48 protein-coding genes and 1 pseudogene (1 of these 49 only partly in view) are annotated in these 57310 nt (G+C 62.2%); 16 read left to right on the plus strand and 33 right to left on the minus strand.

Annotated elements, in window-relative coordinates; all coding sequences use genetic code 11:
- The 3 genes in view from AERO9A_RS17850 to AERO9A_RS17860 are tightly spaced (at most 14 nt apart) and all read left to right on the plus strand, a layout consistent with a single transcriptional unit that may run on beyond the window.
- Positions 1-581, plus strand: the end of a protein-coding gene (locus AERO9A_RS17850) for a di-heme oxidoredictase family protein (protein WP_159973258.1). Its footprint begins 832 nt before the window's first position; 581 of the gene's 1413 nt are visible here — the last part of the coding sequence; the start codon falls outside the window, past its left edge; it ends in the stop codon at positions 579-581.
- 10 nt (positions 582-591) lie between these two features.
- Positions 592-1656 (plus strand): imelysin family protein, encoded by a 1065-nt coding sequence (locus tag AERO9A_RS17855; RefSeq protein WP_159973259.1) that lies wholly within the window; start codon positions 592-594, stop codon positions 1654-1656.
- A 14-nt stretch (positions 1657-1670) separates the two neighbouring features.
- Positions 1671-2774, plus strand: coding sequence for a DUF1513 domain-containing protein (locus tag AERO9A_RS17860; protein WP_159973260.1), 1104 nt, complete (start codon positions 1671-1673; stop codon positions 2772-2774).
- A gap of 125 nt (positions 2775-2899) precedes the next feature.
- Here AERO9A_RS17860 and AERO9A_RS17865 read toward each other — a convergent pair whose 3' ends face one another.
- The 9 genes and pseudogenes from AERO9A_RS17865 to AERO9A_RS17905 form a co-directional block, all read right to left on the minus strand.
- Complete coding sequence (locus AERO9A_RS17865; protein WP_159973261.1) at positions 2900-3268, minus strand: hypothetical protein; 369 nt, start codon at positions 3266-3268, stop codon at positions 2900-2902.
- A pseudogene (locus tag AERO9A_RS17870) lies at positions 3265-3774 on the minus strand (N-acetyltransferase family protein). Before AERO9A_RS17870 ends, AERO9A_RS17865 begins: the two are co-directional and overlap by 4 nt.
- Before the next feature lie 82 nt (positions 3775-3856).
- The gene (locus AERO9A_RS17875; RefSeq protein ID WP_159973262.1) at positions 3857-4189 is read right to left on the minus strand and encodes a Na+/H+ antiporter subunit G; all 333 of its coding nucleotides are present in this window, start codon (positions 4187-4189) and stop codon (positions 3857-3859) included.
- 9 nt (positions 4190-4198) lie between these two features.
- Positions 4199-4468 (minus strand): K+/H+ antiporter subunit F, encoded by a 270-nt coding sequence (locus AERO9A_RS17880; RefSeq protein ID WP_159973263.1) that lies wholly within the window; start codon positions 4466-4468, stop codon positions 4199-4201.
- On the minus strand, positions 4453-4956 hold the full coding sequence (locus AERO9A_RS17885; RefSeq protein ID WP_159973264.1) for a Na+/H+ antiporter subunit E: 504 nt from the start codon (positions 4954-4956) through the stop codon (positions 4453-4455). The genes AERO9A_RS17880 and AERO9A_RS17885 overlap by 16 nt, the downstream gene beginning before the upstream one ends.
- On the minus strand, positions 4953-6458 hold the full coding sequence (locus tag AERO9A_RS17890; protein ID WP_159973265.1) for a monovalent cation/H+ antiporter subunit D: 1506 nt from the start codon (positions 6456-6458) through the stop codon (positions 4953-4955). Before AERO9A_RS17890 ends, AERO9A_RS17885 begins: the two co-directional genes overlap by 4 nt.
- The gene (locus AERO9A_RS17895; RefSeq protein WP_159973266.1) at positions 6455-6784 is read right to left on the minus strand and encodes a Na+/H+ antiporter subunit C; all 330 of its coding nucleotides are present in this window, start codon (positions 6782-6784) and stop codon (positions 6455-6457) included. The genes AERO9A_RS17890 and AERO9A_RS17895 overlap by 4 nt, the downstream gene beginning before the upstream one ends.
- 1 nt (position 6785) lies before the next feature.
- Complete coding sequence (locus tag AERO9A_RS17900) at positions 6786-9578, minus strand: monovalent cation/H+ antiporter subunit A (protein WP_159973267.1); 2793 nt, start codon at positions 9576-9578, stop codon at positions 6786-6788.
- Positions 9579-9864: 286 nt separating this feature from the next.
- Positions 9865-10326, minus strand: coding sequence for a hypothetical protein (locus tag AERO9A_RS17905; RefSeq protein ID WP_159973268.1), 462 nt, complete (start codon positions 10324-10326; stop codon positions 9865-9867).
- A 140-nt stretch (positions 10327-10466) separates the two neighbouring features.
- Between AERO9A_RS17905 and AERO9A_RS17910 the strand changes: the two genes are divergently transcribed.
- Positions 10467-10727, plus strand: coding sequence for a hypothetical protein (locus tag AERO9A_RS17910; protein ID WP_159973269.1), 261 nt, complete (start codon positions 10467-10469; stop codon positions 10725-10727).
- Here the strand turns inward: AERO9A_RS17910 and AERO9A_RS17915 are convergent.
- The 8 genes from AERO9A_RS17915 to AERO9A_RS17950 form a co-directional block, all read right to left on the minus strand.
- On the minus strand, positions 10701-11837 hold the full coding sequence (locus tag AERO9A_RS17915; protein ID WP_159973270.1) for a glycerate kinase: 1137 nt from the start codon (positions 11835-11837) through the stop codon (positions 10701-10703). The genes AERO9A_RS17910 and AERO9A_RS17915 overlap by 27 nt on opposite strands.
- Positions 11838-11891: 54 nt before the next feature.
- A complete protein-coding gene (locus tag AERO9A_RS17920; RefSeq protein ID WP_159973271.1) occupies positions 11892-13259 on the minus strand; it encodes a GntP family permease in 1368 nt (455 codons plus the stop codon).
- Between the two features lie 374 nt (positions 13260-13633).
- Complete coding sequence (locus tag AERO9A_RS17925) at positions 13634-14749, minus strand: sugar diacid recognition domain-containing protein (protein ID WP_159973272.1); 1116 nt, start codon at positions 14747-14749, stop codon at positions 13634-13636.
- A gap of 192 nt (positions 14750-14941) precedes the next feature.
- Positions 14942-15484, minus strand: a complete 543-nt coding sequence (locus AERO9A_RS17930) for a helix-turn-helix domain-containing protein (protein WP_159973273.1) — start codon at positions 15482-15484, stop codon at positions 14942-14944.
- Between the two features lie 84 nt (positions 15485-15568).
- Positions 15569-20146, minus strand: a complete 4578-nt coding sequence (locus AERO9A_RS17935) for an ATP-binding sensor histidine kinase (protein ID WP_159973274.1) — start codon at positions 20144-20146, stop codon at positions 15569-15571.
- Positions 20143-20508 carry a response regulator transcription factor gene (locus AERO9A_RS17940; RefSeq protein ID WP_159973275.1) on the minus strand — a complete coding sequence of 122 codons (366 nt, stop codon included), beginning with the start codon at positions 20506-20508 and terminating at the stop codon, positions 20143-20145. The genes AERO9A_RS17935 and AERO9A_RS17940 overlap by 4 nt, the downstream gene beginning before the upstream one ends.
- A 49-nt stretch (positions 20509-20557) precedes the next feature.
- Entirely contained in the window at positions 20558-21526 is a 969-nt protein-coding gene (locus AERO9A_RS17945; RefSeq protein ID WP_159973276.1) for a response regulator, read from the minus strand.
- A 140-nt stretch (positions 21527-21666) separates the two neighbouring features.
- Complete coding sequence (locus tag AERO9A_RS17950; RefSeq protein WP_159973277.1) at positions 21667-21975, minus strand: hypothetical protein; 309 nt, start codon at positions 21973-21975, stop codon at positions 21667-21669.
- A 287-nt stretch (positions 21976-22262) separates the two neighbouring features.
- Here AERO9A_RS17950 and AERO9A_RS17955 point away from each other — a divergent pair, with 287 nt between their 5' ends.
- Positions 22263-22481 (plus strand): bacterioferritin-associated ferredoxin, encoded by a 219-nt coding sequence (locus AERO9A_RS17955; protein WP_159973278.1) that lies wholly within the window; start codon positions 22263-22265, stop codon positions 22479-22481.
- 59 nt (positions 22482-22540) lie between these two features.
- Here the strand turns inward: AERO9A_RS17955 and AERO9A_RS17960 are convergent, their stop codons facing one another.
- The gene (locus tag AERO9A_RS17960) at positions 22541-23725 is read right to left on the minus strand and encodes a thiolase family protein (protein WP_159973279.1); all 1185 of its coding nucleotides are present in this window, start codon (positions 23723-23725) and stop codon (positions 22541-22543) included.
- A 230-nt stretch (positions 23726-23955) separates the two neighbouring features.
- Positions 23956-25443 carry a polyphosphate:AMP phosphotransferase gene (pap, locus tag AERO9A_RS17965; protein WP_159973280.1) on the minus strand — a complete coding sequence of 496 codons (1488 nt, stop codon included), beginning with the start codon at positions 25441-25443 and terminating at the stop codon, positions 23956-23958.
- Between the two features lie 145 nt (positions 25444-25588).
- Between pap and mnmC the strand changes: the two genes are divergently transcribed.
- A complete protein-coding gene (mnmC, locus tag AERO9A_RS17970) occupies positions 25589-27550 on the plus strand; it encodes a bifunctional tRNA (5-methylaminomethyl-2-thiouridine)(34)-methyltransferase MnmD/FAD-dependent 5-carboxymethylaminomethyl-2-thiouridine(34) oxidoreductase MnmC (RefSeq protein WP_159973281.1) in 1962 nt (653 codons plus the stop codon).
- Here mnmC and AERO9A_RS17975 read toward each other — a convergent pair.
- Complete coding sequence (locus AERO9A_RS17975; RefSeq protein WP_159973282.1) at positions 27547-28446, minus strand: DMT family transporter; 900 nt, start codon at positions 28444-28446, stop codon at positions 27547-27549. The two genes, mnmC and AERO9A_RS17975, sit on opposite strands and share 4 nt — an antisense overlap.
- 152 nt (positions 28447-28598) lie before the next feature.
- Between AERO9A_RS17975 and AERO9A_RS17980 the strand changes: the two genes are divergently transcribed.
- From AERO9A_RS17980 to AERO9A_RS17990, 3 genes are all read left to right on the plus strand, one after another.
- Positions 28599-30485: a DEAD/DEAH box helicase gene (locus tag AERO9A_RS17980; RefSeq protein WP_159973283.1), complete on the plus strand. Its 1887-nt coding sequence runs from the start codon at positions 28599-28601 to the stop codon at positions 30483-30485.
- Between the two features lie 260 nt (positions 30486-30745).
- Positions 30746-31933, plus strand: a complete 1188-nt coding sequence (locus AERO9A_RS17985; RefSeq protein WP_159973284.1) for an MFS transporter — start codon at positions 30746-30748, stop codon at positions 31931-31933.
- A 191-nt stretch (positions 31934-32124) separates the two neighbouring features.
- The gene (locus AERO9A_RS17990; RefSeq protein WP_159973285.1) at positions 32125-33306 is read left to right on the plus strand and encodes a diguanylate cyclase; all 1182 of its coding nucleotides are present in this window, start codon (positions 32125-32127) and stop codon (positions 33304-33306) included.
- Between the two features lie 277 nt (positions 33307-33583).
- Here the strand turns inward: AERO9A_RS17990 and AERO9A_RS17995 are convergent, their stop codons facing one another.
- The 4 genes from AERO9A_RS17995 to bglX form a co-directional block, all read right to left on the minus strand.
- Positions 33584-34117: a cytochrome b gene (locus tag AERO9A_RS17995; RefSeq protein ID WP_159973286.1), complete on the minus strand. Its 534-nt coding sequence runs from the start codon at positions 34115-34117 to the stop codon at positions 33584-33586.
- 170 nt (positions 34118-34287) lie between these two features.
- Complete coding sequence (mdoH, locus tag AERO9A_RS18000) at positions 34288-36834, minus strand: glucans biosynthesis glucosyltransferase MdoH (RefSeq protein ID WP_159973287.1); 2547 nt, start codon at positions 36832-36834, stop codon at positions 34288-34290.
- Entirely contained in the window at positions 36827-38323 is a 1497-nt protein-coding gene (locus tag AERO9A_RS18005) for a glucan biosynthesis protein G (RefSeq protein WP_178111189.1), read from the minus strand. The genes mdoH and AERO9A_RS18005 overlap by 8 nt, the downstream gene beginning before the upstream one ends.
- A gap of 298 nt (positions 38324-38621) precedes the next feature.
- On the minus strand, positions 38622-40916 hold the full coding sequence (gene bglX, locus AERO9A_RS18010; RefSeq protein WP_178111154.1) for a beta-glucosidase BglX: 2295 nt from the start codon (positions 40914-40916) through the stop codon (positions 38622-38624).
- 178 nt (positions 40917-41094) lie between these two features.
- Between bglX and AERO9A_RS18015 the strand changes: the two genes are divergently transcribed.
- Together AERO9A_RS18015 and AERO9A_RS18020 are read left to right on the plus strand one after the other, a co-directional pair.
- Positions 41095-41967 (plus strand): helix-turn-helix domain-containing protein, encoded by an 873-nt coding sequence (locus AERO9A_RS18015; protein ID WP_159973288.1) that lies wholly within the window; start codon positions 41095-41097, stop codon positions 41965-41967.
- A gap of 159 nt (positions 41968-42126) precedes the next feature.
- On the plus strand, positions 42127-44757 hold the full coding sequence (locus tag AERO9A_RS18020; RefSeq protein ID WP_159973289.1) for a DEAD/DEAH box helicase: 2631 nt from the start codon (positions 42127-42129) through the stop codon (positions 44755-44757).
- Positions 44758-44778: 21 nt separating this feature from the next.
- Here the strand turns inward: AERO9A_RS18020 and AERO9A_RS18025 are convergent, their stop codons facing one another.
- Both AERO9A_RS18025 and AERO9A_RS18030 read right to left on the minus strand, forming a co-directional pair.
- Positions 44779-45273, minus strand: a complete 495-nt coding sequence (locus AERO9A_RS18025) for a phosphate-starvation-inducible protein PsiE (protein ID WP_159973290.1) — start codon at positions 45271-45273, stop codon at positions 44779-44781.
- 201 nt (positions 45274-45474) lie between these two features.
- The gene (locus tag AERO9A_RS18030; protein WP_159973291.1) at positions 45475-46656 is read right to left on the minus strand and encodes a diguanylate cyclase domain-containing protein; all 1182 of its coding nucleotides are present in this window, start codon (positions 46654-46656) and stop codon (positions 45475-45477) included.
- Positions 46657-46866: 210 nt separating this feature from the next.
- Here AERO9A_RS18030 and AERO9A_RS18035 point away from each other — a divergent pair, with 210 nt between their 5' ends.
- From AERO9A_RS18035 to AERO9A_RS18045, 3 genes are all read left to right on the plus strand, one after another.
- Positions 46867-47832, plus strand: a complete 966-nt coding sequence (locus AERO9A_RS18035; RefSeq protein ID WP_159973292.1) for an MBL fold metallo-hydrolase — start codon at positions 46867-46869, stop codon at positions 47830-47832.
- A 111-nt stretch (positions 47833-47943) separates the two neighbouring features.
- On the plus strand, positions 47944-48201 hold the full coding sequence (locus AERO9A_RS18040; protein WP_159973293.1) for a YebG family protein: 258 nt from the start codon (positions 47944-47946) through the stop codon (positions 48199-48201).
- A gap of 133 nt (positions 48202-48334) precedes the next feature.
- Entirely contained in the window at positions 48335-49138 is an 804-nt protein-coding gene (locus tag AERO9A_RS18045; protein ID WP_159973294.1) for a SirB1 family protein, read from the plus strand.
- Between the two features lie 2 nt (positions 49139-49140).
- Here AERO9A_RS18045 and AERO9A_RS18050 read toward each other — a convergent pair whose 3' ends face one another.
- The 3 genes from AERO9A_RS18050 to AERO9A_RS18060 form a co-directional block, all read right to left on the minus strand.
- Positions 49141-49497: a PilZ domain-containing protein gene (locus AERO9A_RS18050; RefSeq protein WP_159973295.1), complete on the minus strand. Its 357-nt coding sequence runs from the start codon at positions 49495-49497 to the stop codon at positions 49141-49143.
- A 58-nt stretch (positions 49498-49555) separates the two neighbouring features.
- Positions 49556-49978, minus strand: coding sequence for a DUF4124 domain-containing protein (locus AERO9A_RS18055; protein ID WP_159973296.1), 423 nt, complete (start codon positions 49976-49978; stop codon positions 49556-49558).
- Positions 49979-50050: 72 nt separating this feature from the next.
- Positions 50051-50425, minus strand: a complete 375-nt coding sequence (locus AERO9A_RS18060) for a tol-pal system YbgF family protein (protein WP_159973297.1) — start codon at positions 50423-50425, stop codon at positions 50051-50053.
- Positions 50426-50632: 207 nt separating this feature from the next.
- Here AERO9A_RS18060 and pyk point away from each other — a divergent pair, with 207 nt between their 5' ends.
- Complete coding sequence (gene pyk, locus AERO9A_RS18065; RefSeq protein WP_159973298.1) at positions 50633-52084, plus strand: pyruvate kinase; 1452 nt, start codon at positions 50633-50635, stop codon at positions 52082-52084.
- Positions 52085-52136: 52 nt separating this feature from the next.
- On the opposite strand, the gene AERO9A_RS18070 is transcribed toward pyk, so the two are convergent.
- From AERO9A_RS18070 to AERO9A_RS18080, 3 genes are read right to left on the minus strand one after another with little or no spacing between them, the layout of a single operon-like run.
- Positions 52137-52394, minus strand: a complete 258-nt coding sequence (locus AERO9A_RS18070; protein WP_256665999.1) for a hypothetical protein — start codon at positions 52392-52394, stop codon at positions 52137-52139.
- Entirely contained in the window at positions 52395-53339 is a 945-nt protein-coding gene (locus AERO9A_RS18075; RefSeq protein ID WP_159973299.1) for an iron-sulfur-binding ferredoxin reductase, read from the minus strand.
- Positions 53332-54459 carry a diguanylate cyclase gene (locus AERO9A_RS18080; protein ID WP_159973300.1) on the minus strand — a complete coding sequence of 376 codons (1128 nt, stop codon included), beginning with the start codon at positions 54457-54459 and terminating at the stop codon, positions 53332-53334. The genes AERO9A_RS18075 and AERO9A_RS18080 overlap by 8 nt, the downstream gene beginning before the upstream one ends.
- A gap of 281 nt (positions 54460-54740) precedes the next feature.
- Here AERO9A_RS18080 and AERO9A_RS18085 point away from each other — a divergent pair, with 281 nt between their 5' ends.
- Positions 54741-56264, plus strand: coding sequence for a fumarate hydratase (locus AERO9A_RS18085; protein ID WP_159973301.1), 1524 nt, complete (start codon positions 54741-54743; stop codon positions 56262-56264).
- A gap of 71 nt (positions 56265-56335) precedes the next feature.
- Here AERO9A_RS18085 and AERO9A_RS18090 read toward each other — a convergent pair whose 3' ends face one another.
- Positions 56336-57310 carry a GlxA family transcriptional regulator gene (locus tag AERO9A_RS18090; protein ID WP_159973302.1) on the minus strand — a complete coding sequence of 325 codons (975 nt, stop codon included), beginning with the start codon at positions 57308-57310 and terminating at the stop codon, positions 56336-56338.

The following is a 57310-nucleotide window of genomic DNA, read 5'->3' on the forward strand; positions in this document are numbered from 1 at the left end:
TCGCCAATGACATGGGCCTGACCTCCACCCTGGTCGCCCATGACAACTGCACAGACGCACAAAGCGACTGTCTGGCTGCCGTCAATGGCGGCGTGCCGGAAGTCAGCGACAACATCCTCGCCAGCGTGCTGTTCTACAGCCGCAACCTCGGCGTGCCGGCACGCCGTAACGTCGACGCGCCCGAGGTGCTCAAGGGCAAGGGCCTGTTCCATCAGGCTGGCTGCCAGCAGTGCCACACGCCGCGCTTCACCACCGCTGCCGACGCCGTGGAGCCGGAATTGGCCAACCAGGTGATTCGCCCCTATACCGACTTGCTGCTGCATGACATGGGCGAAGGCCTGGCCGATGGCCGTGACGAGTTTCTCGCCACTGGCCGCGAATGGCGCACGCCGCCGCTGTGGGGCATCGGCCTGACTCAAGCGGTCAATGGCCATACACAATTTCTGCATGACGGTCGTGCCCGCAACCTGCTGGAAGCCATACTCTGGCACGGCGGCGAGGCCGAAGCGGCCAAGCAACATGTACTGCAATTCGATGCTGACGAGCGCGCAGCGCTGCTCGCCTTCCTCAATTCCCTCTAAGGAGCCTGCGATGTTGCACAAAACCCTGATCGCCTCCCTGCTCGGCCTGGCCCTGGTAGGCTGCGGCCAGCAGGATCCAACCGCCAAGGTCACTGGCGCCCTCACCGACGGCGTACTGCTGCCGGCCTACACCAGTTGGCAGGAAGCCGATCGTCAGTTAGCCGAACGTGCGGCGGCCTTCTGCAACGGCAGCGCCGACCTGCCCGCCGCACGCCAGGCCTTTGTGACCGCCATGAGCGCCTGGTCGGCACTACAACCCTTGATGATTGGCCCCATGGCCGAAGGCAACCGCGCCTGGCAGGTACAGTTCTGGCCGGACAAGAAGAACCTGGTACAGCGCCAGGTCGAGGCGCTGCTCAAGAGCAAACCGCAACTGACCCAAGCCGAGCTGGCCAGCGCCAGTGTCGTGGTGCAGGGGCTGACCGCCTCCGAGTACGTGCTGTTCGATGCCGGTATCGACCTGACTCAGGCCGAGCAGAAATCGCGCTACTGCCCACTGCTGCAAGCCATCGGTCAGCATCAGCAAACGCTGGCCAGCGATATCGTCAGCCAGTGGCAGGCCGACAAGAGCGGCATGGCCGCGCAGCTCAAGAGCTTCCCCAACGAGCGCTACGCCGACTCCAAGGAAGCCGTGGCGGAACTGCTGCGCGTGCAAGTCAGCGGCATCGACGGCCTGAAGAAGAAACTCGGCGCGCCGCTCGGTCGCCAGAGCAAGGGCATACCGCAGCCATACCAGGCCGAAGCCTGGCGCAGCAACGCCAGCCTGGCCAACCTCGGCTCAGCCCTGGCCAGCGCCGAACTGCTCTGGCACGGCAGCAACAAGGACGGCCTGCAGGCCCTGCTCGGCAGCGACCAGGCCGATCTGGCCAAGCGCATCGACGCCGCCTACCTCGACACCCGCCAGCGCCTCGCTGCCCTCGACCTGCCGCTGACCGAACTGCTGACCAGCGAAGCCGGTCGGACGCAGTTGAGCGAACTGTACGACAGCCTCAACCGCCTGCATCGCCTGCAGGAAAGCGACCTGGCCAAGGCCCTGGGCGTGCAGATCGGCTTCAACGCCCACGATGGCGACTGACAGAGAGCGAAACGATGCAACGTAGAACCTTCCTCGGCCTCGGCGCCTTGCTCGGTATTGGCGCCACCGCGGGTGCCTTCGGCGGCTGGACGCTATTGGGCCCCGGCGGGCAACCGCTGCTGCTGTCCGCCCGTGATGGCGGTGATGGCCGCCACTACGCCGTGGGCTACCACCTCGACGGCGAGCGCGCCTTCGCCACAGCCGTAACCGAGCGCTGCCATGACGTGGTTCCGCACCCGAACCTGCCGATGGCACTGTTCGTCGGCCGTCGCCCGAGCACCGAGAGCTACCTGATCGACACCCGCGACGGTCGCCTGCTGCACACCCTGGTATCTCCCCAGGGTCGGCATTTCAACGGCCATGCGGTGTTCCACAAGGATGGCGAATGGCTGTACGCCACCGAGAATGACACCAGCGAACCCGGTCGTGGTGTGCTCGGCACCTATCGCCTCGATGGCGAGCATCTGCAGCGCACTGGCGAGCACAGCACCCATGGCGTCGGCCCACACCAATTGCTGTGGATGCCCGATGGCGAAACCCTGGTGGTGGCCAACGGCGGCATCCGCACCGAGGCCGAGAGCCGCGTCGAGATGAACCTCGATGCCATGCAAGCCAGCCTGGTACTGATGCAACGCGACGGCAGCCTGATTAGCCAGGAGCACCTGGCCGACCAGCAGAACAGCATCCGCCACCTGGCCGTGGCCCACGACGGCACCGTGGTCAGCGGCCAGCAATACATGGGCGACATGCACGACAAGGTGCCGCTGCTGGCGATCAAACGCCCCGGCCAGCCCTTCCAGCCCTTCGCCCTCGGCGAAGCGCAACGCGTGGCCATGAACCAGTACACCGCCAGCGTCGCCATTCACGACGACCTGCGCCTGCTGGCCATGACCGCCCCACGCGGCAACCGTTTCTTCATCTGGGATCTGGACAGCGCCGAAGTGCGCCTGGATGTTCCCCTACCCGATTGCGCCGGTGTTGGCGCCGTGCACGACGGTTTCGTCGTCACCTCCGGCCAGGGCCGCTGCCGTCTGTACGACTGTCGCAGCGAGCGCATCACCGCCAGTGCGCTGGAACTGCCGGCCGGGCTATGGGATAACCACCTGCGTTTGGCCTGATATAAGCGCCAGGACTGCCAGACTGGCCGCGATGCTTGCGGATATATCCTCGGCTAGCGGCCGCGTGCAACGCCTGGCGTGATGTCAAATGCCCGGCAAACCCCTGCATGGCCGTTTCGCTGCGCTCAAAATCGCCGCTGCAACAACACAGCAGGCAACAACAGAACCAGTACGCCCACACTGACCACCAGCACGCTGCGCAGCGGCATGCTGGCAAAGATGTTGGCCCAGTACAGCGTCCATAGCGACAGGCAGATGCCAGTACCGATCAGACCACTGCGTCGACTGCGGCCACTCGTCAACCAGATGGCGTTACCCAAAGCCAAAGCAGCAAACACATAGAGCGAATGCTGCAACTGCAGGCCGTAGCTGATATCGCGACGAATGCTGCCAGCCATCTGCCGATAAGCCTCGAAAGCCCCCTGGTAAAGCGCAAGGGCTAGCAATGGCTGCAGGACGGCCAGCAAGGCGATGGCGGCCAGACGCTTGATCATCCCTCGGCCTCGGCTCTCAGGCAGCACAAGGTCGAACGCCCCGAGCCATTGGGTCGGCGTTCGGGATCGGCGTAGGTCAGCAACTCGACGAAACCGGCCTTGTGCATCATCCCCGCCGAGGCCGCGTTCTCTTCATGGCGGTCGATGTAGATATCGCGCACCCCCTGCGCCAGCAGCCTGTCCACCACCTCTCGTAGCAGCCGCGAGCCCAGGCCGCGACCGGCCTGCTGGCGATGCACCACTGCCTCGCAGATATAGGCGTGCGGCTGCGTAGCGCGCGAAGGTGGCTGGTGCTCAGCAAAGGCATCGGTCAGCCGGTAACTGACGCCCCCCTACAACTCGCCCCCCTCCTCGGCCAGCCAGGCGCGCGTCTGGTCTGTAGCGATAGCAGCCAAATCTACACGCACCTCGGCTTCGGGCAAGTAGTTCCAAGTGTTGGGGCCGTGCTCCAGGAGCAGATCGCCCATGGCCTCGATATCAGCCTTCTGGGCCGCGCGTAGCTGCATGAGGGTCACCTCGTCCGAGGTCAGGCGCTCAGTTTAGGAACCCGGCATGCGCGCCGACAGACACAACCGCGCGAGAAAACTGTCACTGCTCCCAAGGGCGACCGCGAGTGTTCTCGTTCACCGGCAGCTTCTGCTGCAGCGCGGCCTTGGCCAGCATATGCGCGCTGACTGGCGCGGTGATGAACAGGAACAGGGTGATCAGCAATTCGTGCAGGCTGATGCCTTCGCCGCGTGTGCCGAAGAAGATCAGCGAGGCGATAACCATGCCGCCCACGCCCATGGTGGTGGCCTTGGTCGGGCCATGCAGGCGCATGAAGAAATCCGGCAGGCGATACAGGCCGATGGCCCCTACCAGGGCGAACAGGCTACCGAGCAACAGGAACAGCGCAACCAGGCCTTCGATCCAAGCGTTCATGGTGGCTCCTTATTCGATGATGTCGCCGCGCAGCAGATACTTGGCCACTGCAACGGTACCGATGAAGCCCATCACCGCGATCAGCAGCGCCGCTTCGAAATACAGATCCGAACCGAGCCAGATGCCGAACAGCACCAGCAAAGCGATGGCGTTGATGTACAGGGTATCGAGCGCCAGGATGCGATCAGGCATGTCCGGGCCCTTGATCAAGCGGGCCAGGGTCAGCACCAGCGCCAAGCCCATGATGGCCAGGCAAATCGGGATCACGAACGCGAGCATGCGAACACCTCCAGCAGCGGGGCTTCGTAACGGGTCTGGATGCTGCGCACCAGTTCGGCTTCGTCATCCACGTTGAGGCTGTGGATCAGCAGCGTGCGCTTGTCATCGCTGAGGTCGGCGGAAACGGTGCCCGGCGTCAGCGAAACGATACTGGCGAGCATGGTCAGCGCCAGTTCGTCGTCCAGTTGCACCGGCACTTCGAGGAACGCCGGGCGCAGACGGCTGGTCGGGCCGAGGATGAGCTTGGCCACTTCCAGGTTGGCCACCACGATGTCGCCCAACACCCGCAGCAGGAACAGGCACAGCTTGATCGGCTTGCGGATCTGCGGCGGGTTGATCCAGAACACCTGGCTGACCAGCGGGATCAGCCAGCCCAGGAAAGCACCCAAGAGAACATGGCCAAAGCTGAAATCATTCACCAACAGCAGCCAGACGCCGAGCAGGCACAGGCTCAGCAGTGGATGCGGCAACCCGCGACGTGCGTTCATGCACCACCTCCGCTGCGCAGGATCATGTGATAGCTCTCCAGGTCATGCAGTTGCGCCACCAGCGCGGCAATGTAGTCCAGCGCAGGCGCGGCGCAGACCACCAGCACGGGGCTCATCAGCAGCAGACCGATAGCAGCGGCCAGGCGGCCTTCGTCCAATTCGGCGCTGTCGAGTTGGCTCAGACCAACGCGCCAGAACAACGTGCTACCAGCGCGACTGAGGCTGATCAGGGTTACCAGACCGCCAAGCAGCACCACCGGCCACAGCAATGCGGCTTGCCAACCAGCACCGGCAGCCTTGAGCAGCAGCACCTTGCCAAAGAAACCGGACAACGGCGGTAAACCGGCCACGGCAATCGCCCCGGCGAAAAACAATGCGCCGAGGATATGCGGGTTCTGCAGGGCCGGGCCCTGGATCAGTTGACCGACCTTGATGCCGCGCTGGCGGCTGATCAGGTCAGCGATCAAAAACAGCGCCCCCGCCACCCAAGTGCTGTGGATCAGGTAGAAAAGCGCAGCCTGCAGCGCCTCAGGCGTGCCCAGCGCCATGCCGGCGAGCAGCGTGCCCACCGACAACACCACCAGATAAGCCAGCATGCCTTGCAGCGTGACCGAGGCGAAGGCGCCAATGGCGCCCAACGCCAGGGTCAGCAGCGCCAACGGCCACAGCCATTCCTGCGCCATATGCCCAAGACCACCGGCTTCGTCGCCAAATACCAGGGTGTAGACGCGCAGAATCGAATACAGCCCCACCTTGGTCATGATGGCGAACAGCGCTGCCACCGGCGCAGTGGCCGAGGCATAGGCACGCGGCAACCAGAAGTACAGCGGCAGAAACGCAGCCTTGAGACCGAATACCACCAACAGCAGCATACTGGCCGCGGCGATCAACGGCGCATGATCAGCGCCGGCTGCGGCAACGCGCAGCGACATATCGGCCATGTTCAGCGTCCCGGTGACGCCATAAAGGGTGCCCACTGCAATCAGGAAGAAGGCCGAGCCCACCAGATTGAGCACCACGTAGTGCAGCCCCGAGCGCACCCGATCCTTACCGCCGCCGTGCAACAGCAGCGAGTAAGAGGCGATCAGCAGAATCTCGAAGAAGACGAACAGGTTGAACAAATCACCCGTAAGGAAGGCGCCGTTGATACCCAGCAACTGGAACTGGAACAGCGCATGGAAGTTGCGCCCGCGCTCGTCATCGCCACGCATGGCGTAGAGCACGGCGAACAGTGCCAGCACCGAAGTCACCATCAGCATCAGCGCGCTAAGGCGGTCGAGCACCAGCACGATACCGAACGGCGGCTGCCAGTTACCCAGTGCATACACCTGAATTGCGCCTTGGTCAGCCTGTAACAGCAGCCATAGACTCAGCGGCACCAGCAGAGCGCTGGCGCTGACCGAGACGATGCGCTTGAACAGCATGTCGCGACGCGCGGCCACCAGCAGCAGGCTGCCTGCCAGCAAGGGCAGAAGAATCGGCAGGATCAACGCATGATTCATCGATGCTGCTCCCGCCCATCGACGTGGTCGGTACTCAACTCACCGACGCTACGCAGTGCCAGTACCACGACGAACGCGGTCATGGCGAAGCCGATGACGATGGCGGTCAGCACCAGCGCCTGCGGCAGCGGATCGACATACTGCGAACCACGTCCGATTACCGTCGAGGCACCGCCCTGAAGGCGGCCCATGGCGAATAGGAACAGGTTGACGGCATACGAAATCAGGGTCAGCCCCATCACCACCGGGAAGGTACGAGCACGCAGCAGCAGATAGACCCCGCTAGAGATCAGGATGCCGAGCGCCACGGCAAATAGCGCTTCCATATCAGAGTACCTCCTGTCCGGGCTTTTCCTGGGTCAGCTTGCCCAGGTTGGCGAGGATAAGCAGAGTCGAACCAACCACGGTCAGGTAGACGCCCAGGTCGAACAACATGGCGGTCGCCAACTCGATTTCTCCCACCAACGGAATATTGAAATGACCGAACGCCGAGGTCAGGAACGGTCGCTCGAACAACCAACTGCCCAGGCCGGTCGCAGTGGCGATGAGCACACCGCCGCCCGCCAGGCGGTGATAGTTCAGCGGCAAACGCGACTGCGTCCACTGCACACCACTGGCCACGTACTGCAGGATCAACGCCACGGCGGTGACCAGACCGGCGATGAAGCCGCCACCTGGCAGGTTGTGGCCACGCAGGAAGATGAACACCGAAATCAGCAGCGCCATCGGCAACAGCACGCGTGACAGCGTGGCAAGGATCAGCGGGTGACGATCACGCGCCCAACTGCGCCCCTCGGCATCGGCATTGGGCTGGAACAGGCGCAAACCATCGAGCATGGCGTAGATGCCGACACCGGCAATGGCCAGTACACAAATCTCACCCAGGGTATCGAAGCCACGGAAGTCCACCAGAATCACGTTGACCACGTTGGTACCGCCACCGCCAGAAACGCTGTTGGCCAGGAAGTAGCCGGCAATACTCTCGTACGGGCGAGTCAGTACGGCAAAGGCCAGCATCGCCACCATCACCCCACTACCAATGGCCAGGCTGAAGTCACGTAGCGCGCGCATACTGCTGGACTCCACCCGCGTCTGGGCCGGCAGGAAGAACAGCGCCAGCATTAGCAGGATGATGGTCACCACCTCGACCGATAGCTGAGTCAGCGCCAGATCCGGCGCCGAATAACGAGCGAACGCCAGAGCCACCATCAGACCCACCACGCTGAGCATCAGCAGCGCCACCAGGCGCTGGCGATGGAAGATCACCGTGACCAGCGCCGCCAACGTCAAAATGCCCAAGCCCAGCGCGGTGATGCCATCGATCGGGCTCAGCGGCACCGAACCGGCCAACTCCGGCAGCGGCCCCAGCGCCATCACCACCACGACAATGGCCGAGCCCAGCAAATAAGCGATATAACGCTGCAGCGAAGCGTTATCCAGCCAGCGAGTCACGGCGCTGGCAGCGTTGAACAGGCTCACCACCATCCGCTCGAACACCAGCTTGGCGTCCACATGAGGCATCCCGGCGTACCAGCGGAACAGCGGTTTGCGCAGCGCGTAGACCAGCACACCACCGACCAATGCGACCACGCTCATGATCAGCGGCAAGTTGAAACCGTGCCAAATCGACAGGCTGTACTCCGGCACCTGGCCACCGAGGGTCGCCGACGCCGCCGACGTCAACAGCGGCGCCACGGTATAGGCCGGCACAATGCCCACCAGCAAGCAGAGGAACACCAGCACCTCCACCGGCACCTTCATATAGCGCGGCGGCTCGTGCGGCGGATACTTCGGCAGATTGATCGGTTCACCGTTGAAGAACACGTCATGGATAAAGCGTAGCGAATAAGCCACCGAAAACACCCCGGCCAACGTCGCGGCTGCCGGAATCACCCAATTGAAGCTGCCCAGCAGATGCTGATGCAGCGTCTCGGTAAAGAACATTTCCTTGCTCAAAAAGCCATTGAGCAGTGGCACCCCGGCCATCGCCGACGCCGCCACCATCGCCAGCAGCGCCGTGTGCGGCATGTACTTCCACATACCGTTGATACGGCGCATATCGCGGCTGCCGGTTTCGTGATCGATGATCCCGGCAGCCATAAACAGCGAGGCCTTGAAGGTGGCGTGGTTGATGATATGGAACACCGCCGCCACTGCTGCCAGGCGCGTATCGAGGCCGAACAGCAGGGTAATCAGGCCCAAGTGGCTGATGGTCGAGTACGCCAGCAGCCCCTTGAGATCATGCTGGAACAACGCCAGCGTTGCGCCGATCAACAGCGTGGCCAGGCCGGTCAGGCTGACCAGATAGAACCACCATTCCGAGCCAGCCAGCGCCGGGTACAGGCGGGCCAGCAAAAAGACCCCAGCCTTGACCATGGTGGCCGAGTGCAAATAAGCCGACACCGGCGTTGGCGCCGCCATCGCATGCGGCAGCCAGAAATGAAACGGGAACTGCGCCGACTTGGTGAACACACCCAGCAACACCAGCACCAGCACCAGCGGGTACAGCTCATGGGCACGGATTGCATAACCAGCGGCCAGCACCTGCGACAACTCGAAGCTGCCAACGATATGACCGATCAGCAGGATACCGGCCAACAGCGCCAACCCGCCGCCACCGGTAACGGCCAGCGCCATACGCGCACCCTTGCGCGCATCGGAGCGCGAGCCCCAGAAACCGATCAGCAGGAACGAAGACAGGCTGGTCAGTTCCCAGAACACCAGCATCAGCAGCAGGTTTTCCGACAGCACCACACCGAGCATGGCGCCCATGAACAGCAGCAAAAAGGCGAAGAATCGCCCCATCGGCTCACTCTTGGCCAGGTAATAGCGGGCGTAGAGAATCACCAGCAGGCCAATGCCGAGAATCAGCAGAGCGAAGAGAAAGCCCAGGCCATCAAGGCGCAGACTGAGGTTGAAGCCCAGTTGCGGCAACCACTCGTGCTTGACCCGCAGCACCTCACCGGCGAACACGCCCGGCTGCAGACTGAACAACAGCACCAGCGCGACCAACGGCGGCAACGCCGCGGCGACAGCGCAAGCCGAACGCCCCAGTCGCTCGGTAAGCACCGGAAGAAACAAACCCAAAAATGGCAAGGCGACGATCAACGCAAGCGCCATCAGCAAAACCCCTTATGCAGGCACACCGGCCAGCCACGACCGACGACGAGAATTGGAGTCGCAACTCCCTGACGGTGACGAACCACGCACCACAATGAATCAGCTAAGTCATTGTCGCGGCAAGAATAACCGACGATTATCCATACCTATCAACGCATCGTCATGCATTGAATTATTACTAAACGCGCCAGTCGACAGATAAGCAGATTTTTCTATCGCCGCAGGCACCAGCAGCTATAAAAAAACCGGAGCAGCCTGAACTGCTCCGGTTTTTCCCTACACGCCCTCAGTGAGTGACGCGGCTGGTACCGTTAACGGTCATGATGCGTACCCGCTCACCCACGCGGAAGATCTGATTCGGCTCGACCTCCTGCACATAGGCACGCATGGTGCCGTCGTCTTCACGCACGGTGATTTCCACACCCTGAGTACGGGTCAGGCCTTCCTCGGTTGCCGCGCCCAACAAGCCGCCAGCGACCGCACCGACCACCGCCATCACCACGCTACCGCGTCCACCGCCGAGCGTGCTGCCACCGAGACCACCGACGACCGCGCCAGCACCGGCGCCGATTGGCGTCTTGGTACCCTCGATCTTCACTGGACGCAGGGACTCAATGGTGCCCATGCGGACTGTCTGAACCTGGCGCGCCTCATCACGGCTGTAGGTATCGCCGGTCAGGCTCGAAGCGCAACCGCCCAGAGCGAGTGTCGCGGCAACGAATACAGCCATAGCTGCGGGCTTACGCATGGTTTGTTTCCTCCATTGATGACTAACGCTTATTAGACTCTCTGCATGGCCAAGTGTCACCCGGCGCGGCGTAAAGACGCAGCGCTGTACAGCCGGGCGACAGCTAGAATGCGGCCTGCATCAATGCATCAGAGTATTGCATGGACTATTTCATCATCGTCGCCACGACTGTCGCCGGTCTGGCCTTTCACGCCTGGCTGTACTTGCGTATACGCCGCTGGATAGACCGCGACCTGGCCCTCGCACTGGCCGGTAACGATGCCGATATGCGCAGCCACATGCTCGAATGCTTGGTCGCAGCGCGTCAGCAGAACGTGCCGCGCAAAGCGTTACCCGCCTTTCTTGAACGCGCGGCCTTCGCCTACGAAAAGCCGTCAGTCACACCGCGCAATACGCCATAAGCGCGCAATATCCACGGCGCGCGCCTGCAGTTCGCCTGCCGCCCTCGCCATGGCCTGCTCCAGGCTCAGCGGCCCCGGCGCCAGACTAAAGGCAGCCTCAATCCCCGCAGCGTACAACGCCTGATAATCGTCCCCCAGACTGCCAGCCAGAGCGATCACCGGCACATTAGCCTGCTGAGCGACCCGCGCCACGCCCATCGGCGTCTTGCCGTGCAGGGTTTGTGCGTCCATCCGCCCTTCTCCGGTAATCACCAAGTCGGCCCCCTGCACCGCCGTGGCCAGGCCGGACAGCTCGGCCACCAGCTCGATCCCCGGACGGAAGGTCGCCTTGAGAAAAGCCCGCGCCGCAAAACCAAGGCCGCCAGCCGCGCCAACGCCGGGAAAGCTGGCGTGATCCTCGCCTAAGGTTGCCGCGACGATACGGGCGAAACGCCCCAGCGCCTGATCCAATTGTTCGACATGCGCAGGCGTCGCACCCTTCTGCGGGCCAAACACCGCCGAGGCCCCGCGCGGGCCACACAGCGGGTTGTCGACATCCGCCGCCACATCTACCTGTACTGACAGCAGGCGTGGGTCCAACCCTGTCAGATCGAGCTGATCGAGCGCAGCCAAGGCCGCACCACCTGGCGCCAGCTCACGCCCCTGCTCATCGAGCAAACGCAGCCCCAGGGCCTGCAACAACCCCGCACCAGCATCATTGGTGGCGCTGCCACCGAGGCCGAGGATGATCCGCGTGGCACCGGCATCGAGCGCCTGCAGAATCAGCTCGCCGGTGCCGTAGCTCGACGCCACGCGGGCATCACGCAGCTCACGCGGCACCCAGTGCAAACCACTGGCGGCGGCCATTTCAATCACCGCCGTGCCATCGTCCAGCAAGCCCCAGTGCGCCTGCACCGGCTGCCCCATAGGGCCGCGCACCTGGCATTCACGGCGTTCACCGCCAACGGCGGCCAGCAGCGCGTCAACCGTGCCCTCGCCGCCATCGGCCATCGGCCTTAGCAGGCACTGGGCCTCGGGGAACACCTGCTGCCAGCCACGGGCAATGGCAGCCGCCACATCAGGCGCGCTGAGGCTCTCCTTGAAGGAGTCGGGGGCAATGACAATTTTCATCTTGATACCTTCGGCAGGGGCGAACGACCGCAAGCCGTTCGCCTATGGAGCGAATTACAGCAGCACCAGGCTCAGCAGCCAGACCGTGAGCATACCGGCGATACCCTGCACCAGCGTCGCCAGGGTTTGCGCACGGTAAGCGGTGCCCACTTTCATACGGCTGAACTGGGTGACCACCCAGAAGAAGCTGTCGTTGGCGTGAGACACGGTCATCGCACCGGCGCCAATGGCCATCACGGTCAGCACGCGGCCCATCTCGCTGTCCAGGCCCAGATTGCCCAGCAACGGTGCCACCATCGCCGACGTAGTCACCAGCGCCACGGTGGACGAGCCCTGCGCACTCTTCAGCGCGGCAGACACCAAAAACGGCATGAACAAACCAATGCCTAGCGCCGACAAGGTGTCGCCCAGGTAGCCGGTCAGCGCGGTGGCCTTGAGCACCGCACCGAAGGCGCCACCGGCACCGGTAATCAGCAGAATCGGCGCGGCATCCTTGAGGCCGTCAGCGACGAAGTCATGGAATTGCTTAGGTTTGTCCTCGCCTTTGAGCAGGCTGCAGGCCAACGCCAGACCGACCAACAACGCCGCAACCGGCTGGCCGAGGAAGCTCAGCACCTGAAACAGGCCGCCCGTGCCAAACGGCTTGCTCGGGAAGGCGGCGATCGAACCCAGGCAGATCAGCGCAATCGGCACGAAGATCGGCGCAAAGGCCTGCCAGGCACTCGGCAGTTTGCCGTAACGGGCACGCAGCGCCTCGAAGTCGATGTTCTCGGCCAGCAGTTCGCTGGGCGCTTCTTCCAGCAATTGGCTGTCATCCTGCTTGAGGTAACGGTTGGCCCAGAGCATACCGGCAAAGGCGGTCGCAGCAGCAACCACCAACCCCACCAGGATCACCAGGCCCAGCGAGGCATCGAGGCCCAGGTTACCGGCAGCGGCAATCGGCCCCGGCGTTGGCGGCACGAAGGTGTGGGTGGCGTACAGGCCGGTGGCCAGGGCCACGCTCATGGCCACCACGGAGACCTGCATGCGCGCGGCCAGGGCGTTCTTCAGCGAGTTGAGGATGACGTAACCGGAGTCACAGAACACCGGGATCGATACCAGATAACCGATGATCGACATGGTCAGCGTGGGGAAGCGCTGACCCAGCAGACTAATCACCGTCTCGGCCATAGTGATGGCCGCGCCGCTGCGTTCGAGAATCACACCGATGATGGTGCCGAGCACGATGACGATACCGATATAGCCGAGGATGCCCCCGAAGCCTGCGGTAATGGTCTTGATGATTTCGCCACTGGGCACCTGATAGGCGAAACCGGCGATCAGCGCCGCGCCCAGCAGTGCCAGGAAGGGATGAAGTTTAAAGCGGGTGGTAGACAGCACGATGAACGCGATCAGCGCCACCAGAATCAGAACCAGGCCCATGGCCAATCTCCTCGTTATTGTTATGAGCGGATACAGCGCCCGGCTAGAAATGCCGATAGGCGAACCATTGTGGCTCAGCTCATGCCACCGCCGCCCTGTGCACAGGCACCAACAGTCCCGACATGATCGCGCACGCTCCTGTGCACACGCACAACGCCGCCCCCTTGCAGGAGCGGCCTCAGCCACGATTTCGCCACCGCAGTGCCAACCTCATCGCGGATAAATCCGCTCCTACCGATCAAGCGCACTGCGACCTCATGCGGCTCTGCGTAGGAGCGGCTTCAGCCGCGATCTTTTCCGACGCAGTACCAACCCCAATCGCGGATAAATCCGCTCCGACAACAACAGCATGCCCTGCTGCTATCTGCAGACCTTCAACCCTGGGCATTCGGCTCCAGCAGACCAAGCCCCAGAGATAGCTGTAAGCGCTGCTCCAGACGGTTGAGATCCAGCCCACTGAGTTCGCCGATACGCTCCAGGCGATAGCGCAGGGTATTGCGATGAATGCCCAGCGCCTGCGCGCAGGTCTGCGCCTGGCCGTCGTGAGCGCACCAGGCCTCCAGCGTTTCGCGCAGGCTGCCCTGAGTATCCTGCGCCAGCACCCGGCGCAGCGGTGCCAGCCAGCCCTGCAGCAACCAGTTGTGGCGTTGGGCGTAGAGCAGCGTGGGCAGGCGCAGTTCATCCAGCCATAACAGGCGGCGCTCGGGAAAGCGTGCCCGGCCATAAGCCAGCAGATCACGCAGCACCAGGCTGGCCTGACGCAATTCGGCCAAATCAGCCAGCGGATCGCTAAGTGCCAGACACTGCACGCCCCACTCACGCTCATCGGCCTGCGCCAGCCAGGCCTGATCATCGCGCGCGGCGCTGTAAGGCCGACACCAGAGCAACTCAAAGCGCCCCAGTGGCGCCACCAGATGTTCACTTTTGCCCCCCAGCGCCGCCAGCAGACGCGCCTGGCGCGGCAACGGGTCGCCCTGCTCGCTCAGTTGCAGCAGGCACATCTGCCGCGGCCAGCCCAACTGCAACCCAAGCCGCTCGGCTTCGGAGGCCAGCCCGGCCAGGCTCTGCTGCGGGTCGAGCAAATGGCGCAGCCAGGCTTCCTGCTGATGCCGCTGCCAATGCCGTTCAGCTTGCAACACGCGGTGTTCCACAAGCATCTCGGCGGCCATGCGTACCAGCTCGGCATAGGGCCGCACCGTATCCGGCTCACCGGTGATACCCAGCACACCGATAAGTTGATCGGCATGCAGCAACGGCAGGTTCACGCCGGGTTTGACGCCACGCAGACAGGCCGCCGCCTGCGTATCGATCTCCACCACACGGCGGTTGGCCAGCACCAGTTGCGCGCCTTCATGACGGGTATGCAGTCGGCTGGGATCGCCGCTGCCGATGATCATGCCCTGGGCATCCATCACATTGATGTTGTGCGGCAGGATGGCCATGGCACGGTCGACGATATGCTGCGCCAAGGTGGAGTCGAGTTCGAGCATGACAAGCGGCCTCGCGAATGAGGCCGTCATTGTAGAGACTCTGTTGGCGATCCAGCCACACGCCAATCCCTTGCAGGAGGGAGCTTTAGCCGCGCATGGTGCGACTGAAAAACCGGAAAAACTCGCTGCTAAAGCGCCTCCCACAGCACCGCGCAGTCACCTTGCGAAGGTAATGGCCGCGCCAACCTATCCCTACAGTGGTATCCCTGAAGCGCATACAGGCCGCCGCGCCTGCCGCCAGCGATTGGGGGAGACGCCCAGCAAACGGTTGAAGGTGCGGGTGAAGTGCGCCTGATCGCAGAAACCGCAATCCTGGCCAATCTCGGTCAACGAGCGGTTGCTCTGGCTGAGCAGATGCTGCGCCGTCTCGATACGCAGATTCAGCACCCAGTCCTGCGGCGACAGCCCGGTGCTCTGTTTGAACGCACGGGAAAAATGGCTGCGCGACATCGCGCACTGCTGCGCCACCTCGGCGATATACAGACGCCCGGAAAGACTGCTGGTCAACAGCTCCTTGGCTCTGCGTTCCTGCCAGGGCGCCAGGCGCGCGCGTTGCTGGGCACGCTCGGGCTCATCCTGATGGTCGCCCAACAGGTAATCGCACAACTGCCGAGTCAGAGAGAACAAGCGTTCTTCATCGCCTGCCGATGACTGCAAAAGAGCCTGTAAGCCCTGCGTCAATCGATAGGCTTCGGCATCCAACGTCACCTGCTTGGCCAGCCCCAATGCGCTCATGATCACTCTCCTCGACAATGAGGCAAGCATCGCGACCAGGGGCTCAGGCGTCCTTGAGCAACACTGAAAAACCCTGAAACGGCTTCAGCCGCGATACTGCGGCAGGGTGAAGAAGAACAGGCTCTCGCCATTGCGCCCATGGGTCGCGCCCAGCACACCCCCATGGCTGGCGATGATCGAACGACAGATCGCCAGGCCCATGCCCATACCACTGGACTTGGTGCTGAAGAAGGCCTGGAATACCTGGTCCTGCAGCGCCTGCGGCACCCCCGCCCCGCTGTCCTCGACCAGAATCAGCACATCCTCGTTCTGACAGACGCATTGCAGACGCAAACGGCGCTGGCTGGCCGCTAGCGCGTTCATCGCCTCGATCGCGTTCTGCAGCAGATTGCGCACCACCTGCTGCAGTTGCACGGCATCGCCGCTAACCTGCAACCCACTCTGCAGATGCAGGCTCAACTCGACGTGCTTGTCGTCCAGCTCAGCCTGAATGATCGCCAGCACCTGACGGATCATCTGGGCAGGATCGAGCAACTGCCGCTCACTCGGCGCCTGGCTCGCCAGGGCACGGGTCGCGCGGATGATCTCGGCGGCACGACGGCACTCGCTGAGGATGTCCTGCAAGCCTTCGAGCGCATCCCCCACCGCAGGCTGTTCGCGCTCCAGCCAGCGCACACTGGCCGCCGCATTGGAGAGGATGGACGCCAGCGGCTGGTTGATTTCATGCGAGATCGATGCCGTCAGCTCACCCAGGATCGCCGCCTGCGCAGTGCGCTCCAGCTCGCTGCGCGCGGCATGCAACTCGGCCTCGGTGCGGCGCCGCTCGCTGACATCGCTGACCACGCCGATCAGGGTGTACAGGTCGACCGGTTCGAGCAGCAGTTCCAGATAACGCGGCGATGGCTGTGGCCAGACGCAGCGAAACTCCAGACGCATGCCAGAACGCGCCTCCAACGCCGCCGCCAGCGCCTGCTCGAAGCGCGCACGATCATCCTCATGCACCAATGCGCTCGGGTGCTGCAGGTAGTCGTCAGCGGGGGGTATGCCAAGTTCGGTCAACAGTGCCGTCGACCAGAACGACGGCTCGCTGCCCAGGCGCCAGACGAAGGTGCCGTAACGGCTCACCGCCTGCCCCAGTGCCAGCAACGCCTGAGTACGCCGCAGGTTGTCCTGGCTTTCCCGGTGGCGCTGATTCTCCGTCAGCAGATCGGCATACAGGCGCGCATGGCTGAGGGAAATTGCCGCCTGCGCCGCCAGCAAGGTCAGCAGGTCAATCCGTGCGGGGTCGATAACGCCGGTGGTCAGACGGTTCTCCAGGTACAGCGCACCGATCACCTCGCGCTGCTTGAGCAACGGCAGGCACAGCACCGAACCGGAGTCCAACTGGAGCAGGTAGGGATCGTCGGTGTAACGGCGCAAGGCGTAGCGCCCCTCCACCAGCAACGGCGCACCACCGCTCATCGCCCGGTTGACCAGCCGCAAGGGCAACAACTGCTCAATCGGCTCCTGCGGAGCCAAACGCACACGCACACCAGCGTTGTTCGACTGGCCGCACGCCGCGACACGCAGGTGCTGCCGATCGATCAGGGCCAGCGCCACATAACCCGCGTTGGCATACATGGCGGCATTGGCCAGCAGGCTTTCGATCAGTGCATCCGGCTCGATCTCGCTCGACAGGGCCTGACAGGCGCGGGTGATCGACAGCCGCTCCGCCTGCTGCGTCAGCGGCTGCGCCCACTGCACGCCGCCCCCCGGCTCGCGCAGGCAGTCATGCGTCTGCTGCAGCTTCTGAGCCAGACTATGCGCGCCCCAACGCAACCACGCCGCATGGGCCTGGCGCAGGTGTTCGCGAGCACTGACGTGCAATTGCAGCTCACCATGGCAGCGCGCCGCCAGCTCATGTGCCAGCCCTTTGATATGCACCGCACCGGCATTTTGTGCATGCTCGATGGCCTGTTCGTACAGGCGCAGCGCAGTCCCCCAATCGCCTTCGACCCGCGCCACCTCGGCCTCGGCCAAGGCCAGGCGATCCTTGAAGTAGAGCGGATTGAGCGCAGCCCAGCGGCGCAGGTGGCGCAGTGGTTCTGCATAATCCTGCACCTGCCCGCCATTGCCCTGCAGCGCGGCCCGGTTGAGCACGCTGAACAACGCCAGATCGATCTGGTGGATATGCGCCGGTACGCTCCAGGTCAGCTCCCAGGCACGCTGCAGGTCAGCCTGCGCCGCGACGAAGTCCCCCTCCAGAAACGCCAGCAAGCCTTCGAACAGCCACCACCAGAAATGCAATTGCATCATCTCGCTGCCCTGCACCTGCGCCTGCAAAGTGGCCCTGTCGGGAATCGCCCAGGCACTGCCACTCTCACCTGCCAGGCGGCGAATGTAGCGCGCCTGGATCTGCAGACGGCTTTGCGCGTCGAGAAACTCCAGGTTATGCGCGATGGCCAAGCCAGTATCGATCTGCTGCAACATGCGTTCGATGGGCGCGCCCAACACCAGCAAATCGGAAACGATGTGGTTGCTGGCATAGCAGGCGAAACTCGGCGCGCCCTGCGACAGGCTGCAGCGATAAGCCTGTTCGGCGCAGTCCAGCGCGTAAGGCAGTGATTGTGACCAGACACTGACCTGATCCAGTGCCAACAGCACCGACATGCGCCTGGCGGCGTACTCCGGGCGCTCGACCAACTGTCGGGCCACGGAACTGAAGGCAAAGCCCAACTCATAGCACCCGAAGCGTTCAGCAGCGGCCACCCCCAGCCAGGCCAGCGCATGCACCGCCATCGCACTGGAGCCATGGCGCAACGCCAGCAGAGTAATGCGGCTGCTGGCCAGGAGCAGCACATGCGGCTGGGTGAACGAACCCGGAATCATCAACAGCGACAACAGGCTCATGACTGACAGCACGGCGGCATCTTCGGCGTGTGCCAAGCTAAGCAGTACGCAAGGCGGACGCTCGCCCAGTTCATCCAGCAGCGCCTGCCAGGCGGCCTCAGCCTGTTGCGCAGATGGCTGGGCGGGAAACTCGATACCCAGTTCGGCCAGTGCTTCGATGGCACACTGCGCCGCCGCCCGGTAGCGCCCTTGCAGGGTCAGGGTTTCCACCTGCAGACGCAGCAATTCGACCCGACGCGCAACCGGCACGGCAACCGCCAGACACGCGGCGATGCTCTGCTCGGCAGCGGCGTAATCGGCATCGAGGATCAGCCCTCGCACCCTCTGCAGGCTCACCTGATCGCGGCGCAGCGGCTCATCAAGATCGCCGAGCAACACCTGCGCCTGGCGCAGATAGGCCAGAGCCAAACCCGCCGCCGCGACATCGATAGCCAGCCCCGCCGCGCGTATCAACAGGTCCACGCAGACCTGGCGCTGCACGGTGCTCAGCACCTCGGGCGGCAGCCGCAAAACCTGCTCGGCCACACGTGCCAAGGCTTCATGGCCAGCAGGCTCGGGTAGCGCGCGGATCAGGTTATCCACCAGGCGCACCTGCAGGCTCACCGCCTGCTCCGGTAGCAGGCTGGCGCGCACAGCCTCCTGCACCGAGTCATGAACGAACAGCCTCTCACCCTGTTCAACGACCAGCCCACTGCCCAGCGCCGGAGCCAAATAAGCGCTGACCTGTGCACAAGAAAGACCGCAGGCACTGACCAGCTCATGTTCAGGCGCCCGATTGCCCAGCAACGCCAGCACCTGCAATAGCTCACGGGTTTCCACGCTCAGGCGCTGCAAACGCGCAACCAGCAAGGCATCGACATCGCCACCCGCCAATAGCTCACGCCCCATCAGGCGCGATGGCGCCTGTATCGGATGGTGCAAGTGACTGCCATCACGCCAGACCTGCTGGCAATACTGCAACGCCGCCAGCACCTGTTCAGCCTGCTGCGGCCTGGCCTCCCCACGCTTGGCCAACATCCAGCACAGCAACTCGTCGAGATAGGCCGGTAGCTCAGGGCGCAATGATGACGGCGTAGGCACGGCGACAGCGGCGTGACGATGCTGCCACTCGACAAAATTCTGCACCTCGAACGGATGACGCCCGGTCAACCAGACAAAAAAGCACACGCCCAACGCGTAGAGATCGGCGCTAGGTCTGCCAAGCTGATCAGGCGGCGCGTAGGCCAAATGCGCGACTGCCGGCAGCATCTGCCCCGGCTCATCCGCCGCTGTACGGTAGAAGCCCGTGAGCCTTACCGTGCCGCTTTCATCGAGAATGAGGTTCTCCGGGCATAGCGTGCGGTGCACCAGCCCCACTCGATGCAAACCTGCCAACGCCTGCGCACTGGCCATTGCCCACTGCAAGAACCGAGACACCGACAGAGGCGCCTTGATCTGCGCCGACAAGGGCACACCGGTTTCGTCATCAAGCACCAGCAAAGTGCCCTGCGCATCGCTTAAACGCGCCACCGGCAGCAATGCCCAAGCAGCATCGAGACGCGGCGCCAAGGCATATTCGTGATCCAGCCCAGCCTGCTCCCAAGGCGCGGCCTGCGCCTCAGCGCGTACCACCAGCCAGCGGCGGGCGGCGCGCGCATCATCGACTCGCCAACGACTCACCGCACCGCAGTGATCCAGCGCCTGCCAACTCAGGTTAACCAGCCAGTGCGCGTCAAAACAATGCAGCCAACCCTCGCTCACAGACGCCGAGGCAATCCTCGGTTGGCTGCTCATCGCGCGCCTCCAAGCAACTGGGCCAACAATGCCAGCAAGGCCTCAGCGCTGAATGGTTTGCCCAGAAAACCCTGAGCGCCAGCCTCTAGCGCGTGCTCGGCGAGCGCCTGGCTATTATCGGCAGACATGCAAATCACCGGCAGGGATACCCCCGCAGCCTTGAGGCGATACAGCACATCGCCCCCCTGCAGACCGGGCATATGCCAATCGAGCACCAGCGCCTGCGCACGCGCACAGTAGTCCGAGGCGAGAAAGCCCTCACCCGAGGCGAAGCACACGGCCTGATACCCGGCAGAACGCATTAGATTGGCGAGGCTCTTGCGAACCTGGGGGTCGTCGTCGACGACGCACACGACCTTCATGACAAGCCCTTGGCAACGGTTGGGCAGAAGGAAGACGGCGCATGCGGGGTCAGGCCGGTTCGGCGACCGCATCGAGCTGGGGGAGCATGCCCAACGCACGTCCAGCCGCGAATAGATGTATCAGGTTGCTCGCCCCGAGTTTTGTCATCACGTGCTTTTTATGCATCTTCACCGTCACGTCCTGCAGACCGAGGCGCTGGGCGATCTGTCGGTTTTGCTGGCCCTCCAGCAGCAGAACGAAGACATCACGCTCACGGGGCGTAAGGCTGGCGTAACGCGCCTGGATCGCCTGGCGGGCATGGCTCTGCCGGTGCTGCGCCGTGGCGCGGGCCATGGCTTCACTCACCGCGGCCAGCAATTGCACCTCCTCCACCGGCTTGGTGAGAAAACCCTCGGCACCGGCCTTCATCGCCCGCACCGTCATGTCGATGGTGCCCACCCCGCTCATGAAGATGATCGGCAGCGGAGCCCCGCAACTGGCCAGTTGCGCCTGCAGGTCAAATCCCGTGCCCTCACGCAGACGCACATCGAGCAGCAGACAACCGGGGCGATCACAGGGCTGGCAGTCGAGAAACTCCCCCGCCGAGGCGTAGGCGCAGGCGTCGATACCGGCGGCGCGCAATTGGCGCACCAGCGCCGTGCGTACGGCGGGCTCGTCATCGATCACATGCACCTCGACAGCGGGCGCAGGATCGTTGGCCGGTACAGGGCGGTACTCTGCCTGTTCAAGCGGTTCGAGATTGAGGCGATAGCCCCGGCGCGGCACGGTTTCCAGTAACCGCGCATCCAGCGCCAGTTGCCGCCGCAAGGTAGAAATCTGCACCTGCAGATTGTTCTCCTCGACCACCACCTCGGGCCAGGCAGCCTGCAATAGCTCGGCCTTGGTCAGCAAGCGGCCGGGGGCAGCCAGCAGGGCCGCCAGCACATCGAAGGCACGCGCCCCCAGACGTACAGCAGCGCCGCCCAGGAAGGCCTCCCTGCGCTCCAGTGAAATCCAGGCATCCCCTAGACGAATCATCAGTCGCTTCGCTTTCCAAGTAGGGCAAAAAATCGCACCGCCAAAAGGCAGCTTTCTCCAAACTAGTTGAAAGAAATTCCCATCTCAAGAACAAAACAGCCTCGGCAAAAACTCGAACAAACGTACAAGCCGGAGGACTTTCAGCCTGCTTCAATGGCGCGCCACCGTTTGTTTTTTGCCCTGCGTTTACGTGCTGTTTGCACCTGCGCCGTTGATCGGCAACAACGCCACGCACGCCAATCGAGCACATCGATACAAGCCAGGCGCCGGGCCGCGCCTGATAGTACCGGCAGCCATCCCGGCCTGCCGCCCAGGAACTTGATCGATGTCGCCCCCCGCCCCCCAAGCTGCCTCCCCATCGGGCCTGTGACGAACTGTTCGACCAGCTCCTTAGGAATCTCAGGCAGCTCTTTCTTGGCCTTGATGGCCGGGGTCTTTTTGCTAGGCATGTCATGCACCTTAAACGCATGTGATGCCCGAACACAAAATTACTGACAGTCCCCGATAAGCAGCTTTACACCGGAAACCAGAGCACACTCACACAAACTTGCCAGTCCGGTGTCAACCCGTCATTCCCCCTGAAAATGCGATGAACCTTTTTTTATGCCCTGGCTTAACAACCACTCGTCAGCTCCCCAGTATTTCTCTAGGTTATTCCCCAAGCTGCTTTGACAAGCATTCTCATTAACATTAGTATCCTTCACATCCAACAGAATCACCGGGACGAGCCTTGCCCATGTACGTCTGCCTCTGTGAAGGTGTCACCGATACCCAGATCCGCGAAGCGGTCTACGAAGGTTGCTGCAGCTACCGCGAAGTCCGTGGCAGCCTCGGCATCGCCAGCCAATGTGGCAAGTGCGCCTGCCTGGCCAAGCAGGTCGTACGCGAAACCATCGCTGAAGTGCAAAGCAGCCAGGCCAACCTCGCCTACCCCGCGAACTTCGTCGCTGCCTGATTTCCCCGAATACAAAAAACCGGATCATCGATCCGGTTTTTTTATGCCTGCCGTTCGCCTCAGCGGTAGGCTTCGAATAATCCCGTGGCCCCCATACCGCCACCGACGCACATGGTGACGATGCCGTAGCGTAGCTCGCGGCGCTGCAGCTCGCGCACCAGGTGGCCGACCTGGCGCGAGCCGGTCATGCCGAACGGGTGGCCGATGGCGATGGAGCCACCGTTGACGTTGTACTTGTCGTTATCGATACCCAAGGCATCACGGCAATACAGGCACTGCGAGGCGAAGGCTTCATTGAGCTCCCACAGGTCGATGTCGGCCACGCTCAGCCCCTTGGCCTTGAGCAGTTTAGGCACCGACAGCACCGGGCCGATGCCCATTTCGTCCGGCTCGCAGCCCGCGACGGCAAACCCACGGAAATACGCCTTGGGCTTGAGGCCCAGCTCCAATGCCTTTTCCAGGCTCATCACCAGAGTCATGGAGGCGCCGTCGGAGAGCTGCGAAGCGTTGCCGGCCGTCACGCTACCCGCCGGATCAAACGCCGGTTGCAGCTTGGCCAGCGACTCCAGAGTAGTGTCCGGGCGGTTGCAATCATCCGCCTCGACCACGCCTTCGAGAAGGGTCTTCTCGCCCGTGGCCTTGTCTTCGACCTGGTACTTCACCGCCATCGGCACGATCTCATCGGCATACAGACCTTCGGCCTGCGCCCGCGCGGTGCGCTGCTGGCTCTGCAGGGCGTAAGCGTCCTGCGCCTCGCGGCTGATGCCGTAGCGACTGGCGACGATTTCGGCGGTCTTGCCCATGGGGTAGTAGATGCCGGGACTTTCCTGCTGCAGCAGGGGGTTGAACAGGTTGTCCATATTCATGCTTTTCAGGGTCATGGTGATGGACTCGACGCCGCCGGCGGCGATGATGTCGCTGCAGCCGGACGCCACCTGGTTGGCGGCGATGGCGATAGCCTGCAGGCCCGAGGAGCAGAAGCGGTTGAGGGTCATGCCCGCTACCGGATTGCCCAGGCGCGAGAGCACGGCGACGTTGCGACCAATGTTCATGCCCTGAGCGCCCTCGTTGGAACCGGCGCCGACAATGCAGTCATCGACCAACTTGGGGTCGATGCCGTTGCGCGTCAGCAGCGCGTCGACGCAGTGAGCGGCCATGTCGTCGGGCCGGGTCATATTGAACTTGCCGCGGAAGGACTTGGCCAGGCCAGTCCGCACGCTATCGACGATCACCACTTCACGCATGACGCACCTCGTTGTTATTGGATGGCGAATGGCGTGACGATAAATCCAGCCGATCCCTGAGCGCGACCATCATTGATCTGGCGTATACGGAGCGATGCCGGGAGTAGCCCGGATGCAATCCGGGGCCATCGGGAACGGTACAAAAGCATCGCGGCTAAAGCCGCTCCTACATTGCAGTAAATACCGTAGGAGCGGCTGGGCGGCATTCCGCTTCAGCCGCGATTAACGCTTCAATCCCTAGCAAACGCCGCCTCGATGGCCTCATTGATGGTGCGCAGCACCTTGACCCGAGCGAAGCGCTTGTCATTGGCCTCGATCAGCGTCCAGGGCGCAATCTCGGTGCTGGTACGGTCGACCATATCGCCCACGGCGTCGGCGTAGTCGTCCCACTTGTCGCGGTTGCGCCAGTCTTCCTCGGTGATCTTGAAGCGCTTGAACGGGATCTGCTCGCGCTCCTTGAAGCGTTCCAACTGCGTCTGCTGGTCGATGGCCAGCCAGAATTTCACCAATATCACCCCGGCATTGGTCAGCTCTTCCTCGAAGTCGTTGATCTCGCCATAGGCGCGCAGCCAATCCGCTTCGCTGCAGAAACCTTCGACCCGCTCCACCAGCACGCGGCCATACCAACTGCGGTCGAAGATGGTGAAATGCCCGCGCGCCGGCACATGCCGCCAGAAGCGCCACAGATAAGGCTGCGCACGCTCCTCCTCGGTTGGCGCCGCTACCGGCACGATGCGGTACTGACGCGGATCGAGAGCGCCAGTGACACGGCGAATGGCCCCGCCCTTACCCGCTGCGTCGTTCCCCTCGAAAGCGGCGACCAGTGCGTGCTTGCGCATGCGCTTGTCGCGCATCAGGCCGGACAGGCGTGCCTGTTCGGTGGCCAGTTGTTCCTTGTAGTCGTCCTTGTCCTGGGTCTGGGTCATGTCCAGGCTGGCCAACAGGCCACGATTGTCCAGGCTGGAAACCAGCGGCGCCGAATGCGGCTGCAGTTTTTCCCGCTGCTGATTGGCCAACGCGGCCTGCAAGCCTTCGAGCAGAATGCGCCCGACGGTGAGGCTGCGGTAATAGTGATCGACGCCCTCGACCACATACCAGGGCGCATAGTCACGGCTGGTGCGACGCAGAATGCGTTCGCCGTAGCGCACGAATTTGTCGTAGGTCTTCGATTGCTGCCAGTCCAGCGGGCTGATGCGCCAACTGTGCAGCGGGTCGTCCTTGAGCGCTTCGAGACGTGCCTTCATCTGCTTCTTGGACAGGTGGAACCAGAACTTGAAGATCAGCGCACCTTCATCGCAAAGCATGCGCTCCAGGCGTTCGGCGCCGTCGATGGCCTGATCCAGCACCGCGTCCTTGAACTGTCCATGCACCCTGCCCTGCAGCATCTGGCTGTACCAGTTGCCGAAGAACACGCCCATGTGCCCTTTCGGCGGCAACTGTCGCCAATAGCGCCAGGCCGGTGGCCGCGCCAGCTCTTCATCGGTCTGGATATCGAAGGTGCTGACCTGGATCAGCCGCGGGTCCATCCACTCGTTGAGCAGCTTGACCGTCTCGCCCTTGCCGGCGCCCTCGACACCGTTGATCAGCACGATCACCGGGAAGCGTGCCTGCTGCTTGAGCTCGTACTGCGCCTCCAGCAACGCCTCGCGCAGCGCCGGCTCCCCGGCCTCGAACGTGGCCTTGTCGATACTGCGGCCGATTTCGGCGGATTCGAACATGCAATGACCTCCCTGGAATGGTCATCAGAGCCTAACGGATAGCACGCGACTTTGCCCGATAGGCATCGGAGGCAGATTGATCTGCGCCAGGAAAACCCGACCCGCAGCGGTTAGAATCGCCGCCTGTTTTACCCGGAGCCGCACCATGTCCGACGTCCACAACGCCCAGCTCGACTGGGACGAACACGGCCAGCCGCTGTCGCGCAGCTATGGCGACGTGTACTTCTCCCGCGCCAACGGCCTGGAGGAAACCCGTCACGTCTTCCTCGCCCACAACCAAATCATCGAGCGCTGCCAGGCCTTGCCGGCCGGCGGCCACCTGGTGATCGGCGAAACCGGCTTCGGCACCGGGCTCAACTTCCTCTGCGCCTGGCAGGCCTTCGCCGAGCATGCCCCGCATGACGCGCGGCTGCATTTCCTCAGCGTGGAAAAATTCCCACTGGCCCTGGCGGATCTGCAGCGCGCCCTGGCCCTGTGGCCGGAGCTTGCGCCCTACGCCGAGCAACTGCTGGCGCAGTACCGCGCCATCCACCCAGGCTTCCAGCGCCTGTTGCTCGATGGCGGCCGCGTGGTGCTGACGCTGATGATCGGCGACGTACTCGACTACCTGCCGCAGCTCGATGCCCAGGTCGATGCCTGGTTCCTCGACGGCTTCGCCCCGTCGAAGAACCCGGAAATGTGGACAGACGCGCTGTTCGCCGAGTTGGCCAGACTGTCAGCACCTGGCGCCACCCTGGCCACCTTCACCAGTGCTGGTTTCGTCCGGCGCGGGCTGATCTCCGCCGGTTTCGCCATGGTTCGCGTCAAAGGTTTCGGTCACAAGCGCGAGATGCTTGCCGGACCTTTTCAAGGGCTGAGTGCTGCACCTGGCGCGCCGTGGTTCGCCCGACCAGAAACACCTGCTGGCGAGCGTCACGCCGTGGTCATCGGCGCCGGGCTGGCCGGTTGCGCCACGGCCTCAAGCCTGGCGCTGCGCGGCTGGCGCGTGACCTTGCTGGAACGCCATGACGCCGTTGCCCGCGAGGCCTCCGGCAATCCACAGGGTGTGCTTTATCTGAAACTTTCGGCACACGGCACCGCCCTTTCGCAACTGATCGTCGCCGGATTCGGCCATACCCGGCGCCTGCTCGAACGCCTGCAACGCGGCAGCGACTGGGATGCCTGCGGCGTGCTGCAACTGGCCTTCGACGCCAAGGAAGCCGAGCGCCAGAGCAAGTTGGCGAGCACCTTCCCCGACGACCTGCTGCACCCGCTGAGCCAGGCACAAGCCGAAAGCCGCGCAGGTGTCGCCCTGGCGGTTGGCGGTCTGTTCTACCCGGATGCGGGCTGGGTACACCCACCGGCGCTGTGTCAGTACCTGGCGCAGCATCCGCTGATCAGCCTGCGCAGCCACCAAGAGGCGCTGAGTCTGCAACGCCTGGATGACCACTGGTGTATCGCTGGAGAGAGCGGCGTACTGGCCGAGGCGCCCGTGGTGGTGCTGGCCTGCGCTGCCGAGATCGGGCGCCTGCTGAGCGATGCCAACCTGCCGCTCAAGCGCATTCGCGGGCAGATCAGCCGCCTGCCAGCCAACGATGCCAGCCGCGCGCTGCGTACCGTGGTCTGCGCCGAAGGCTACGTCGCCCCCCTGCGTGATAACGAACACACCCTGGGCGCCAGCTTCGACTTTCACAGCAACGACCTGACGCCCAGCGTCGCCGAGCATGTCGGCAACCTTGAACTGCTGCGGGAAATTTCCACGGATCTGGCCGAGCGCCTGGGCGCACAGTCGCTCGACCCGAGCACACTGCAAGGCCGCGCCGCCTTTCGCTGCACCAGCCCGGATTACCTGCCGCTGGTCGGGCCTCTGGCCGCGCAGCACGGTTTCAACGAAGCCTACGCCGTGCTGAGCAAAGACGCCCGCCAGGTGCCGGATACGTCCTGCCCGTGGCTGCCTGGCCTGTACATCAACAGCGGCCACGGTTCACGCGGGCTGATCACCGCGCCGCTGTCGGGCGAGCTGATCGCTGCCTGGCTGAATGACGAACCGCTGCCAGTACCACGCGAAGTGGCCGAGGCCAGCCACCCCAATCGCTTTATGCTGCGCACACTGATTCGCGGCACTTAGGCCCGAGCAGGAGCTGGAGCCAGCACCGGCTTGGGCTTGCGAAACACCAGCACGTTACCCAGCATCACCAGCCCCAGGCCGAGTAGCGCCGGGGCTGTCCACTGATAGCCCTCGACGAACACCGAGATATTCAGCGCCACCACCGGGAACAGCACCGTGCAGTAGGCCGCGCGCTCCGGCCCCATGCGCCCAACCAGCGTCAGATAGGCAGTGAAACCGATCACCGAACCAGGGATCGCCAGGTACAACAGCGAGCCGACATAACGCTCACTCCAATCGAAGGTAAACGGCGTACCGCTGAGCAAACCGATAAACGCCACGATCAGCGCACCATAGAGCATGCCCCAGGCATTGGTGGTCAGCGGCTTGAGGCCCGCCTTCTGCTGCAAGCTGGACAGCATGTTGCCGGCCGAGAAGCACAGCGTGCCACACAGCGCCAGGCCAATGCCCAGCAGGCTTTCACGACTGGCCTGGTGCCCGAGCAGTTCCGGGCCGAACAACAAACCCAGACCGGCAAGCCCTAGCGCACCGCCGAGCAGCACATTGGTGGCAATGCGCTGCTTGAAGAACAGCCGCGCATTGATCGCATTCCACAAGGTGGCAGTAGAGAAGATCACCGCGATCAGCCCGCTGGGGATCCACTGGCTGGCCGTGTAGAAGCACAGAAAGTTGAGGCAGAACAGACATAGGCCCTGCGCCAGGCAGATGATCTGGCCACGCCGATCCACAGGCTGCAGGCGTCCACTGAACCAGAGCAGGGCGAACAGCACCAGCGCTGCCAGGGCGAAGCGATAGGCAATGGAGGCAACGAGCGCCACCTCGCCCACTTGGAGTTTAATGGCGATCCAGGTGGTGCCCCAGATCAGTACGGTGAGCAGGTACAAAGATAGGTTCATCGCGTGTTCTCCCTGAAACTGAGGGCCAGTCTGAGGGCGCCTTGAACCACGCGCTTGCACGAAATTGCGCATTTATCAGCATGCCACCACTGCCTGCCAGCGCTCGCCAGGCTTTATCATGCGGTTTTCGCTAATCAGGTCATGTTCACCGCATGTTGTCTGCCGTCGTGCGCTACAAGCAATTGCTGTCCAACGCCCTCGCCCGCTACTTCCCCCGTACCACCGCCTACCTGCGTGCCGAGCGTGAAGCCGCGCAGCCGCGCCAACCCGCGCGCAAGCAGGCCCGCAAGAAGTCCACCAGCGGCAAGAAAAGTACCGCCAGCAAGTCGGCCAAGAGCAAACCCGACCCTGTCGGCATCTACCCTGCCACCCGGCTGAAGATCGCAGATGCCCAGGTGCAAGCCATGCGCGAACGTGTGGCCCAGGCGGTGAGCGCCGGGCTGATCGGCGCGCCGTCGGACGAACAATGGGCGATGATCCTGTGCCGTGCCCCGCTGGCACGCATCTTCGCCGGAGCAGGCTCGGGCAAGTCGAGCACATTGGTGCTACGCGTGGTGTTCCTGCTCTGCCACCTGGACGTCGACCCACAGCGGCTGACGGTCATATCCTTCACCAACGCCTCCTGCCACGAGCTGCGCGAGCGCCTGCAGCGTCTGCTCGCGTTCTGGCAATACCCGCACGACGCCCGCCAATGCGTTCGCACCTTTCACGCCGCCATGGCCGCGCTGGCCAAGGAACGCTTGGGCAACCCGCGCTGGTTCGAGCAGCTCGACGAGCCCGCCGAGGAACCCGACAATCCATTGACCGGCGGGCGCCTGCGCCCGGCGCAACAACGCCTGCTCAAACAGGCCTATCAGAACGCCTATGCCGACGATGCGCGCTTTCGCGTTCTGACTCATCGCCTGCTCAAGCTGCCCGCCCCCGAGGAGCCACCACAGGGCAAGGCCAAGGCGCCGCTGGATGCCTGCAAACTACCCGGCGAATTTACCGCCCTGCCGCTGTTCGAACTGCTGCATGGGCAGATCGATTTCGCCGAGAGCCTTGGCATCCACCTCGACAGGCTGGACGTTAAAACCCTCGATTGTGCTGCCCGCGAACGGGACTTCATCGAAGCCATGCAGCGCTTCCAGCAGCATTTCAGCGCCCTGCTGCACAGCCAGGGGCTGATCCGCTTCAACGGCGCCTTCGCGCAACTGAGCGAACACCTGCAAAACCCCAACGACGCCAAACCCGGCCCCGCCCTGCTCGCCCTGAGCCACCTGCTGATCGATGAATTTCAGGACATCTCGCCACAAATCGTGCGCTGGCTGCAGGCCGTGCACCGCCGCCTGCACGCTGTCGGCGAGCGCATCAGCCTGATGGCCATTGGCGATGACTGGCAGTCGATTTACGGCTGGCGCGGCAGCTCGCCGGAGCTGTTCATCGACTTCGAGCGGCACTTCCCCTGTCGCGGTCGCGGCAAAAGCACCACCCTGCAACTGACCACCAACTACCGCAGCATCGAGCCGGTGATACGCGATGGCGAGAAAGTGCTGGCCGACGTCCACAGCAAGCAGGCCAAGACCTGCACCGCCGCCAAGGCGATGCAACCAGGCGATCATGGGGTAAAGCTGATCCAGCGCTTCGACCTGGCCAGCGGCCTGCCGCGCCTACTCGACGAAATCCGCGCACAATGCGCTCACGTCGCCAACCGCCCCGGCGCCGATCGAACCGCCGTATTGCTGCTCAGCCGCCGCAATGAGCCGTTGCAACAAGTACGCACCCAGCTCGACAAGCAGTTGCCGGTCAAAGCCCTGACCATCCACCGCGCCAAAGGCCTGCAAGCCGAAGTGGCGATCATCCTCGACGACTGCCTGCCAGCGGACAAACACCCGCTACGCAACGCACTCTACGCCCAATGCGGCTTCTTCGCCGGTAGCTACGACCAGGCCATGCAGGACGAAACACGGCGCCTGGCCTACGTGGCCATCACCCGTGGCGTCAGCCGAGTGTTGTGGTATACGCGCAAGGCTCAAGGCGCCACGCAGTGCTTGGCCTAGCGCCAAGCATCTGCTACGCCTACTGCCAGAGGAGAACATCGCCCCAGCCCTGATGGTGGCGCACTCACTTGCGGCATCCGCCCAACTACCTCCGCTCACAGCGCATCGCCGCCTTCAGTGCCTTCTTGTAGGCTCACTGCAGGACTGACGCTCTCGCACGACGTGCAATGCACTAATGCACTGTTGCCCCGCCATTGAATTCTCCACGGTCAACCACCACCCTGTCCTTGCGCCTAGAGCCCCTTTCATCGAGAGCCTGCATGACCAGCCAGACCTCCTCGCCCAGCCGCGAGTCCTCATCCTTGCCGCAAACACTGGTGCTGCTATTCGCCCTGTGCTGCGGCGCCATCGTCGCCAATCTCTACTACGCACAACCGATTATCGAACTGATCGCCCCCGATATCGGCCTCAATGCCGAACGCGCCAGCCTGATCGTCTCGCTGACGCAGATCGGCTACGCCATTGGCCTGCTATTTCTGGTGCCACTGGCCGACCTGCTGGAAAGCCGTCGGCTGATGCTGCTCACCACCGCTGCCGCCTTGCTTTGCCTACTGGCTGCGGCATTCGCCACCCAGCCCAGTCTGTTCCTTGGTCTGGCGCTGCTGATCGGCCTCAGCTCGGTGTCGGTGCAGATGTTGATACCCCTGGCAGCCAATCTGGCGCCGGAGGCCAGCCGGGGCCGCGTGGTGGGCAATATCATGAGCGGCCTGCTGCTGGGCATCCTGCTGGCACGACCGCTCGCCAGCCTGGTCGCTGGCGAGTTCGGCTGGCGTGCGGTGTACCTGATGGCCGCAGCTCTGATGCTGCTGATCAGCCTGGTGATAGCCACCACCATTCCTCGTCACGCCCCCGAACACCGCGCCAGTTACGGACAGTTGCTGGGGTCGCTTGTGCACCTGCTGCGCCGCTATCCAACACTGCGCCGCCGTGCACTGTACCAAGGGCTGATGTTCGCCAGTTTCAGCCTGTTCTGGACTGCCGCCCCCCTGGAGCTAGCCCGTCATCTGAGGCTGAGCCAGCATGACATCGCCCTGTTCGCCCTGGCAGGCGCCATCGGTGCGGTGGCAGCGCCCATCGCTGGGCGCCTGGCCGATGCAGGGCATACCACGCGAGCCAGCCTGGTAGCGCTGATTCTGGCGCCACTGGCTTTTGCTCCCAACCTATTGAGCGCCGGATTAGGCTGGCTCGGCCTGATCGCCACCGCCATCGTGCTGGATTTCGCCGTGCAGATGAGTATGGTGCTGGGCCAGCGCACCATTTACGCGCTGGAGCCACAAAGCCGCGCACGCCTGAACGCGCTGTACATGACCAGCATCTTCATCGGCGGCGCCATCGGCTCAGCCCTGGCCAGCCCGATCTACGAAAGCTTCGGCTGGTCAGGCACCGCAATGTTGGGCATAGCCACCCCGCTACTGGCATTGCTGATTTTTATCGGCAAGGAGCGATGAGGCCAGCCCAGGTCGCAACGACAAAAAACAGCCATCGGTGGCCTACCCCTCATAGCCCTGTGTTTCAACGCTGTTGGGGATGTGTGTAGATTAGGACGCAGCCGCGTTGCACAACAAAGCATCCACGCCTTGGCGCGTGTAAGCCTCTGATCATCAGGCTTTCACTTCACGGCTTACAGCAAGGAGCTGCCATGCAGTCGATCTACCAAGCACTGGAGCCTCTGCCTGACAATCACTACGCAGATCAGTTACGCAAAGGTTTCCCTAGGCTGCGCTTCGCCGCATTAACTGAAAAGGAATATCTCAGCTACCTACACTGGGTTCAGGGGCGCTATCAGCGCATCGCGGCCCTGCTAGCACTGGTTATCTGGGTAGCCTTTGCTCTGACGGATCAATCACGGCTACAGCTCTGGCAGCGCTTCCCTGACTATGACCCGGAGCGTTGGGCTCTCTTGGTTGTGCGCGGATCGATCACTCTGGTACTGGCACTGCTGGTTTTGACGCTCTTTACGCCCAAGCACAGACGCTACAGCCAGACAGTCGTGATGGCAACGCAACTCAGTGTGGCACTCGGTAGCACTCTAGCCGTCTTGCTCTATGAGCGTTTGAGCACACCCATATCCAATAGCGTTGTATTACTCAACGCAATCACATTGTTCTTCCCACTTGGTCTGTCCTGGCACAGGAGTATTGTCACTGCACTAATCAGCGTGCCCTTGATATTACTGCCTGGCATTTTCTTACTGGAAAACCCAACCCCTCATTTGCGCCTGAGCCTCATGTACGTTCTGGCCCTAATAGTCAGCGGCATAGGTGGCTATATTCGTGACCACCTGCAACGTGAGCAGTTTCTGCTGTTACGCCTACTGCAATGGCAGTCTGGCCACGATCCACTGACGGGCCTGAGTAACCGGCGCAGCTTTGCCGCGCACATAGAGAAATCACTGTCGCTAAGTCGGCGTGAACAGCGCAACCTGGGCCTGCTCATATTGGACATCGACCATTTCAAAGCCTACAACGATCATTATGGCCACCTAGCAGGTGATGAAGCACTACGCCAGATCGGGCAATTACTACAGAGCTTTGCTCGACGGCCTATGGACATGGCTGTACGCCTGGGAGGAGAGGAGTTCGCATTACTGCTCTACGACCTGCCGCAAGAGCAGCTCGCACGCATAGCGGAACAAATTCGTCAGGCGCTGGCCAACCTGCACATACCACATGCTGCCTCAACAACCGCCGAGTACATGACAGCCAGTATCGGTGGATGCCTGGCGACCCCAGAAGAAAGCAGCACAGAGTTCTACAACCGCACCGACCTACTACTTTACGAAGCCAAGTCAGTTGGCCGTAACCGTTCAACACTGGGTTGATCGCCCCTGCGTCAAAGAGCAGGAACAGACTATTTCGCTAACGATGTGCACTGCCCGTGATGGGCAGTGCAAAAATCGCAGACAACAAAAAACCCGCCTAAGCGGGTTTCTTCCCAACCATCCGACATCCTGTCGGTAGCCATCTTGGCCTGGTCATCTTCCTTGAACCTCAGCGATCCGTCGCTGCAGGGGATGTGTGTAGATTAGGGATCTGACCGGGATGGCAACAGTGGCGCTTGCCGTCATGCCATGTAAGACATTCGCTATAGCCACCTCATCAACGTCCGACCATACGCGCCAGCACATCTTCCCCACCCAGCCGGCGATGGGCGAACGCCATCACCACATGACCGATGATCATTGCCAGCAGCATCCACCCCAGGTTGCCATGCAGCAGATTGGCCGGCTCGATCATCCAACTGATCTTGCCATCGCTGAACCCCGGCATGAGGGTAACGCCAAACGCCACGAACTCACGCCCCGAGCCGTACTGACGCAGTAGCGCAACGAAGGGAATGACGAACATCAGCGCGTAAAGAGCAAGATGGCCGAGCTTTGCCATCAGGCTGACTGCAACAGGACGACGACTGAGACTGGCCACAGCCCAAACCAAGCGAGCCGACACCAATATCATCAACAGCAACCCCATGGGCTTGTGCGTACTCCAGGCAAACTTATCCAGCCCACTACCTTCCAGGGCCGTATGGGCGATCACGGTAATGAACTGCCAAGCCAATAGCAGCGCCATGCTCCAGTGCAGCAGACGCGTAACCAGACCATAACGGCTTTTAGAATCGTGAATGTTAGACATGATGAATCCCTTTGCTAGCAGCGTTCGATCCATGAGCAGCACGAGTGGGCGATCAAACACATGCTCTGCGCTACTGGCCCGCACCTGCGTATGGTGGCTCAAGTCAGGTTAGCCGCTTCTCTACAAGACATCGCAGCGACGCCCCTGCCATGCAGGGGCTCGCCGAACCATCAGTTGTCGCGCAGCGCCTCACGGGCATCGCGCCAAGCGCGATATTGCGGCTCCTGCCAAACACGGGCATGCAGGCGAGCCATGCCATCGGGGTCGTTGAGCAGACGCCAGCGCGTCGCCTCGACACGGCCATCGGGACCTGCGGCGAGGATTTCCTCGATGCGCTCATCACGCAGCGCCTCTGCAGCAGGCACGACCTTGGCGTGACGCGCACGTGCCATGGCGCAAACCAAAGCGTTGTAGAGCGGGTCAACCACCGCGCGCACGAAGCCTTTGCGCAGCGCACGAGCACTGTTGAGTTGCTCGTATTCAGCCGTATTGCTCAGCTCACGCGGGACCTCGTGTTCCTCCGGGATCAGGAACAGCTTGCCCCGTTTAGCCGCCAGGCCTGGTGCAGTGCGACTGGTCAACACCGATACCACCGGCGAGAGGATCAACGACACGACAATAGGCGCCAACCACCACAGGAAGTCCGGGTTGAGCCAACCCACCAGCGCGGTCCAGCCGATACCCAGCAAAACCTGCGTACCATGGCGGCGCAAGGCCTCGCTCCAGGGGGTGGAGTCATCCACGCGCTGCGGTGAATTCCACTGCACCGACCAGCCAAGGAAGGCGGCGGTGACGAACAGGCTATGGAACAACATACGCACCGGTGCCAGCAACACAGAGCAAGACGCTTCCAAGAGCATCGACAGCAGCACGCGCACACGCCCGCCGTATTCTTCGGCGCCCTGAATCCAGATCAGCAGCACGCTGAGCAGCTTGGGCAGGAACAGCAGCGTCATGGTCGCCGAGAACAATGCCACAGCCTCCTGAGGCTGCCAGCGCGGCCATAATGGATAGAGCTGGTTGGGCTGCAGGAAATACTCCGGCACCATCAGCGTATGAATCGCCAGCAGGCAGGTCGACAGGACCAGAAACAGCAGCCACAGCGGTGCCGACAGATAGGACATGACCCCAGTGAGGAACACCACACGGTGCACCGCGTGCATGCCACGAACCAAGAACAGGCGGAAGTTCATCAGGTTACCCTGACACCAACGACGGTCGCGTTTGAGTTCATCGAGCAAGTTAGGCGGCAACTCTTCGTAGCTGCCCGGCAGGTCATAGGCGATCCACACGCCCCAACCAGCGCGCCGCATCAGTGCGGCCTCAACGAAGTCGTGAGACAGAATCGCCCCAGATAACGACCCCGTACCTGGCAACGGTGCGAGGGCACAGTGTTCGATGAAGGGTTTAACCCGAATGATCGCGTTATGCCCCCAGTAGTGGGATTCACCGAGCTGCCAGAAGTTAAGGCCAGCGGTGAAGAGCGGGCCATAGACACGCGTGGCGAACTGCTGCAGGCGTGCATAGAGCGTGTCCATACCCGAGGCCTTCGGCGCGGTCTGAATGATGCCAGCACCAGGGTTGGCCTCCATCAGGCGCACCAGGCGAGTCAGGCATTCGCCACTCATCACGCTGTCAGCATCGAGCACCACCATATAACGGTAGTTGCTGCCCCAACGACGGCAGAAATCGTCGATGTTGCCGCTCTTGCGCTTCACCCGGCGCCGACGGCGACGGTAGAAGATGTGGCCGAAGCCCTCCACCTCGCGGCATAGCTCCATCCAGGCCTGTTGCTCGGCCACGCAAATATCCGGGTCGTTGCTATCACTGAGCACGAAGAAATCGAAATGCTCCAACTGCCCCGTGGCCTTGAGCGACTCAAAGGTCGCGCGCAGACCGGCAAATACGCGCGGCACATGCTCGTTGGCGATCGGCATGACCAACGCGGTACGCGCCTTGGGCGAAATCGGCTCATCGCCGCAGGAGGTGGCGGAGATGCTGTAGCGGTCGCGCCCCTTGAGCAATTGGAAAAAGCCCATCAGCGCCGTCCAGAAGCCCATCGACACCCAGCAGAACAGCAGCGCGAACAACGCCAGGATGCTGGTCTGAATCACATACGGCAGAATCTGCCGCGCCGACTCCAGCCAAGGCTGCTCGAATACCAGCCCCAGATCGACCAGCGACCAGCCCTGATAAGGCAACACTGACTTCATGTACCAGGTAGCAACCACCGTCTGGACGATCATCAGCACCATCAACGCAGCACGACGCACCGACGCCACATGACGCCAGTGCTCTTCGCTGAAATCCTCGGCCTCGCGCGTGCGCGGTCGCGGGTTAGCCTTGCGCTTCTTCAAGCGCCACCAGCCGAGTTCGAGGATATTGGTCTGCCAAGGCTCCGGCACCATACGCGTGCGCTCGATCGGAGGCGTCGACTCAATGGTCGGTCGCCCCTGATGATCCGGCACGATCTGGCAGCCACGCTCGACCGCATCGGGCCAAGCCATGGACAGGCGCACGGGCACAGACTCAAGCAGCTCACGGGTTTCCTCGACCACCTCTTGAGCGGCGAGCTCCGGGGGTTGCAAGGCGTGATGCAGCTCAGCCAGATCGCCGCCCTCCTCCAGGCGGCGTTCTACTTCCTGTTGCTGAGTCTGATCCAGAGGCAATTCGTCCAGGTAGTCCTGGATGAGCGTAGTGTCGGGCGACTTATTCATGGGCAGGCAGCTGATAGCTCCAGGTTTCCGACAGGGGCTTGCCGTCCTCGGTCAGGGCGGCACGCATTTCCACCGGTTGCGCAGGATCCTTGACCATGATCCGCAGAGTCAGACGCCAGCCTTTGCTCACCGGGTTATAACGCAGGTTCTGCTCCACGATATCGGCATTGGCGTCGACGCTGATCTGCGGCTCGATTGGCGCATCAGGCGCGCGTTCGGCCAGAACCGGGCCAGCAAAGTCGACGACCAGTGCCGTGCTGCCATCAGGCTGGCGAATCAGATTGGCCTGCTTCACGTCCCCTTCGGACAGACGCGTTTGAGTGACCATGGCCAACTGCGGATCGTGCAATTTGGCGTCATCACGACTGAAGTGTAGGCGGTAATGAACGTCCAGGGCCTCGCCGGGAGCAGGTTGCTTCTCCGGGCGCCACAGGGCGACGATATTGTCGTTGGTTTCATCCGGCGTGGGGATTTCCACCAGTTCGACATGGCCTGGGCCCCAGTCGCCGACAGTCTCCACCCAACCGCTCGGACGCAGCTCGTAACGGTCGTCCAGATCCTGGTACTGGGCGAAGTCACGGCCACGCTGCATCAGACCAAAACCACGCGGGTTTTCGATGCTGTAGCTGCTGACGTTGAGGCGCTTGGGATTGTTCAGCGGACGCCACAACCACTCGCCGTTACCGGCGGCGATGGCCAGACCGTCGGAGTCATGCAGCTCCGGGCGGTAGTTGTGTCGCGGCCAGGGCTGGTTGGCGCCGAACAGGTACATGCTGGTCAGCGGAGCGATACCGAGTTTGCCCACTGGATCACGCAGATAAACCTTGGCTTGCACGTCGAGCACGCTGTCGCGGCCCGGATCGATTTCCAGACGGTAGGCACCAGTGGCACGCGGCGAATCCAGCAGTGCGTAGAACAGCAAGGTGCCGCGATCAGACTGCGGCTTCTCGATCCAGAACTCGGTGAAGCGCGGGAATTCTTCGCCGGACGGCAGTGCGGTGTCGATCGCCAGACCGCGCGCGGACAGGCCATAAACCTGACCCTTGCCGACAATACGGAAGTAACTGGCGCCTAGCACGCTCATCACTTCGTCCTGTTTGTTTGGATCGTTCAGCGGGTGAACGATCTTGAAGCCGGCAAAGCCCAGATCTTTGAGATCCTCGGGGTTGAGCTTAACGTCGGCGAAATCGAACATTTCCGGCGAGTACTTGATTTCATGAGTGCCGGTGGCGGTCACTTCATTGAGTTTCACCGGCACATCGAAATGCATGCCTTGATGGAAGAAATACAGTTGGAAGGGTGTTTTGCCATCACGCCAGTAGGCGTGATCTTCCCGAAAGCGAACTTTTTGATAATCAGCAAAAGGCAGTTCACGCAACGCAGTGGGCAAGCGGCTCTGCGGAGCGCTGTAACTCTCGGAAGCAAGGGCCTTGGCCTTGACGGCGACATCATCCAGATCGAACGCCCAAACTTGGGCAGCGAACAACATGGGCAAGGTACACAGCATCAACCGGCCGGTCTTGCCCAGACGGGTTCCAGAACGACGACTCATTGACTAACAGCCTCCAAGGCATACGGATTGGCGCACAGCGGACGCCCTACGGGTCGCCGCTGCACGGGAATCAAAAAATGGACGAAAAAGATGCAAGAAAGCGCTCGTAACACGTCAGGCATCGAGGTGATGGCGACTGGCTGCATGCACGTATTTTTTGCGCATTATTACCGGATCGCGTTGCCCGGCACAGGGGCTCACACAGGTATATTTTCGCCTCCTTGGGCCGCCCCTCTTATTGGCGCGGCAATAGTTCGAATCGGGCCTCCTGCACGTTCTCCGAATCCAGCCCAAGCTGAACACGAAAAGCGCCTGGCTCACTGACATGGCGCAGGCTCGCGTCATAGAAGCGCAGCATCGGCTCGTCGATCTCGAAACTCAGCTCGCGAACCTCACCTGCCTCAAGCTTGACCCTGCGAAAATCCTTGAGTTCCTTCACCGGGCGGATCACCGAAGCGGCTTCGTCACGCAGATAAAGCTGCACGACCGTAGCACCGGCGCGGGTTCCAGCATTTCTGACAGTGACGTTGACACGAATCTTTTCATCCGCCGCCATGCGCTCGGCCGAGAGTTTCGGCGCCGAAACCTTGAAGTCGCTGTAGCTCAAGCCATAGCCGAATGGATACAACGGGCCGTTCGGCTCCTCGAAATATTGCGAGGTGTAGTTGCCGGGTGTGCCGGGCGTATAGGGACGCCCCAAGCGCAGGTGGTTGTAGTAGGTCGGAATCTGCCCGACCGAACGCGGGAAGGTAATGGGCAGCTTGCCCGAAGGATTATGGTCACCGAATAGCACGTCGGCGATGGCATTGCCGCCTTCTGTGCCGCTGTACCAGGTTTCTAGCATGGCGTCGGCGTTTTCCTTTTCCCAGCTCAGCGCCAACGGGCGACCATTCATCAACACCAGCACCAATGGCTTGCCGGTGGCCTTGAGCGCACGCAGCAGAGCCTGTTGGCTGTCGGGCAAATCCAGACGGGTGCGACTGGAGGATTCGTGCGACATACCGCGCGCTTCGCCCACGGCAGCGACGATGACATCGGCCTGCGCCGCGACACGCACGGCTTCCTCCAGCATCGCCTGCGGGGTGCGCTTGTCGAGCACCACTTCCGGGCGATCCCAGTTGAGCTGGTTGAGGTAGTTGATCACGTGGGGATCGTCGGTGACGTTGGCACCACGCGCGTACATCAGCATGCCTTGCCCCTTGAGCGCCTTGGCCATGCCGGTTCGCAGGGTCACCGCCTGTTCAGGAATACCCGCTGCCGACCAGCTACCGAGCATATCAACCGGCGAATCAGCCAGCGGACCGATCAGTGCAACGGTGGCTTTTTTGCTCAGCGGCAGCGTGTCAGCGTGGTTTTCCAGCAGCACCATGGAGTCACGCGCCATGGCACGCGCCTCGTCGCGATGCAGACGCTGCTCGGCATTCACGTCGGCCGGATCGTCTTCTGCGCGGCCAATGCGCAGGAACGGATCGTGAAACAAGCCCATGTCGTACTTGGTGCCAAGCAGATGCCTCACGGCGTCATCGAGTACGGTTTCCGATACCGCTCCACTTTTGACCAGCTTCGGCAACTCCTGGTCATAGAGGGTATCGGCCATGCTCATGCCTACCCCGGCATTGATTGCCAAGCGCGCCGCCTCGGCGCCATCGGCAGCCACGCCATGACGCATCAATTCGGTAATGGCGCCGTGATCACTGAAGACTCCGCCCTTGAACCCCCAATCACGACGCAGCAGGTCTTGCAGCAGCCAGGTATTGGCCGAAGCCGGCACACCATTGACCGCATTCAGGGCCACCATCACCCCGCCCGCACCAGCATCGATGGCCGCTCGGTAGGGCGGCAGATAGTCCTGGTACATACGCATAGGGCTCATGTCGACCACGTTGTAGTCGCGCCCGCCCTCCACCGCGCCGTACAGGGCGAAGTGCTTAACCACCGACATGATGCGCTGCGGTGAGTTGGCACCCTCGCCCTGATAGCCTCTAACCATCGATTCAGCCACACGCGAGACCAGGAACGGATCTTCGCCAAAGCCCTCGGATGTACGTCCCCAGCGCGGGTCGCGGGCGATATCCACGGTCGGGGCAAAGGTCATATCCAGGCTGTCGGAACTGGCCTCCAGCGCGGCAATGCGTGCGCTGTTCTCAATCAAGGGCAGATCCCAGCTCGAAGCCAGCCCCAAGCCGATGGGAAATGTCGTGCGATGGCCATGAATCACGTCATAGGCGAAGAACATCGGAATCTTCAGGCGGCTGCGCATGGCGGCTTCCTGCATCGGTCGGTTCTCCGGCCGACTGATGGAATTGAACGTACCGCCGATACGTCCGGCAGCAATCTCCTGGCGTATACGCTGGCGCGGCATCTCGGCACCAATACTGATCAACCGTAGCTGACCGACCTTCTCTTCCAACGTCATGCGCTGGATCAGGTCATTGATAAAGGCCTCCTTGTCATCCAGCGACGGGCTGGCGAAAACAAGACCTGAAGTGCACAGAAGGGTGGCGAGCGCGAGCGGATGCAGGCATTTCATCAAGGAAGGTATCCAGCCAGTTACATTGTTCGAATGGCCGCCAAGATACCCCGACTGCACGCATCCTGCGCCTGGCAGAGAGAAAAATATTCACTTGCGTGAACTTGCGCTTTTTATCGCCAAGGGGATGGCAGGCCAATGCGCGGAGCGTAGCATCACGACTCAACCGGAGAATGTGATGGCGCAACTGGAACATCTGCAGGTCTTTCACAGCATGAGCCAATCGCCCAATGCTCACCTACATGCACGGGCCGATCTGGGCAGTGGCCTGGCGCTGGCACGCTGGAGCAACGCCCACGACGCACGCGATTACGTTGCGCCCAGCCACCACACGCTGTCGTGCTACCTGAGCGGCGGCACCGGCACTTTCCGCCGTGAGCAGCCACAGCACAAAGGCGCGCCGAATCGCCTGTGCATCATGCCCGCCGGGCACGAGTCACTCTGGATCGTCAACGGCGCGGTGCAACTGGCCCATCTCTATATCGAACAGGAACGCTTCGCCCTCGGCGCGGTGACCCTGCTCGACCGCGAGCCACGCACCCTGCAACTGCAGGAAGCCACCTTCCTTGAGGACGCCGAGCAAGCCCGCCGCTTCCACCTACTCTGCAACCTCGACTGGCAGGAACCTGGCGAGCGTATACGCGCCAGCAGCCTGGCGCACGAGCTACTCGACCACGCCCTGCTAAACCAGGTGGGGCTGCGCCAAGGCCTGCGCCTCAAGGGCGGTCTGGCGCCACATCAACGCCGTCTACTGCAAGACTACATCGAGCAACACCTGGCCGAACCGCTGCCGCTAAGTGAACTGGCAGGTCTGTGCGCCCTCTCTGAATACCATTTCGCGCGCATGTTCCAAGCCAGCTTCGGCCTGCCGCCGCACCGCTACGTGCTTGCCAGACGCCTGACCCATGCCTGCCACCTGCTGCGCCACAGCACGTTGCCACTGGGCGAAGTGGCCTTGGCCTGCGGCTTCGCCAGTGCCAGCCACTTCAGCAATCGCTTCCGCCAAGCCCTTGAGGCCACACCGGGCCAATACCGCAACGCCTTTCTGTAGATATGCCTTCGTCGCCAAGGGGCGACAACAGGTGATTGCGCAGCGGCAATCTCGTCGGCACGCCTGCTAATCGCCAAGCAGCTATGCGAAAATCTGCGGCTTTGCATCGATCAATGGCCGTTTCATGCGTTCCGTCAATCTGACTCAGGGCCAGCACTGATGCCCCTGGACATCCATCACCTGCACCAGGACGACTGGCGCTCCGAATTTGGCCCTGGCGACCTGCGCCGCGGCATCGCCTACGCTCAAGAGCAACGCAGCAAGCTGCTCAGCCTGCGCGACAACAGCCTGCTCGCCCACTGCCGTGGCTCCGCCGGGCACAACTACCAGCAGCGCATCACCCTGCACCCTTACGGGCGCAAATGGAGCGTGACCGGCCACTGCACCTGCCCAGTGGGCTTCAACTGCAAGCATGTAGTCGCCGCGCTCCTGACGCTGCAAAGCCGCCAACAAGCAGGCCATGACCTGTCAGAACTGATTGTGCCGAGCAAAGACGTGACCGAGCAGCGCCTGGAAGGCATCACCCCGCAGGCCGTGCTGACCCTGGGCAGCCACGTGCGCGTGCATTTCGACGCCCGCAAGGGACGCATGCAGGAGCAGACCCAGCACCGCGCCGCACTGGCCTTCGATTACGCCGGACACCTGACCTTCGGCAAACCGGCCAAGGATCTGCTCAAGCGCCTGGATGCCGCCACCAACCTGCGCGTGATCCGTGATGCCAGCGCCGAAAACGCCCTGCGCAAGCGCCTGGACAGCCTCGGCTTACAAGTCGCTCTGCGGCAAAGCGACGCTCTACCGGCCGAGGCTGGCGAGCCCTTCGAGCTGGAACGCGAGCAGGACTGGCTCGATCTGGTGCAGCAACAACTGCCCAAGTTGCGCGCCGAAGGCTGGCACATCCATATGCGCCCCGACTTCCAGTACAACCTGGCCGCCATCGACGACTGGTACGCCGAAGTCGAGGAAGACCCGCAGCAGAATTGGTTCGACCTGGAACTGGGCATCGAGGTGGAAGGCCAGCGCCTCAGCCTGCTGCCCATCCTGCTCCAGGCCATCCGCCGCACCCCCTGGCTACTGGCTCCCGAAGCCCTGGCCCAGCGCGGCGATGACGACCGCCTGCTGGTCAACTTGCCACAGAGCGGCAAGCGTGTCGCCCTGCCCTTCGCCCGTCTCAAGCCGCTATTGGCCACGCTGGGCGAACTGTATTTCCGCGACCCCGACGATGATCACCTGCCACTGCGCCTAGGCCGCGCCGATGCTGCGCGCCTGGGCGAGCTCAGCCAAGCCGCCCTGCTAACCTGGCAAGGCGGCGACAACCTGCGCGGTTTCGCCCAACGCCTGCAGCATCTTTCCCAGCGTGAAGTCATCGCCCCCTGCGGCCTGCAGGCCGAGCTTCGGCCCTATCAGCTACAGGGGCTGAACTGGATGCAAACCCTAGGCGAACTGCAAGTCGGCGGTGTATTGGCCGACGACATGGGCCTGGGCAAAACGCTGCAAACCCTGGCCCACCTACTCAGCGAAAAGCAGGCCGGACGCCTGAACAAGCCAGCGCTGATCGTCATGCCCACCAGCCTGATCCCCAACTGGCAGGACGAGGCCGCCCGCTTCACCCCACAACTGCGCGTACTGGCGCTACACGGCAACAAACGCAAAGCGCTGTTCGAGCACATCGCCGAGCACGACCTGATCCTCACCACCTATGCCCTGCTCCCGCGTGATCTCAAGGCACTCAATCAACATCACTACCGCCTATTGATTCTCGATGAGGCGCAGAACATCAAAAACCCGCGCAGTAAAGCGGCGACCGCCGCCGGACAGGTGCAGGCCGAACTGCGCCTGTGCCTGACCGGCACCCCACTGGAAAATCACCTGGGCGAATTGTGGTCACTGTTCCACTTCCTCATGCCGGGCTGGCTGGGTGATGCCAAGCGCTTCACCCGCGACTACCGCACGCCCATCGAGAAACACGGCAATGCCCAACGCCTTGAGCACCTGACCGGACGCATACGCCCATTTCTACTACGGCGTACCAAGGAACAAGTCGCCAGCGAATTGCCGCCGAAAACCGAGATCATCCAGTGGGTCGAGATGACCCAACTGCAACGCGACCGCTACGAGACTCTGCGCCTGGCCATGGATCAGAAGGTGCGCGATGAAATCGCCCGCCAGGGCCTGGCGCGTAGCCACATCATCATCCTCGAAGCACTGCTGCGCCTGCGCCAGAGCTGCTGCGACCTGCGCCTGCTGGGCGAACCCAGCGAAGCGCTACAGGCCAGCGACTCCGGCAAACTCAGTGCCTTGCTGGAAATGCTCGAAGAGCTGGTGGCCGAAGGCCGCCGCGTACTGCTGTTCTCCCAGTTCACCTCGATGCTGGCGCTGATCGAAGCCGAGCTACTGGCGCGCGGTATTGCCCACGGCAAGCTGACCGGCAGCACCCAGGATCGGCGCACGCCGGTACAGCGCTTTCAGGCGGGAGAGTTTCCGGTGTTTCTGATCAGCCTCAAGGCCGGCGGCAGCGGCCTCAACCTGACCGCCGCCGACACCGTGATCCACTTCGATCCCTGGTGGAACCCGGCAGCCGAGGCCCAGGCCAGCGACCGCGCCTACCGCATCGGCCAGGATAAACCCGTGTTCGTCTACAAACTGATCGCCCGCGGCAGTGTCGAAGAGAAAATCCAGCAGCTCCAGCAGAGCAAGGCCAACCTGGCGCGCGGTGTACTTGAAGGTGGCAGTCAGGGCCAATGGCAACTAGACGAACAGGATCTGGCCGCCCTGTTCGCCCCGCTGCAGTGAGCGCCGCGACTGTCAGGCGCCTTACTCAGCCGCATCATCACGCTCAGCCTCGGCATCCGCTCGATTGCGCGGCATACGTCGCGGGCTGGGCGCCTCAGCAGCCGGAAAGCGCGATGAAGCATAACGCACCACCAAAATCGCCAACGCCAGTAGCAAGATCGCGCCGGAGACCATCACCACACCCCAACTCGGTTTGTGCGTAGCGGAGATATCAGAGATCAACAAACGAGTCAGCGCGGTGATCGCCACATAGATCATGAAGCGAATCGGCATATGGTTGGTCTTGAAATAAATCCCCACCATCGCCGCCAACTCCAGGTAGATGAACAGCAACAAGATGTCATCGACCGTGATGTGCCCCTTCTCCAGCATCCCCAGAAAAGCCATGACACCCGCCCAGGCAGTGATCGCGCCAATGGCGAACAACGCCAGGTAGTGAAACGCCTCCATCAACAAATTGCCCAGCGACTCAGCCAGGCCATGTAGCCCTTCGCGCAGACGTTCCGCCCAATTCATTGCCACTTCTCCCCAAACCCGGCATCAACGCCCCAACACCCGAAATGAGTGCTCACCCAAACGATGATGCAGGAAAAAGACCAATTGCAACGTATCGGTAAGCGTCTAGGCCTAAGCGTTAACGCAGCCATGACCGTAAGCGCCCATTTTAAGAGCGCTATCGGGATAGATAGGAAATGCTCGGAGCGGATACGCACTGCCTCACACGGCAGCTAACGCCTGCTGACGTGTTTCAGGCCAGGCGTAGCAATGCTTGCCGGACTCCTTGGCCCGGTACATGGCGGTGTCGGCAGCCGCCACCAGGCGACGTTGATCATCGCCATGCTCGTCATACAGCGCCAGACCAATGCTCACACCGACCCGCGCCTGCGGATGCATCGGCAACAGGGCATCATCCAGCGCATCGATCAGACGCTGCGCCAGGCGCTCGACCGCCTCGGCATCGCCCGCAGCAATCACGGCGAACTCATCACCACCCAAGCGCGCCAACAACTCGCCCTCGCGCACCACCGTCTGCCAGCGCACCACCACTGCCTTGAGCAGCGCATCGCCGACGGCATGCCCTAGCTGATCATTGACGAGCTTGAATCCATCGAGATCAAGGTAAAGCAGCGCGACCTGGCGCTCGCCACGACGTGCCAGAGCCAGCGCCTGATCAAGCGCATCATTGAATGCACGGCGATTGGGTAACTGCGTCAGGCTGTCGTGCTGCGACTCGAAGGCCAGGCGTTTGAGCAGCCCACTACGTTCACGCAGGCCACGGCGAAAATCGAAGAACAACAGCGTCAGCAGGCTCAGCATCACCACGCTACCACCGCCGCCGCCCCACAAGGCAAAAGCCGAACGCCGCTCCAAGTCACGCTTCTGTTCCTGCAAAGCGGCACTCACGCCCTCACGAATAAGGGCAATCCGTGAGCGCATCTCATCCATGTATAACTTGCCACTATGGCCGATAAGCCATTGACGGCCATCAGCCGCATTGGCCCCGTCACGCCGCATGGCAATGCTCTGCGCCATCTCGTCGCGCTTGAGTCGACTCATATGGGTGATCATCGCCAGCGTCCCGGCATAAGGCTCAAGTTCAGGGCTATCAAGCAGTTGCACCAACTGTCCATCCACTTGGCCAATCGCTCGATTGTAGGGTTCAAGATATTGCTCATCGCCGGTCAGCAGATAACCTCGCTGACCCAACTCCGCATCCTGCAAGGTCGACAGCAGCAACGAAAGGCGGTCGAGAGAGCGGTACAGCTCTTGTACGACCTGACCGCTCGCAAGACTGGCCTGGCTCCCCCAAATAGCACCGACCAACAGCATCAAGCTGAGATAAAACAGCGCCACCAGCGCCACCAGCTTGCGCTCGATACGACCGACCGAGTTAGACATCAGCACCCCTTACAACACCTGCAAATTCCATGGCGCACACACCAAAACACTCCATCCAGACACTACCGAGCGCCTGAAATGCAAGTACTGTTGGCAATCGAATTAGAGCAAAAGGACGTATACAAAAGCGCTACGATGCAATGGACATCCCAACTCGAAAAATGTGCCATCACGGCGCACACTCCCTTTAACCCAGCAAAGGAATGAAACATGCGACTTCTATCGATCGGTGCGGCTGCCCTGCTCGCCTGGTTCAGCCTGCCCGTACACGCCCAGGCACCTGCGCAACAAAAAGCCCAGGTGCCCGGCTACTACCGAATGATGCTCGGAGAATTCGAGGTCACCGCGCTCTACGATGGCTACGTCGACCTGCCTACCAACCTGCTGAAAGGCATTGGCGACAATGATCTGCAGGACTTGCTGGCACGCATGTTCGTCCAATCCACGCCAGGCGTGCAGACCGCCGTTAACGCCTACCTGATCAACACCGGGGAAAACCTCGTGCTGGTAGATACTGGCGCCGCACAATGTTTCGGCCCCACTCTCGGCGTAGTGCAAAACAATCTCAAAGCTGCCGGCTACACGCCGGATCAGGTCGACACAGTCTTGCTCACCCACCTGCACCCAGATCACGCCTGCGGCCTGCTCAATACCGATGGCAGCCCGGCCTACCCGAACGCCACCGTCGAGGTGCCCAAGGCTGAAGCCGACTTCTGGCTGAGCGAAGCGGCCATGGCCAAAGCCCCCGAAGGCATGCAAGGCATGTTCAAACTGGCCCAGACAGCCGTAGCGCCCTACACCAAGGCGGGCAAACTCAAGCAATACCAGAGCGAAGGCCAATTGCTGCCCGGTATCGATCTGGTCTCCAGCATCGGCCATACCCCAGGACACACCTCCTACCTGTTCAAGTCCGGTGAGCAGCGCCTACTGGTGTGGGGCGACATCGTGCACAACCACGCCGTGCAGTTCGCCAAGCCCGAGGTGGTGATCGAGTTCGACGTCGACAGCGACAAAGCCCGCGAATCACGCCAACGCCTGCTCGCCGAAGCCGCTGAAGACAAACTCTGGGTGGCCGGCGCACACCTGCCCTTCCCTGGCATCGGTCACGTACGCAAAGAAGCGCAGGGCTATGCCTGGGTTCCGGTGGAATTCAGCCCAGTGCGCAGCGACCGCTGAACGCCAATCTCACTCGCTGCTGGCAAAACGGCAGCGAGTTCTTTATGCTTCGAATACTGTATAAATAAACAGCAAACCAACTAACACGCATGAAGGCAGATGAGGTGATGAATGGCCGTCGAAGTGGTGTACCGCAGCAGTCGCGATCCGGAGCGTTTGTTTATGGATAAGGCCGAAGCCGATCGCTACGACAAGATGCTCGAACTGGCTGAGCGGCTGACGGAGGCACTGCACAAGGCCGTTCCCTCGTTGAGCGAGCAACAAGGCGAGGAACTGGGTATCTACATGGCGAAGAACCGCGACGTATTTGCCAAAGCCTTCAAGAACCAGCCTGACGCCCTCGACGAACTGGCCGACAGCGCCGAGTGACGCCCCCTGGCCCCGCACCTGCGGGGCCTTGTTTTTATGCCCTGCAACAACCCCACTGCCATAGCACGCCAATAGGAACTAGACGCACGCACGACAACAGGCTAAAAACCACAAACCAAGCGGAGGTTGTGTGATGAGCCCACGTCAAGCCTGTCTGCTATGCCTGGAACGCGAACCACCTGCTCTGTTCGAAGCAGCCTTATGGATTGCCGCCGAACACGATCCGCAACTACAACCGGCTCAAGCCATCGCCGACCTGCACGGTCTCCAGCTACAGGTCGATGCCGGGCTGCCGGATCTGCCCCGCCGCGAGTTGGCGCAGCCTCTGCTGCGACGCCTCAGTGAACTGGATTATCACGACGATGACGAAGGCCCGACACGCCCTCGCCATGCCCTATTACACGAAGTGCTGCGCTGGCGGCGCGGCCAGCCACTGAGCCTGGCACTCATCGCGCTGGAGCTGGCCAGACGGCTGGATATCCCCCTGCAAGGCGTGAACTTCCCTGGCCACTTTCTTCTGCGTGTGCCTGGTGCCGATCATCTGCTTGATCCCTGCGGCGGTCGCCGCCTGTATACCCGCGACTGCCGCGAACTGCTGCTGCAGCACCTGGGGCCAGGCGTCGAGCTGAGCGCCACGCACCTGCAGAACGCCGATACTGCCGGCATGCTGCAACGCCTGTCGCGAAACCTGCGCCACCTGCACCTACAGCGCGACGACAACCTGGCCGCCCTCAAAGATGCCGAGCGAGTGCTGCAACTCGGCCCGCCGGAACTGGCCGACCACCTCGCTCGCGCCGATATCTACAAACGCTTGGAATGCCCGCAAGGCGAACGCTATGACCTGCAGCACGCGCTGCTTTTATGCGAGGAGGTCGGCCAACGCCTCCATCTGAGCCAGCGTCTGCGCAACCTGGAAGCAGTCACCGCGCTGCACTGAGATCAGGCAGAAGCCGACTGAGTGTGGAAACTAAAGTAGTAACGCAGCGCATCGATCATATCGATATAGTCGGTAGGCGGCGCGATCAGGGCAAACCCCGAGTCGTAGCTGCTCGGCGTGACGTCTTCACGGCACCACTGACAGCTAGCGGAAAAGTCGATGAAGCGCGAACTGCTCAAGCCCGGAATTTTCAGGCGCATGTCGAACTGGCCACCCACCAGCATCGGTAACTGACTGATCAGCATTAACCCATCCACCGACACGTTACCGATAAACCCCATCGGTTTGTCGGTAATGCGGTTGAACACATTCAGGTAATAGGGCAACTGATGCCGCTCGATTCGACGCTGACTGAGCATAGTGGCAGTTCGCTACAAGGCATTAAATTATGCGCCTGCCACTACCACCACACCAGCCTCAGGCACACCGCTCGGCAATCCGCTCGCGCAGTTGGCGACGAGTGGTGTCGAGCTCTTGATCACTGTAGTAGATTCGCTCGCCGTTGGCACCCTCACGGTAATAGCGATAACCCTCTGGCATCTGCGCCAGACGCTGACGCAAATCGCGACATTCACCCTCACGCTGCTGGCGCTGCTGAGCAGCCACTGCCGCGGCCTGCTCGCGCTCGCTCTGGCGCGCCTGGTAAAGCCGCTCACTACGCGCTTCACGCTCACGGGTCTGAGCATCGCGCTCGACCACCTGCGGTTTGACCTCGACCCGCTCGGCACCACTGGCCGGGCGCTGGCCAAAATGCACCTGCCCCTGAGCATCGGTCCAACGGTAGATTTCCGCGTTTGCCAACGCTGGCAGCAACGACACGATCAGAAGCACTCGACGCATGCTCATCCTCCTTGAATGAAGGTGGCCAGCTTATACCCCGGCGCACCTCACGCAAAGACGAGCGCAGCGCCCTTACAACGCAGCCGGGCTGACCTTAGGGGCAGGTGCTGGCGTGTAATGGCCCAGTTGTTCCAGGGTCTGCAGGCGTGCCCGCGCACGATAGGCATATTCGCTCGCCGGATAGCGGCCAATGATGAATTGGTAGGTCTGCGCAGCATCGACGAACAGACTCTCGCGCTCCAGGCACTGGCCACGCAGCAGAGAAATCTCCGGCTGTATGTAGCTGCGCGAACGGCTCTTGCGCTCGGCCTGGGAAAGCTCCAGAGCAACGGTAGCGCAATCGCCTTCTTCATAAGCGCGATAGGCATTATTCAGGTGATGGTCGAGCGACCAACGGGTGCAGCCCACAGCAGTCAGTGCCAGGGCCAGGATGATCAGGGTTCGCATGGGCAAGTCCTCCGCTGAGCAGTGTATCGACAGGCGGTGAAAAAACTGAATCAACATGCTGCACAGATGCTGTTCAAGCGACGCCAGCGCATATGACGCCGTGCCTGCCCCGCTCAAACCAGACGACAAAGGGTAGTGCACAGGAACAATGACTACAGCGCAAGGCCGTAGTAGCCTGCTGCGCATAGTCCACTAGGGAGTTCGTGCATGACCTTTCGCCGCACCAAAATCGTCGCCACCCTGGGCCCAGCCAGCAACTCGCCAGAAGTACTGGAGCAACTGATCATCGCCGGCCTGGACGTGGCCCGTCTGAACTTCTCCCACGGTACGCCCGACGATCACAAGGCGCGCGCCGCACTCGTTCGTGAACTGGCCGCCAAGCATGGCCGTCACGTAGCCCTGCTCGGCGACCTGCAAGGGCCGAAAATCCGTATCGCCAAATTCGAGAACAAGCGTATCGAGCTCAAGGACGGCGACCTGTTCCGCCTGTCCTCCAGCCACTCGCGCACCGCTGGCACCCAGGAAGTGGTCGGCATCGACTACCCAGCGCTGATTCAAGACTGCGATGTCGGCGACGAACTGCTGCTCGACGATGGCCGCGTAGTCATGCGCGTTGAACTCAAAGGCGCCGACGAACTGCACTGCCGAGTCGTGATTGGCGGCCCACTGTCGGACAACAAAGGCATCAACCGCCGTGGTGGTGGCCTCACCGCTCCCGCCCTGACCGAGAAAGACAAGGCCGACATCAAGGTCGCCGCCGAGATGGATCTGGACTACCTGGCCGTATCCTTCCCGCGTGATGCCGCCGACATGGACTACGCCCGCAGCCTGCTCACCGAAGCCGGTGGCAACGCCTGGCTGGTGGCCAAGATCGAACGTGCCGAAGCCGTGGCCGATGACGAAGCCCTCGATGGCCTGATCCGCGCCAGTGACGCGGTGATGGTGGCCCGTGGCGACCTGGCTGTGGAAATCGGCGACGCCGAGCTGGTCGGTATCCAGAAGAAAATCATCGCCCACGCCCGTCGCCTGAACAAAGCGGTCATCACCGCCACGCAGATGATGGAGTCGATGATCCACAGCCCGATGCCGACCCGCGCCGAAGTCTCCGACGTAGCCAACGCCGCGCTGGACTACACCGATGCGGTGATGCTGTCGGCCGAAAGCGCCGCCGGCGAATACCCGGTCGAAGCCGTGCAGGCCATGGCTCGCGTGTGCCTGGGCGCCGAGAAGCACCCGACCAGCAAGCAGTCCAGCCACCGCCTGGGCCGCACCTTCGAGCGCTGTGATGAAAGCATCGCCCTGGCGACCATGTACACCGCCAACCACTTCCCTGGGGTCAAGGCCATCATCAGCCTGACCGAGAGTGGCTACAGCCCGCTGATCATGTCGCGCATCCGCTCGTCGATCCCGATTTTCGCCTTCACCCCGCATCGTGAAGCCCAGGCCCGCGTAGCGCTGTTCCGTGGCGTCTACACCGTGCCATTCGACCCGGCCTCGCTGCCCGCCAACAAGGTCAGCCAGGCGGCAGTGGACGAGCTGCTCAAACGCGGCGTGGTCGAGCCCGGCGACTGGGTCATCCTGACCAAGGGCGACAGCTACCACGGCACCGGCGGCACCAACACCATGAAGATCCTTCACGTCGGCGATCCGATGGTGTAACCACCCCAGCAATGCAAGAGGCCGCTCATCGAGCGGCCTCTTCGTTTCTACGTCAGGTGCGGACGAAATAGGGAATGCAGAGCAGCACGGTGCCGATCAGCACCAGCCACAAGGTGCTGTCCACCAGATAGGGAAAGCCCATCAAGCCCAGGCCACAGAGAAAGGGCACAACCTTGCTCTGGCGCCGACCATAGATGACAAAACCCAGACCGATACTGCCCAACAACAGGCCCAAAAACAGAGCCATGCCGTCCATCAGACGCACCTCATGCAATCGACCAAGCGCCACGACAGCGGCGCGACCGAACATTCACGCGGGTTCATCGCGGCTCACAAAGGCATCGGCGAACATCTGGCTGCGCGGCAAACCGGCCATGTACAAGCGCCGCGCGAAGTGTTCGAGCGTACTGCGATGGCCGCACAGTAGAGCGAGGGTTTGCCGGGAAACAATCCGCAGCTCACTCAAGGCCGTCGCCAACTGATCCACCGTCAGCAGATCGATCTGCACGTTCGCATGCGCTGCAGCCAGCGCCTGCAAGGGCTCGCGCAGATAGTGCTCAGCCGGTTCAGGCGCAACATGCAGCAGGCGAATTGCAGCCGAATGCTCCTGGCGCAGGGCTTCGCGCAGTACACCAAAAAGCGGCGCCAGCCCCGTACCCGCAGCCAGCAACCAGAGCGGCCGGGCCTGCCAATCAGGGTCGTAATGCAAAGCCCCACCGCGTAACTCCCCCAACCGCAACGTATCGCCGACCACCAGGCTGCGCGCCGCATCGGCAAAAGCACCAGCGTGGCCGCAGTCGATATGGAACTCCAGCCAGGCATCCTCCGTCGGCACGCTGGCCAGCGAATAAGGACGCGCCACATCCCCCCACCACAACACCAGATGCTGACCTGGGCGATAACGCAAAGCGCGGCTAGGCAGCAGACGCAAGCGCAACACGCGCGGGCTGAGCCAGTCGACGCCCAGCACCTCGGCAGGCATGCCATCGCGCTGCGGGTCGAATGGTTCCACCTCCAGGTCACCAACGATCTGGCACTGACAGGCCAGACGCCAGCCATCGGCGCGGCGCTCCTGTGTCAACGCCTCGGGCTGGCTATCCTGTGGTTCGCCGTGCAGGCAGCGCACCAGGCAGGCATGGCAACTGCCGGAACGGCAGCTATAAGGCACGCTCACACCCTGCCCGAGCAGCGCATCCAACAGATTGCTGTCAACGGCGACATGAAACCGCCGCTCACCTACGCGCAGTTCAGGCATTGGCCTTATTCCAAGTGGCCTCACAGCGATTACGACCACTGCGCTTGGCCTGATAGAGCGCCTGATCGGCGCGCTGCAGCGCCTCATCAAGCTCATCGCCCACATTGAGCAACGTCATGCCCACAGACAAACTGAGCGAATCAATCTTTACCCCTACCGGCTCGGCGTTGCTAAAGGCCTCACGCAGGCGCTCGCAGCAACTGGAGAACTGGTCAGCATCGGTATTGGGCAGCAGCAGCACGAACTCCTCACCGCCGTAACGGGCGATGATGTCGCCATCACGCAAGCAGGAGCGCACCACGGAGGCGAAGGTCTGCAACACTCGGTCACCCACCGAGTGACCATAGCGATCATTGATACGCTTGAAATGATCGAGGTCGATCAAGGCCAGACCATGCTGCTGCCCAGGCGCCATCGCCTGTAGCTCGCGCCCGGCCAGACGCAGGAAATGGCGACGGTTGAACAACCCCGTCAACTCATCGGTAGCTGCCAGATTCTCCAGTTGGCGCATCATGCCGCGCAGCGTGTCCTGATGCGCCTGCAAGGCAAAACGCCGCTGGCGCATACGCTTGCGCAGCGCCTGCACATAACCGGAAAACAGACACAGCCAAACCAGCAGAATGAACAGCACCCAGACCTGCATCCAGGCCATGCTAGGGTCGACCAACGGCATGCGATAGGCTTCGAACAGCAACAGCGCAACGAAACCGAAAAAGGCGAAGGCCGCACAACGTGTGAATACCCGTGGCCGCAGTTGAAACAAACCAAACAGCAAGATCAGCACGTAAAAGACCATCATCAGGCCGCGCGCGCTGTCGAACATGGCCAGCACCGGAGGCTGCCAAGCCAACGCAACCAGCACCTGGGCTTCGGTCAGGCTGGGGTCATGGAAACGTAGATTACGGCCGGAGAGAAACAGCCAGAGAAACACCAGTTGGCAGCCAAACACACCGAGCGAGAGCCAAACCGCTGTGCCAACTGAACCAATAAACAGGCCATTGAAAACAGCAAACCAGCAGACGAGCGCCATCATCGCGTAGGACATCCCTGCCATGGCGAAGCGTTTGAGCAATAACGTCTGCAAGCTACGTTGCGAGGCGCGGCGGCTGATCGAGCTCATCAGCTCCATCCCCTATTGGCATGGTGCCGTACTCTACAGACGTACCCAGAAAATTCCTAGTTGGGCCTCGCCGAAGGAAAGCCTCATCGCGGCTGATGGCTGTGCCCACCATCACCGGCGCGTTATACTGCCGCGCCTTTTTCGTGGCTCGCTATCACTAGCGGCCACCCTCCAGGCCGTTGCGAGGCGATGCCAACGATCGCTGCCGACAACTTTTCGCCGTTGCGCCGAGTCATGATTCGGCGCTTCCTTATAGATGTTCCCTGATAGAGGAGCGCCCCATGACCGTGATCAAGCAGGACGACCTGATCCAGAGCGTCGCCGACGCCCTGCAGTTCATCTCCTATTACCACCCCGTCGACTTCATCCAGGCCATGCACGAGGCCTACCTGAAGGAAGAGTCGCCGGCCGCCAAGGATTCCATGGCGCAAATCCTGATCAACTCGCGCATGTGTGCCACCGGCCACCGTCCGATCTGCCAGGACACCGGCATCGTCACCGTGTTCGTCAAGGTCGGCATGGACGTGCGCTGGGATGGCGCCACCATGAGCGTCGACGACATGATCAACGAAGGCGTACGTCGCGCCTACAACCTGCCGGAAAACGTCCTGCGCGCCTCGATCCTGGCCGACCCGGCCGGTGCCCGCAAGAACACCAAGGACAACACCCCGGCAGTCATCCACTACTCCATCGTCCCCGGTGACAAAGTGGAAGTGGACGTCGCGGCCAAGGGCGGCGGCTCCGAGAACAAATCGAAGATGGCCATGCTCAACCCGTCCGACTCCATCGTCGACTGGGTCCTCAAGACCGTGCCGACCATGGGTGCCGGCTGGTGCCCGCCGGGCATGCTCGGCATCGGCATCGGCGGCACCGCCGAGAAGGCTGCGGTGATGGCCAAGGAAGTGCTGATGGAGCACATCGACATCCACGAGCTGAAAGCCCGCGGCCCGCAGAACCGTATCGAAGAACTGCGTCTGGAGCTGTTCGACAAGGTCAACCAACTGGGCATCGGCGCCCAGGGTCTGGGCGGTCTGACCACCGTGCTCGACGTCAAGATCATGGATTACCCGACCCACGCCGCGTCCTTGCCGGTGTGCATGATCCCCAACTGCGCCGCCACCCGTCACGCCCACTTCGTGCTCGACGGCTCCGGCCCAGCCTCGCTGGAAGCACCGGATCTGGACGCCTACCCGGAAATCGTCTGGGAAGCCGGCCCGAGTGCGCGCCGCGTCAACCTCGACACCATTACCCCGGAAGAAGTGCAGAGCTGGAAACCGGGCGAAACCGTCCTGCTCAACGGCAAGATGCTCACCGGCCGCGATGCTGCGCACAAGCGCATGGTCGACATGCTCAACAAGGGCGAAGAGCTGCCGGTGGATCTCAAAGGCCGCTTCATCTACTACGTCGGCCCGGTCGATCCGGTCGGTGATGAAGTGGTCGGCCCAGCCGGCCCGACTACTGCCACGCGCATGGACAAGTTCACCCGCCAGATCCTGGAAAGCACAGGCCTTTTGGGCATGATCGGCAAGTCCGAGCGCGGCCCCATCGCCATCGACGCGATCAAGGACAACAAGGCCGTGTACCTGATGGCCGTCGGCGGCGCCGCCTACCTGGTGGCTCAGGCAATCAAGGCCTCGAAGACCATCGCCTTCCCCGAGCTGGGCATGGAAGCGATCTACGAATTCGAGGTCAAGGACATGCCGGTGACTGTCGCCGTCGACACCAAGGGCGAATCGGTGCACAACACCGGCCCTGCGATCTGGAGCAAGAAGATCGCCGAAAGCCTGGCGGTGGAAGTGAAGTAAGGCAGGCGCAAGCGATAAGCCTCAAGCTGCAAGCAGAAGCCCGGCCAAGCGCCGGGCTTCTGCGTTTTCACTCAACGCGCAGCCGTACCGAAACGCCGACGGTAATCGCCCGGTGAGACGCCAACCAGGCGGGCGAACACCTTGCGAAAGGCACCACTGTCGCGATAACCCACCTGCCAGGCCACCTGATCAATGCTCTGGCGGGTGAATTCGAGCAGTTCGCGAGCCTTACTCACGCGCAACTGCTGGCAATATTCGGTGGGTTTCAATCCGGTGGCCGCGCGAAAACGGCGCAGAAAAGTACGCTCACCCAGGCTGGCACGAGCCGCCATGCTCGCCAAGCTCAGGTCAGCACCCGCCTCACCCTGCAGCCAGTGCTGCACGGCCAATACCGCGGCATCGCCATGGTCGAAGCTGGGTACGAAGCTGCTGAAATGCCGCTGCGATTCGCGGTTCAGATCCACCACCAGATAACGTGCCGTTTCCGCCGCGATGGTCGGCCCCAGCAAACGCGTCACCAAGGCCAGGCCCAAATCGGTCCAGGCCATCAAGCCACCGGCGGTGATCAGATCGCCGTCATCGATGACCATGCGTTCAGGCAAAACCTCGACCCTCGGGAAACGCGCCGCCAATTGCGCTGCCAGTGCCCAGTGAGTCGTCACCGTACGCCCGTCGAGCAAACCCGCCTCGGCCAGCGCGAAAGCGCCAGCACAAACCGAAGCCAGAGTCACCCCAGTGCCATGCTGCTGGCGTAACCAGTCAAGGTAGCAAGCCGCGAGCGATTGTTCGCTGTCATCGCCCAAGCAGGGCGGCACGATCACCACCTGCGGCGCACCGTCTGCCTGCGGCTGGCTGTCGAACACACGCTGCAATTCACCGGCCTCATCCGCCTGCCAGTGACTGATGCGCAAGCTCGGCACTCCCAGCCGCCCCTGCTCGGCAGCCATGCGATTGGCCACAGCGAATAGATCTCCCAGGCCATAGACAGCCGCCCGTTGCGCTCCGGGATACAGCAACAGCCCGATCTCCAGGCAACGCTCGTTCAT

The organism is Pseudomonas sp. 8Z (assembly GCF_902506535.1).
In the GTDB taxonomy this organism is placed as follows: Bacteria; Pseudomonadota; Gammaproteobacteria; order Pseudomonadales; family Pseudomonadaceae; genus Aquipseudomonas.

Bases quoted from the DNA above. Each gene is read 5' to 3' on its own strand.
- AERO9A_RS17855 (WP_159973259.1), top strand. From the start codon at position 592: ATGTTGCACAAAACCCTGATCGCCTCCCTGCTCGGCCTGGCCCTGGTA.
- AERO9A_RS17860 (WP_159973260.1), top strand. From the start codon at position 1,671: ATGCAACGTAGAACCTTCCTCGGCCTCGGCGCCTTGCTCGGTATTGGC.
- AERO9A_RS17865 (WP_159973261.1), bottom strand. From the start codon at position 3,268: ATGATCAAGCGTCTGGCCGCCATCGCCTTGCTGGCCGTCCTGCAGCCA.
- AERO9A_RS17875 (WP_159973262.1), bottom strand. From the start codon at position 4,189: ATGAACGCTTGGATCGAAGGCCTGGTTGCGCTGTTCCTGTTGCTCGGT.
- AERO9A_RS17880 (WP_159973263.1), bottom strand. From the start codon at position 4,468: ATGCTCGCGTTCGTGATCCCGATTTGCCTGGCCATCATGGGCTTGGCG.
- AERO9A_RS17885 (WP_159973264.1), bottom strand. From the start codon at position 4,956: ATGAACGCACGTCGCGGGTTGCCGCATCCACTGCTGAGCCTGTGCCTG.
- AERO9A_RS17890 (WP_159973265.1), bottom strand. From the start codon at position 6,458: ATGAATCATGCGTTGATCCTGCCGATTCTTCTGCCCTTGCTGGCAGGC.
- AERO9A_RS17895 (WP_159973266.1), bottom strand. From the start codon at position 6,784: ATGGAAGCGCTATTTGCCGTGGCGCTCGGCATCCTGATCTCTAGCGGG.
- AERO9A_RS17900 (WP_159973267.1), bottom strand. From the start codon at position 9,578: ATGGCGCTTGCGTTGATCGTCGCCTTGCCATTTTTGGGTTTGTTTCTT.
- AERO9A_RS17905 (WP_159973268.1), bottom strand. From the start codon at position 10,326: ATGCGTAAGCCCGCAGCTATGGCTGTATTCGTTGCCGCGACACTCGCT.
- AERO9A_RS17910 (WP_159973269.1), top strand. From the start codon at position 10,467: ATGGACTATTTCATCATCGTCGCCACGACTGTCGCCGGTCTGGCCTTT.
- AERO9A_RS17915 (WP_159973270.1), bottom strand. From the start codon at position 11,837: ATGAAAATTGTCATTGCCCCCGACTCCTTCAAGGAGAGCCTCAGCGCG.
- AERO9A_RS17920 (WP_159973271.1), bottom strand. From the start codon at position 13,259: ATGGGCCTGGTTCTGATTCTGGTGGCGCTGATCGCGTTCATCGTGCTG.
- AERO9A_RS17925 (WP_159973272.1), bottom strand. From the start codon at position 14,749: ATGCTCGAACTCGACTCCACCTTGGCGCAGCATATCGTCGACCGTGCC.
- AERO9A_RS17930 (WP_159973273.1), bottom strand. From the start codon at position 15,484: ATGAGCGCATTGGGGCTGGCCAAGCAGGTGACGTTGGATGCCGAAGCC.
- AERO9A_RS17935 (WP_159973274.1), bottom strand. From the start codon at position 20,146: ATGAGCAGCCAACCGAGGATTGCCTCGGCGTCTGTGAGCGAGGGTTGG.
- AERO9A_RS17940 (WP_159973275.1), bottom strand. From the start codon at position 20,508: ATGAAGGTCGTGTGCGTCGTCGACGACGACCCCCAGGTTCGCAAGAGC.
- AERO9A_RS17945 (WP_159973276.1), bottom strand. From the start codon at position 21,526: ATGATTCGTCTAGGGGATGCCTGGATTTCACTGGAGCGCAGGGAGGCC.
- AERO9A_RS17950 (WP_159973277.1), bottom strand. From the start codon at position 21,975: ATGCCTAGCAAAAAGACCCCGGCCATCAAGGCCAAGAAAGAGCTGCCT.
- AERO9A_RS17955 (WP_159973278.1), top strand. From the start codon at position 22,263: ATGTACGTCTGCCTCTGTGAAGGTGTCACCGATACCCAGATCCGCGAA.
- AERO9A_RS17960 (WP_159973279.1), bottom strand. From the start codon at position 23,725: ATGCGTGAAGTGGTGATCGTCGATAGCGTGCGGACTGGCCTGGCCAAG.
- pap (WP_159973280.1), bottom strand. From the start codon at position 25,443: ATGTTCGAATCCGCCGAAATCGGCCGCAGTATCGACAAGGCCACGTTC.
- mnmC (WP_159973281.1), top strand. From the start codon at position 25,589: ATGTCCGACGTCCACAACGCCCAGCTCGACTGGGACGAACACGGCCAG.
- AERO9A_RS17975 (WP_159973282.1), bottom strand. From the start codon at position 28,446: ATGAACCTATCTTTGTACCTGCTCACCGTACTGATCTGGGGCACCACC.
- AERO9A_RS17980 (WP_159973283.1), top strand. From the start codon at position 28,599: ATGTTGTCTGCCGTCGTGCGCTACAAGCAATTGCTGTCCAACGCCCTC.
- AERO9A_RS17985 (WP_159973284.1), top strand. From the start codon at position 30,746: ATGACCAGCCAGACCTCCTCGCCCAGCCGCGAGTCCTCATCCTTGCCG.
- AERO9A_RS17990 (WP_159973285.1), top strand. From the start codon at position 32,125: ATGCAGTCGATCTACCAAGCACTGGAGCCTCTGCCTGACAATCACTAC.
- AERO9A_RS17995 (WP_159973286.1), bottom strand. From the start codon at position 34,117: ATGTCTAACATTCACGATTCTAAAAGCCGTTATGGTCTGGTTACGCGT.
- mdoH (WP_159973287.1), bottom strand. From the start codon at position 36,834: ATGAATAAGTCGCCCGACACTACGCTCATCCAGGACTACCTGGACGAA.
- AERO9A_RS18005 (WP_178111189.1), bottom strand. From the start codon at position 38,323: ATGTTGTTCGCTGCCCAAGTTTGGGCGTTCGATCTGGATGATGTCGCC.
- bglX (WP_178111154.1), bottom strand. From the start codon at position 40,916: ATGAAATGCCTGCATCCGCTCGCGCTCGCCACCCTTCTGTGCACTTCA.
- AERO9A_RS18015 (WP_159973288.1), top strand. From the start codon at position 41,095: ATGGCGCAACTGGAACATCTGCAGGTCTTTCACAGCATGAGCCAATCG.
- AERO9A_RS18020 (WP_159973289.1), top strand. From the start codon at position 42,127: ATGCCCCTGGACATCCATCACCTGCACCAGGACGACTGGCGCTCCGAA.
- AERO9A_RS18025 (WP_159973290.1), bottom strand. From the start codon at position 45,273: ATGAATTGGGCGGAACGTCTGCGCGAAGGGCTACATGGCCTGGCTGAG.
- AERO9A_RS18030 (WP_159973291.1), bottom strand. From the start codon at position 46,656: ATGTCTAACTCGGTCGGTCGTATCGAGCGCAAGCTGGTGGCGCTGGTG.
- AERO9A_RS18035 (WP_159973292.1), top strand. From the start codon at position 46,867: ATGCGACTTCTATCGATCGGTGCGGCTGCCCTGCTCGCCTGGTTCAGC.
- AERO9A_RS18040 (WP_159973293.1), top strand. From the start codon at position 47,944: ATGGCCGTCGAAGTGGTGTACCGCAGCAGTCGCGATCCGGAGCGTTTG.
- AERO9A_RS18045 (WP_159973294.1), top strand. From the start codon at position 48,335: ATGAGCCCACGTCAAGCCTGTCTGCTATGCCTGGAACGCGAACCACCT.
- AERO9A_RS18050 (WP_159973295.1), bottom strand. From the start codon at position 49,497: ATGCTCAGTCAGCGTCGAATCGAGCGGCATCAGTTGCCCTATTACCTG.
- AERO9A_RS18055 (WP_159973296.1), bottom strand. From the start codon at position 49,978: ATGCGTCGAGTGCTTCTGATCGTGTCGTTGCTGCCAGCGTTGGCAAAC.
- AERO9A_RS18060 (WP_159973297.1), bottom strand. From the start codon at position 50,425: ATGCGAACCCTGATCATCCTGGCCCTGGCACTGACTGCTGTGGGCTGC.
- pyk (WP_159973298.1), top strand. From the start codon at position 50,633: ATGACCTTTCGCCGCACCAAAATCGTCGCCACCCTGGGCCCAGCCAGC.
- AERO9A_RS18070 (WP_256665999.1), bottom strand. From the start codon at position 52,394: ATGTTCGGTCGCGCCGCTGTCGTGGCGCTTGGTCGATTGCATGAGGTG.
- AERO9A_RS18075 (WP_159973299.1), bottom strand. From the start codon at position 53,339: ATGCCTGAACTGCGCGTAGGTGAGCGGCGGTTTCATGTCGCCGTTGAC.
- AERO9A_RS18080 (WP_159973300.1), bottom strand. From the start codon at position 54,459: ATGAGCTCGATCAGCCGCCGCGCCTCGCAACGTAGCTTGCAGACGTTA.
- AERO9A_RS18085 (WP_159973301.1), top strand. From the start codon at position 54,741: ATGACCGTGATCAAGCAGGACGACCTGATCCAGAGCGTCGCCGACGCC.
- AERO9A_RS18090 (WP_159973302.1), bottom strand. From the start codon at position 57,310: ATGAACGAGCGTTGCCTGGAGATCGGGCTGTTGCTGTATCCCGGAGCG.